Source organism: Streptomyces sp. NPDC088097, assembly GCF_044741845.1.
In the GTDB taxonomy this organism is placed as follows: Bacteria; Actinomycetota; Actinomycetes; order Streptomycetales; family Streptomycetaceae; genus Streptomyces.
In genome coordinates this window covers 1-57,671 of sequence record NZ_JBIUTJ010000008.1, presented here as the reverse complement: position 1 = coordinate 57,671, position 57,671 = coordinate 1, and the positions used below count along the sequence as shown (strand labels likewise).

At 71.9% G+C, this 57,671-nt stretch carries 26 protein-coding genes (1 of these 26 running past the window's edge); 19 read left to right on the top strand and 7 right to left on the bottom strand.

Annotated elements, in window-relative coordinates:
- From ACIOD1_RS22795 to ACIOD1_RS22770, 6 genes are all read left to right on the top strand, one after another.
- Window positions 1-6,065: the 3' portion of an amino acid adenylation domain-containing protein gene (locus tag ACIOD1_RS22795; protein ID WP_401904255.1), read on the top strand. 1,699 nt of this gene lie to the left of the window's left edge; the window shows 6,065 of its 7,764 coding nt (coding positions 1,700-7,764); the start codon falls outside the window, past its left edge; it ends in the stop codon at window positions 6,063-6,065.
- A 14-nt stretch (window positions 6,066-6,079) separates the two neighbouring features.
- Window positions 6,080-13,858, top strand: a complete 7,779-nt coding sequence (locus ACIOD1_RS22790) for an amino acid adenylation domain-containing protein (protein WP_401904254.1) — start codon at window positions 6,080-6,082, stop codon at window positions 13,856-13,858.
- Window positions 13,855-17,742 carry an amino acid adenylation domain-containing protein gene (locus ACIOD1_RS22785; protein ID WP_401904251.1) on the top strand — a complete coding sequence of 1,296 codons (3,888 nt, stop codon included), beginning with the start codon at window positions 13,855-13,857 and terminating at the stop codon, window positions 17,740-17,742. The genes ACIOD1_RS22790 and ACIOD1_RS22785 overlap by 4 nt, the downstream gene beginning before the upstream one ends.
- 108 nt (window positions 17,743-17,850) lie before the next feature.
- Complete coding sequence (locus ACIOD1_RS22780; protein WP_365629053.1) at window positions 17,851-18,597, top strand: alpha/beta fold hydrolase; 747 nt, start codon at window positions 17,851-17,853, stop codon at window positions 18,595-18,597.
- A 36-nt stretch (window positions 18,598-18,633) separates the two neighbouring features.
- On the top strand, window positions 18,634-19,587 hold the full coding sequence (locus tag ACIOD1_RS22775; RefSeq protein ID WP_365629050.1) for an ATP-binding cassette domain-containing protein: 954 nt from the start codon (window positions 18,634-18,636) through the stop codon (window positions 19,585-19,587).
- Window positions 19,584-20,345 carry an ABC transporter permease gene (locus tag ACIOD1_RS22770; RefSeq protein WP_365629047.1) on the top strand — a complete coding sequence of 254 codons (762 nt, stop codon included), beginning with the start codon at window positions 19,584-19,586 and terminating at the stop codon, window positions 20,343-20,345. Before ACIOD1_RS22775 ends, ACIOD1_RS22770 begins: the two co-directional genes overlap by 4 nt.
- 179 nt (window positions 20,346-20,524) lie before the next feature.
- Here the strand turns inward: ACIOD1_RS22770 and ACIOD1_RS22765 are convergent, their stop codons facing one another.
- Window positions 20,525-22,042, bottom strand: a complete 1,518-nt coding sequence (locus ACIOD1_RS22765; RefSeq protein WP_365629044.1) for an FAD-dependent monooxygenase — start codon at window positions 22,040-22,042, stop codon at window positions 20,525-20,527.
- A gap of 403 nt (window positions 22,043-22,445) precedes the next feature.
- Here ACIOD1_RS22765 and ACIOD1_RS22760 point away from each other — a divergent pair, with 403 nt between their 5' ends.
- From ACIOD1_RS22760 to ACIOD1_RS22710, 11 genes are all read left to right on the top strand, one after another.
- A complete protein-coding gene (locus ACIOD1_RS22760) occupies window positions 22,446-22,685 on the top strand; it encodes a phosphopantetheine-binding protein (protein WP_365629041.1) in 240 nt (79 codons plus the stop codon).
- Window positions 22,682-23,932, top strand: a complete 1,251-nt coding sequence (locus tag ACIOD1_RS22755; RefSeq protein WP_401904247.1) for a cytochrome P450 — start codon at window positions 22,682-22,684, stop codon at window positions 23,930-23,932. The genes ACIOD1_RS22760 and ACIOD1_RS22755 overlap by 4 nt, the downstream gene beginning before the upstream one ends.
- Entirely contained in the window at window positions 23,929-24,666 is a 738-nt protein-coding gene (locus tag ACIOD1_RS22750; RefSeq protein WP_365629035.1) for an alpha/beta fold hydrolase, read from the top strand. The genes ACIOD1_RS22755 and ACIOD1_RS22750 overlap by 4 nt, the downstream gene beginning before the upstream one ends.
- Window positions 24,667-24,718: 52 nt before the next feature.
- Window positions 24,719-27,823, top strand: a complete 3,105-nt coding sequence (locus tag ACIOD1_RS22745) for a type I polyketide synthase (RefSeq protein ID WP_401904243.1) — start codon at window positions 24,719-24,721, stop codon at window positions 27,821-27,823.
- Window positions 27,814-33,492 carry an SDR family NAD(P)-dependent oxidoreductase gene (locus ACIOD1_RS22740; protein WP_401904433.1) on the top strand — a complete coding sequence of 1,893 codons (5,679 nt, stop codon included), beginning with the start codon at window positions 27,814-27,816 and terminating at the stop codon, window positions 33,490-33,492. The genes ACIOD1_RS22745 and ACIOD1_RS22740 overlap by 10 nt, the downstream gene beginning before the upstream one ends.
- 96 nt (window positions 33,493-33,588) lie before the next feature.
- The gene (locus ACIOD1_RS22735) at window positions 33,589-40,077 is read left to right on the top strand and encodes a type I polyketide synthase (RefSeq protein ID WP_401904431.1); all 6,489 of its coding nucleotides are present in this window, start codon (window positions 33,589-33,591) and stop codon (window positions 40,075-40,077) included.
- A 5-nt stretch (window positions 40,078-40,082) separates the two neighbouring features.
- On the top strand, window positions 40,083-43,199 hold the full coding sequence (locus ACIOD1_RS22730; RefSeq protein WP_365629023.1) for an acyltransferase domain-containing protein: 3,117 nt from the start codon (window positions 40,083-40,085) through the stop codon (window positions 43,197-43,199).
- Window positions 43,200-43,395: 196 nt separating this feature from the next.
- A complete protein-coding gene (locus ACIOD1_RS22725) occupies window positions 43,396-46,608 on the top strand; it encodes an amino acid adenylation domain-containing protein (RefSeq protein WP_401904428.1) in 3,213 nt (1,070 codons plus the stop codon).
- Window positions 46,609-46,732: 124 nt separating this feature from the next.
- Window positions 46,733-48,091: a crotonyl-CoA carboxylase/reductase gene (gene ccrA / locus ACIOD1_RS22720; RefSeq protein ID WP_365629020.1), complete on the top strand. Its 1,359-nt coding sequence runs from the start codon at window positions 46,733-46,735 to the stop codon at window positions 48,089-48,091.
- A 1-nt stretch (window position 48,092) separates the two neighbouring features.
- Window positions 48,093-49,082 (top strand): ketoacyl-ACP synthase III, encoded by a 990-nt coding sequence (locus ACIOD1_RS22715; protein WP_365629017.1) that lies wholly within the window; start codon window positions 48,093-48,095, stop codon window positions 49,080-49,082.
- Window positions 49,079-49,963, top strand: coding sequence for a 3-hydroxybutyryl-CoA dehydrogenase (locus ACIOD1_RS22710; RefSeq protein WP_401904239.1), 885 nt, complete (start codon window positions 49,079-49,081; stop codon window positions 49,961-49,963). The genes ACIOD1_RS22715 and ACIOD1_RS22710 overlap by 4 nt, the downstream gene beginning before the upstream one ends.
- A gap of 72 nt (window positions 49,964-50,035) precedes the next feature.
- Here the strand turns inward: ACIOD1_RS22710 and ACIOD1_RS22705 are convergent, their stop codons facing one another.
- From ACIOD1_RS22705 to ACIOD1_RS22695, 3 genes are read right to left on the bottom strand one after another with little or no spacing between them, the layout of a single operon-like run.
- Window positions 50,036-50,812 carry a MerR family transcriptional regulator gene (locus tag ACIOD1_RS22705; protein ID WP_401904237.1) on the bottom strand — a complete coding sequence of 259 codons (777 nt, stop codon included), beginning with the start codon at window positions 50,810-50,812 and terminating at the stop codon, window positions 50,036-50,038.
- Between the two features lie 4 nt (window positions 50,813-50,816).
- On the bottom strand, window positions 50,817-51,617 hold the full coding sequence (locus tag ACIOD1_RS22700; RefSeq protein ID WP_401904234.1) for an alpha/beta fold hydrolase: 801 nt from the start codon (window positions 51,615-51,617) through the stop codon (window positions 50,817-50,819).
- 59 nt (window positions 51,618-51,676) lie between these two features.
- Complete coding sequence (locus tag ACIOD1_RS22695; protein WP_401904232.1) at window positions 51,677-52,381, bottom strand: thioesterase II family protein; 705 nt, start codon at window positions 52,379-52,381, stop codon at window positions 51,677-51,679.
- Window positions 52,382-52,790: 409 nt separating this feature from the next.
- Here ACIOD1_RS22695 and ACIOD1_RS22690 point away from each other — a divergent pair, with 409 nt between their 5' ends.
- Window positions 52,791-53,459, top strand: a complete 669-nt coding sequence (locus ACIOD1_RS22690) for a DUF4097 family beta strand repeat-containing protein (RefSeq protein WP_365629002.1) — start codon at window positions 52,791-52,793, stop codon at window positions 53,457-53,459.
- Window positions 53,460-53,537: 78 nt separating this feature from the next.
- Here the strand turns inward: ACIOD1_RS22690 and ACIOD1_RS22685 are convergent, their stop codons facing one another.
- A complete protein-coding gene (locus tag ACIOD1_RS22685; RefSeq protein WP_365628999.1) occupies window positions 53,538-54,275 on the bottom strand; it encodes a helix-turn-helix domain-containing protein in 738 nt (245 codons plus the stop codon).
- A 241-nt stretch (window positions 54,276-54,516) separates the two neighbouring features.
- On the opposite strand from ACIOD1_RS22685, the gene ACIOD1_RS22680 reads away from it, so the two are divergent.
- Entirely contained in the window at window positions 54,517-55,182 is a 666-nt protein-coding gene (locus ACIOD1_RS22680; RefSeq protein ID WP_401904229.1) for a DUF4097 family beta strand repeat-containing protein, read from the top strand.
- A gap of 308 nt (window positions 55,183-55,490) precedes the next feature.
- Here ACIOD1_RS22680 and ACIOD1_RS22675 read toward each other — a convergent pair whose 3' ends face one another.
- Together ACIOD1_RS22675 and ACIOD1_RS22670 are read right to left on the bottom strand one after the other, a co-directional pair.
- Entirely contained in the window at window positions 55,491-56,075 is a 585-nt protein-coding gene (locus ACIOD1_RS22675; protein ID WP_401904226.1) for a hypothetical protein, read from the bottom strand.
- 291 nt (window positions 56,076-56,366) lie between these two features.
- Complete coding sequence (locus ACIOD1_RS22670; protein WP_401904225.1) at window positions 56,367-56,924, bottom strand: PH domain-containing protein; 558 nt, start codon at window positions 56,922-56,924, stop codon at window positions 56,367-56,369.
- Window positions 56,925-57,671 lie beyond the last annotated feature (747 nt).

The following is a 57,671-nucleotide window of genomic DNA, read 5'->3' as shown; positions in this document are numbered from 1 at the left end:
CGGCGCGGGAGCTGCCGGGCAACGACATGGAGAGCGTCAACCTCGACCTCCGCTCCGAGTGGCCCCCGGCCGAGGGCGCGCCCGACAACGCGGGTCGCGTCTCGCCGCTGAGCCCGGACAACCTGGCGTACGTGATCTACACCTCCGGCTCCACGGGCAAGCCGAAGGGCGCGGCGATCACCCACCGGGGCGTCGTCAACGGCGTCCGGGAACTGGTGCGCGTCCTCGACGTGCCGTCCGGCTGGAAGATGCTGGCCGGCACCTCCGTGAACTTCGACGTCTCGGTCTTCGAGCTGCTGACCGCCCTGACCACCGGCGGCACGGCCGAGGTCGTGGCGAACGCGCTGGTGCTTGCCGAGCGCGACACCTGGGACGGCCAGGTCATCAGCGGCGTTCCCTCGGTGCTCGGCGAACTCGTCGGACACCTGGAGAAGACGACCGATGTGCGCACGGTCGTGTTCGCGGGCGACGTGCTCCCGGCCCGACTGGTCCGCCAGGTCCGCGAGGCCCTGCCGAACGCGCGGATCGTGAACTCCTACGGCCAGAGCGAGAGCTTCTACGCCACCACCTACTCCCTCCCCGCGTCCGAGGAGTGGCCGGACGGCGACGTCGCGCCCATCGGCACCCCGCTGGGCAACATGCGCGCCTACGTGCTGGGCCCGGGCCTCGCCCCGGTGCCGCAGGGCGTCATCGGCGAGCTGTACGTGGTCGGGACCTGCCTCGGACGCGGCTATCTCGACCGCCCCGGCCTGACGGCCGAGCGCTACGTGGCCAACCCGTTCGGCCCCGCCGGCGAGCGGATGTACCGCACGGGTGACCTCGCCCGCTGGAACGCGCAGGGCCGGCTGGAGTGCGTCGGCCGCGGCGACGGCCAGGTGAAGGTGCGCGGCTTCCGCATCGAGACCTCCGAGGTCGAGGCGGCGCTCACCGCGCACCCCGGCATCAGCGAGGCCGTGGTGATCAGCCGCGAGGTGCCCTCGGGCGGCAAGCGGCTCGTCGCCTACGTGGTGCACACCGGCGAAGGAGCCGTCGGCGACGACGGCGCCGGCGGCATCGGCGACGTGGACGTGCAGTCCGGCGCCTCGTCCGCCGAGCTGCGCAGGTTCGTCGCGGCGCGGCTGCCCGACTACATGGTGCCCTCGGCCTTCGTGGCCCTCGGCGGCCTGCCGCTCGGCCCGACCGGCAAGCTCGACCGCTCGGCGCTGCCCGAGCCGGAGTTCCTGGGCGAGGCCTACCGGGAGCCGCGCACCGAGGCCGAGAAGATCATCACCGCGGCGTACGCGGACGTGCTCGGCGTGGACCGGGTCGGCGTCGACGACGACTTCTTCGCCGTGGGCGGCGACAGCCTGCGCTCGATCCAGGTCGTGGCGCGGACCCGGGCCCGGGGCCTGAACCTCACCACGCGCGAGATCTTCGAGTGCCGCACGGCGGCCCGGCTGGCCGAGGTGGCCGCCGACCGACGCGACGAGGTCCCCGCGCTCGCGGAGCTCGAAGGCGGCGGCGTCGGCCCGATGGCGCTGCAGCCGGTGGCGCAGCACGTGTTCGAGAACGGCGGCGGGACGAACCGCTTCGCCATGTCGATGGTGCTGGAACTGCCCGCGGACATCGACGAGAGCGGCCTGGCCGCGACGTTGGACGCGGTGCTCGACCGCCACGACCTGCTGCGCGTCCGGCTGGAGCGCGGCGACGAACTCTCCCTCGTCGTGCGTCCGCGGGGCGCCGTACGGGCGGCGGACCTGATCCACCGCGTCTCCTGCGACGGCCGCTGGGACGAGCCGGCCACGCTGGAGGCGGCCAAGGCGGAGCTGGAGGCCTCGGCCGGGCGGCTCGACCCGGAGGCCGGGACCGTGGCGGACTTCGTGTGGTTCGCACCGGACTCGGGAGCGGGCCGGCTGCTCGTGGTCCTGCACCACCTGGTGGTGGACGGCGTCTCCTGGCGCATCCTCATGTCGGACTTCGCCGAGGCCTGGCAGCAGGTCCGCGCCGGCCGCACCCCCGAACTGCCCGAGGTCGGCACCTCCGCCCGCCGCTGGGCGGCGGCGCTGGAGTCCGAGGCCTTCTCCCCGGAGCGGGAGGACGAGCTGGACTACTGGCGCGACGTGCTCGAATCGACCAACCTCCCGCTCGGCGAGCGCGCGTTCGATCCGACCGTGGACGTGATGTCCACCCTCGACACCGTGCGCGTGCAGCTGCCCGTCGAGGTCACCGAGGCCGTGCTGACCAGGCTTCCCGCCGCGTTCAAGGGCACCGGAACCGACGTTCTGCTCGCCGCGCTCGCCCTGGCGGTGAACCGCTGGCGCGGCGCGGACCGTTCGATCCTGGTCCGCCTGGAGGGCCACGGCCGTGAAGAGGACGTCGTCCCCGGCGCCGACCTCTCCCGGACCGTCGGATGGTTCACCAGCATGTACCCCGCCCGGGTCGACGTGCGGGGCGTGGACCTGGCCGACGTGCTCGCCGGCGGCGGCGCCGCCGCGAAGGCGGTCAAGCTGGTCAAGGAGCAGCTGCGCGGGGTCCCGGACAAGGGCCTCGGGTACGGCCTCCTGCGCTGGCTGAACCCGGAGACCGCGCCGCAGCTGGAGGAGTACGCGGCGCCCCAGATCGGCTTCAACTACCTCGGCCGGATCTCCGCCACCGACGTGCCCGAGCACCTGCGCGCCGAGGGATGGGTGCCGGCGGACTGGTCCTCCGAGCTGATCCCGATGCCCGACCCGGACCTGCCCGCGCTGTCCGCGCTGGAGGTCAACTCGGTCGTCACGGACACCCCCGACGGCACCCGACTGCAGGCCGCCTTCATGTTCCCCACCGGCGTGCTGTCCCGCGAGCGGACCACCGAACTGGCCGAGCTGTGGGTCGAGGTGCTGCACGGCATGGCCGCGCACGCCGCCCGCCCGGAGATCGGCGGGCTCACCCCCTCCGACGCCCCGCTGGTCTCGGTCGGGCAGGACGAGATCGACGACTGGGAGGAGCGCTACGGCCGGCTGGTCCAGGTGTGGCCGCAGGCCCCGGGCCAGTCCGGCATCCAGTTCCAGGCCGCGTTCGCCGACGGCGCCTTCGACGTCTACCACATGCAGTTCCTGATGCACCTGACCGGGCACGTGGACCCGGCGCGCATGCGGGCGGCCGGGCAGGCGCTCCTGGAGCGCTACCCGAACCTGCGCTCGGCGTTCGTCGCCGGAGCCAACGGCGACCCGGTCCAGCTCGTGGCCCAGGACGTCGCCGTCCCCTGGCGGCACATCGACCTGACCGGCCTCGACGCGGCCGAGCAGGACGCGGCGGTCGACCGGGCCCTCGCCGACGACCGGGCGGACCAGCTCGACCCCACCCGCCCGCCGCTGTTCCGCCTGGCCCTGCTCACCTGCGGGCCGCGGAAGGCGAAGCTCATCATCACGGCGCACCACACCCTCTTCGACGGCTGGTCCTCGCCGCTCGTGATCAAGGACCTGATCCGGCTCTACGCCGCGACCGAGGAGCTCGCTCCGGTCCGCGGCTACGGCGACTACCTGGCCTGGCTGTCCAAGCAGGACCGGGACGCGTCGGCCGCGCGCTGGAAGGACGAGCTCGACGGGTTCGAGCAGCCGACCCTCCTGGCCGCGGACCTTCCCGAGAAGGGGGAGGCGTCCCGCCTCGGGCGCGTCGAGGTCCCGCTGTCCATCGACAAGGGCCGCGAACTCGCCCGGCGCGCCGCGGAACTCGGCGTCACGCTGAACACCCTCCTCCAGGGCGCGTGGGCGGTCGTCCTCGCGAAGCTGACCGGGCAGCAGGACGTGGTGTTCGGCGCGGCCGTCAACGGCCGTCCGGCGGACCTGGTCGGTTCCGACGAAATGGTCGGCCTGTTCATCAACACCCTGCCGACCAGGGTGCGGACCGCACCGGGCCAGACGGTGGGCGAGGTCATCACCGACCTCCAGGACCGGCAGATCTCCCTGCTCGACCACCACTACTACGGCCTGGCCGACATCCAGCGCGGTGTCGGACTGCCCTCCCTCTTCGACACGATCGTCGTGTTCGAGAACTACCCGATCGACCGCGAGGGCATGGTCGAGGCCAATGACTCGGCCGGTGTCACGATCGACGCCATCCGGCCGTTCGCGGGCTCGCACTACCCGCTCACCCTCAACTCCGCCGACCCCTACCTGCGCCTCTCCCTCGACTACCAGACCAACCTCTACGACCACGGCGCGGCCGAGGAGATCGCCGCCCGGCTCGTCCGCGTGCTGGAGCAGGTGCTGGAGGACCCCCAGACGCCCGTCGGCGCCCTGGACGTGCTCTCCGAGCAGGAGCGGGACCGGCTGGTCAGGGGCATCAACGACACGGCGCACCCGGTGCCGGCCGACACCCTGCCGGGCGCGTTCGAGGCCCAGGTGGAGCGCACCCCCGACGCGGTGGCGCTGATCGGCGAGCAGGAGACCCTGACCTACGCCGAGTTCAACCGGCGTGCCAACCGCCTGGCGCACTGGCTGGTCGAGCAGGGCGCCGGCCCCGAGCGGCTGGTCGCCGTACGGATCCCGCGCTCCGTCGACCTGATGGTGGCGATCTACGCGGTGGTGAAGGCCGGCGCGGCCTACCTGCCCGTGGACACCGAGCTGCCCGAGGACCGCGTACGGCGCGTACTGGACGCCGCGAACCCGCTGCTGCTGCTCGACGCGAACCTCCCGGACGTCTCCGGCTACCCGCAGACCAACCCCGAGCGCGAACTGTCCCCGGACAACGCCGCGTACGTCATCTACACCTCCGGCTCCACCGGCCGCCCCAAGGGCGTACAGGTGGCGCACCGCTCGATCCTCAATCGGCTCGCATGGGGCCTGGCGCACTTCGAGGTCGGCGTCGAGGACCGGGTGCTGCTGAGCACCACCGCCAGCTTCGACGTTTCGGTGCCGGAGCTGTTCGCACCGCTCCAGGTCGGCGCCGCGGTCGTCATCGCGCGTCCCGACGGACGTCGTGACCCGGCCTACCTCGCCGACCTGATCCGGCGCGAACGCGTGACCGGCGCGGACTTCGTGCCCTCCCTGCTGGAGGCGTTCGTCAACGAGCCCTCGGCCAAGGAGTGCCACAGCCTGCGCTGGATCGAGGTCGCCGGCGAGGCGTTCCCGCCCGCCCTGGCCAACCGCGTCGTCGAGGTGCTGCCCGGCTGCGGTGTCCACAACCTCTACGGGCCCACCGAGGCCTCCGTCGAGGTCACCGCGTACCGGCACGTGCCGGGCGCGGACCGGGTGCCGATCGGCGCACCGGTCTGGAACACCCAGGTGTACGTACTGGACGACGCCCTGCGCCCCGTCGCACCGGGGGTCCCCGGAGAGCTCTACCTGGCCGGCACCGGGCTCGCCCGGGGCTACCTGGGACAGACCGACCTGACCGCGAACCGGTTCGTCGCCTGCCCCTTCGGAGAGCCGGGGTCCCGGATGTACCGCACCGGCGACGTCGTGCGGTGGAACGGCGACGACCAGGTCGAATACATCGGCCGCTCCGACTTCCAGGTCAAGCTCCGCGGGTTCCGCATCGAGCTCGGCGAGATCGAGCAGGCGCTCGCCGCGCACCCCGACGTCGACGGTGCGGTGGCCCTGGTGCGGGAGGACCGCCCCGGTGACCAGCGCCTCGTCGCGTACGTGGTGACCGGCAAGGCGGACCCGGCCAGGCTCGACCTCACCGCCGTGACGGACCTGGCCCGCGAGAACCTGCCGGAGTACATGGTCCCCTCGGCCGTCGTGCCGCTCGCGGCCTTCCCGACCACCCCGAGCGGGAAGCTCGACCGCAAGGCGCTCCCCGCACCGGACCACACGGAAGCCGCCGCGACCGGACGGGGGCCGCGCAACCACAACGAGGAAGTCCTCTGCCGGCTGTTCTCCGAGCTGCTGGGGCTGGAGGAGGTCGGCATCGACGCCGACTTCTTCGACCACGGCGGGCACTCGCTGCTCGCCACCCGGCTGACCGGCCGCATCCGTAACGAACTCAAGGTCGACGTGAAGGTCACCACCGTGTTCCGCAGTCCGACCGTCGCCCAGCTGGCGGCCCGGCTGGAGAAGTCGGGCACGTCCAACCGCCCCCAGCTGCGCCCGATGAACGTGTAGGTAGGAGTACCTCGATGATCCCGTTGTCCTTCGCACAACGCCGGCTGTGGTTCCTCCATCGTCTGGAAGGCCCGTCCGCGACCTACAACATCCCGTTCGTGCTCCGCCTGGACGGCCCGCTGGACACGGCGGCCCTGTCCGCGGCGGTGACGGACGTCGTCACCCGGCACGAGAGCCTGCGCACCCTGGTCGTCGAGAACGAGGACGGCACGCCCGAGCAGCGCATCGTGCCCGCTCAGGAGGCGGTCCTCCAGTTCCGGGTGGTCGACGTGGCCGCGGACGCGGTGACGGCCGCGAGCCACGAGGCCGCGTGCGAAGGCTTCGACCTGGACACGGAACTCCCGCTGCGCACCACCGTGCTGCGGGTCTCCCCGCAGGAGCACGTGCTGGTGTTCGTCATCCACCACATCGCCGCGGACGGGGCGTCGATGGCGCCCTTCATGCGGGACCTGCTGTCGGCCTACTCGGCCCGCCGGCAGGGGAGCGCGCCGCACTGGACTCCGCTCCCCATCCAGTACAAGGACTACACGCTGTGGCAGCGCGAGGTCCTCGGAGACGAGGAGGACCCGGAGAGCGTCGCGGCGGCGCAGCTGGACTACTGGCGCGCGGAACTGGCCGGGGTCCCGCAGCCGGTCCAGCTTCCGCTGGACCGACCGCGGCCGACGGCGGCCGCCCACCAGGGCGGTCACGTCGACTTCGAGCTGGACGCCGAGCTGCTCGCCGGCGTCGGCAGGCTCGCCGGGGCGCACGGCGCCACGGCGCCGATGGTCGCCCAGTCCGTGCTCGCCGTGCTCCTGCACCACCTCGGCGCCGGCAACGACCTCACGATCGGCAGCCCGATCGAGGGCCGCGCCGACGAGCAGCTCGACGACCTGATCGGATTCTTCGCCAACACCTGGGTGCTGCGCGTCGACCTGTCGCGCAACCCCTCCTTCGAGGACCTGCTGGACCAGGTGCGCGACCGGGCCCTCGCCGCGTACGACAACCAGGACGTTCCGTTCGAGCGCCTGGTGGAGCTGCTGAGCCCGGACCGCACCACCGCGTACCAGCCGCTGTTCCAGGTGATGCTGGCCTGGCAGTTCGAGTGGGGCCGGATCGAGACCCCGGGTCTGCGGATCACCCCCGTCCCGGCGGGTACCGGCACCGCCAAGTTCGAACTGTTCTTCAACATCGTCCCGGCCCCCTCCGGCGGTGCGTACGGGCGGCTGGAGTACGCGACCGAACTGTTCGACCACGCCACGGCCGAGGGCCTCGTCGACCGCTACGTGCGCGCGCTGCGCCAGGTGGTCGCCGACCCCGCGACGCGGCTCGGCGGGGTGGACGTCCTCACCGAGGGCGAACGCGACCGACTGGCCAAGCTGAACGAGACCACGGTCCCGCTGCGGCCGGTGACCGTACCGGAACTGGTCGCCGCCCAGGCGGCGCGCACACCCGGCGCCACGGCCGTGGTGTCCGGGGCGACCGAGCTGTCGTACCGGGAACTGGACGCCCGCGCCAACCGACTGGCGGCGATCCTCCAGGACCACGGCGTCGGGCCGGACGTCCTGGTCGCCGTCGCACTGCCGCGCTCCGCGGACCTGGTCGTCGCACTGCTGGCCGTGCTCAAGGCCGGCGGCGCCTACCTCCCGATCGACCCGAACTACCCGGCCGCCCGAGTGGACCTCCTGCTCGGCACGGCCGCCCCCGCCCTGGTCCTGGCCGGTCGCGAGACGGCGGCGACGGTGGCCGGCAGCCGGGCGCCGGTGCTCCACCTCGACGAGCTGGGCCTCGACGACCCGGGCCTCGAAGGCCCCGCCGTGGACGCCCCGGAACTCCGCATCGGACCGGACAACCTGGCCTACGTGATGTTCACCTCGGGCTCGACCGGCATCCCCAAGGGCGTCGCCGTCACCCACGGCGGCGTGGTCAACGGCGTGCGGGACCTGCGCCGAACCGTGGGGGTCGAGGCGGGATCCCGGATGCTCGCCGCGACCTCGGTGAACTTCGACGTCTCCGTGTTCGAGATCTTCACCGCGCTGACCAGCGGGGCGAGCGTCGAGATCGTCCGAGACGTACTCGAACTCGCCGAACGCGGCAGTTGGTCGGGCACCACCGTCAGCGCCGTGCCCGCGGTGTTCTCCGCGCTGCTCGACCAGATGGGCACCGGCGCCGCCGACGGCCTCGACCTCGACGTGGAAACCGTCGTCTTCGCCGGTGAGGCGCTCTCGGCCGACCTGGTCCACAAGGTCCGCCGCGCCCTGCCCGACGTCCGCGTCGTCAACGCCTACGGACAGACCGAGAGCTTCTACGCCGCCACGTACACCGTGCCGCCGGACTCGACCGAAACCAGCGCGGTGCCGGTCGGACAGCCGCTGGCCAACATGCGCGCCCACATCCTGGGGCCGGAGCTGGCCCCCGTCCCGCCGGGCGTGATCGGCGAACTGTACGTCGGCGGGCTGGTCGCCCGCGGCTACCACCAGAACGCCCCCGCCACGGCCGAGCGGTTCGTCGCCTCCCCCTTCGGACCCGCCGGCGAGCGCATGTACCGCACCGGTGACCTGGCCCAGTGGGACGAGGACGGCCGGCTGAAGTACGCGGGCCGCGCCGACGACCAGGTCAAGGTGAACGGCATCCGCGTCGAGCCGACCGAGATCGAGACGGCCCTCCTCGCGCACCCCGCCATCGGCCGGGCCGTGGTCACGGTGTGCGAGGACCCCGCCGGCAAGACCCGACTCGTCGGCTACGTGGCGCCGGTGACCGCCGACGGCGCTGCCGGGCCGGACACCGGCTTCTCGGTGGCCGACCTGCGGCGATTCGTGGCCAAGCGGCTGCCGGACTACATGGTGCCCGCCCTGCTCGTGGTGCTGGACCGACTGCCGCTGTCCGCCAACGGCAAGCTGGACCGCTCCGCGCTGCCCGCGCCGGAGTTCCCCACCACCGCCTACCGGGCGCCGCGCGGCGAGGCCGAGCGGATCCTGGCCGAGGTGTACGCGGACGTGCTCGACGCCCAGCAGGTCGGCATCGACGACGACTTCTTCACCAGCGGCGGCGACAGCATCCGTTCCATCCAGGTCGTCGCGCGCGCCAAGACGCGCGGCGTGGTGGTCAGCACGCGGGAGATCTTCGAGAACCGCACCGTCGCGCGGCTCGCGGAGCTGGTCGACGGACGCGAGGAAGAGGAACTCGTGAGCCTGGCCGAGCTGCCGGGCGGCGGCGTGGGCTGGTCCCCGCTGCCGCCGACGGCGGCGCACGTCCTCGCCCTGGGCGGTGGCATCGGCCGGTTCTGCATGTCCGCGCTGCTGACCCTGCCCGAGGACATCGACCGCACCGGACTGGTCGCGACCCTGCAGGCCGTGCTGGACCGCCACGACGTGCTGCGCTCCCGGCTCGACCGGGCGGAGCCGGGCCTGACCATGCGGCCCGTCGGCAGCGTGGACGCCGGCGCCCTCGTACGGGAAGTCCGCTACGCCGGCGCCGACGTGAAGGCCGAGCTGGACGCGGCCGCGGACCGGCTGGACCCGGACGCGGGCGTCATGGCGCAGTTCGTGTGGTTCACCTCCGAGACGGAGGCCGACCGGCTGCTGATCGTGCTGAACCACCTCGTCGTCGACGGGGTGTCGTGGCGGATCCTGGTGCCGGACCTGGTGTCCGCGTGGCAGCGGTTCCGCGAGGGCCGCACCTCGCCGCAGAGCCCGGTGGGCACCTCGCTGCGCCGGTGGACCCACGCCCTGGCGGACGAGGCGGCCACCCCGGAGCGGGTGGCGGAACTCGCCGTCTGGCAGGAGACGCTGCGCGCGCCCGAGCCCGTCCTGGGCGCACGGGAGCTGGACCCCGCGCGCGACGTCACCGCCACGGTCGACACCGTGCGCATCCAGGTGCCGGTCGACGTCACGGGCGCCCTGCTGAACACGCTGCCCGCGGTGTTCCGCGGCGGTGTCGACGACGGACTGCTGGCCGGCCTGGCGCTGGCGCTCGCGCGGTGGCGGCGGACCCGCGGCGAATCCGGGGCCTCGACGCTCGTGCGCCTGGAAGGACACGGCCGCGAGGACCACCTGGTCCCCGGCGCCGACCTGTCCGGCACCATCGGCTGGTTCACCGCCATGTACCCGGTGAAGCTGGACTTGGCGGACATCGACGTGGCGGACGCGTTCGCCGGCGGCCCCGCCGCGGGACGCGCCGTCAAGGCCGTCAAGGAGCAGCTGCGGGCCGTCCCGGACAACGGCATGGGCTACGGCCTGCTGCGCCGGCTCAACCCGGAGACCGCCACCGCGCTCGCCGGACGGCGGGAACCGCAGATCGGGTTCAACTACCTGGGCCGGGCCTCCGGCGCGGACATCCCCGAGGAGCTGCGCGGCCTGGGCTGGACCCCGGACACCACGCACCGGGACCTGATCGCCGCGCCCGACGCGGACATGCCGGCCCTGTCGGCGCTGGAGATCAACGCGGTGGCCACCACCGGCCGCGGCGGCGACGAACTGACCGCCTACTTCGGCTTCCCGACCGGGGTGCTCACCCGCGAGGAGGTGACCGAGCTGGCCGGTCTGTGGGTCGAGGCGCTGACGGCCCTGGCCCGGCACGCCACGACTCCCGACGCCGGCGGCCTCACCCCGAGCGACGCGCCCCTGGTCGAGGTCGGCCAGGCGGAGATCGACACCTGGGAGGGCCGCTTCGGCAGGCTGGCCCAGGTGTGGCCGACGACGCCGGTGCAGTCCGGGATGTTGTTCCACACGATGCTCGCGGACTCCGCCTTCGACGCCTACCACATGCAACTGGTGTTCCACCTGTCCGGCGAGGTCGATCCGCAGCGGATGCGGCAGGCCGCGCAGGCCCTGCTGAGGCGTCACCCCAGCCTCCGCGCCGCGTTCGTCGACCGGGCGGACGGCGAGGTCGTGCAGGTGATCCCGGAGACGGTGTCCCTGCCCTGGCAGTACCTCGAACTGACCGCCGCCGACGAGGCGGAGCGGACCGCGACGTTCGAGGAGTTCCTCGTCCGGGACCGGGCCGCCCACTTCGACGTGGACACCCCGCCGCTGATCCGGCTGGCCCTGGCCGTCCTCGAACCCGGCCGCGCCGAGCTGGTGATGACCGCCCACCACGTGCTGATCGACGGCTGGTCCATGCCCCTGCTGATGCGGGACCTGCTGCTGCTCTACGCCTCCGGCGGAGACCCGGCCGGTCTGCCCGTGACCCGCGACTTCGGCGACTTCCTGTCCTGGCGCTCCCGCCAGGACGAGGCGGAGTCCGCACGCGTGTGGGCCGCCGAGCTGGAGGGGGTGCGGGAGCCGACCCTGATCGCTCCCGGCACCGAGGACGCGGCCAAGGAAGGCGTCGACCAGGTCGAGATCACGCTCCCGATCGACGAGGCGCGCGCCCTCACCCGGCGCGCCTCCGAGTGGGGCGTCACCATCAACACCCTGGTCCAGGGTGCCTGGGCGCTGCTGCTCGGCGGCCTCACCGGCCGCCAGGACGTGATCTTCGGCGCCACCGTCTCCGGGCGCCCGCCCGAGGTGACCGACGTCGACTCGATGGTCGGCATGTTCATCAACACCCTCCCCGTACGCGTCGACCACCGACCCGGCGACACCGTCGCCGAGGTCCTGACCCGGCTCCAGGGCCGGCAGGCCGCCCTCCTGGACCACCACTACTACGGGCTCACGGAGATCCAGCAGTCCGTCGGCCTGCCGACCCTCTTCGACACGCTCGTCGTCTTCGAGTCGTACCCGGTCGACCGGGAGGGCCTCAGCGACGCCTCCGACGCCGCGGACGGCATCACCTTCACCGGCCTGCGGGCGTCCACCGCCACCAACTACGCGCTGACCCTGATGGCGGCGGTCGACCCGCACCTCCAGCTGATCCTCCAGTACACCCAGGGCGTCTTCGGCCGGGCCGCGGTGGAGGTGTTCGCGGCCCGCCTCGTGCGGATCCTGCGGCAGCTGGCCCTCACCCCCGAGATGAAGGCCGCGGAGGTCGACATCCTGGAACCGGCCGAACGCGACCGACTGCTCGTCGAGTTCAACGACACGGCCGTCCCCACCCCGGACGTCACCGTCAACGGGCTCGTCGAGGCACAGGCTGCGCGGACCCCGGACGCGGTCGCCGTGGAGGCCGGGGGCGCGTCCCTCACCTACCGCGAGCTGAACGCCCGGGCCGACCGCCTGGCGCGCGAACTGGCCGGACACGGGGTGGGCCCGGAATCGGTCGTCGCGGTCTCGCTGCCGCGCACGCCCGCCCTCGTGGTCGCCCTGCTCGCGGTCCTGAAGGCGGGCGGTGCCTACCTTCCGGTCGACCCCAAGTACCCCAGCCAACGCCTCGCGGCCATCCTCGACGAGGCACGCCCGCGCCTGGTCCTGACGGACTCCGCGACGGTCGGGGCGCTGCCGGCGCACGAGGCCCCGGACCTCCTCCTCGACGCCCTCGACCTGTCGGAGGCCGCGACCGCGCTCGACGTGCCCGTGCACGCCGACCGGTTGGCCTACGTGATGTACACCTCCGGGTCCACGGGCAAGCCCAAGGGCGTCGCCATCACCCACGCGAACGTGGTCAACGGCGTGCTGCGGCTCGCCGCCGAGGTGGGCATGGAGCAGGGCAAGCGGCTCCTGGCCGGCACCTCCGTCAACTTCGACGTCTCGGTGTTCGAGATCTTCACGACGCTCACCGCCGGCGGCATCGTCGAAGTGGTCCGGGACGTCCTGGTCCTGGGCGAGCGGCAGGGCTGGAGCGGCAGCGTCATCTCCACCGTGCCGTCCGCCTTCGCCGAACTCGTCGACGAGATCTCGGGCCGCACCACCGTGGAGACGGTCGTCTTCGCCGGCGAGGCCCTGCCCGCGTCGCTCGTCGACAAGACGCGGGCCGCCTTCCCGGGCGTACGGATCGTCAACGCCTACGGGCAGAGCGAGTCGTTCTACGCCTCCACCCACACCGTCGGCGACGGCCCACAGGACCGGGCCGGCAGCGCGCCCGTCGGCACCCCGCTCGGAAACATGCGGGCCTACGTCCTGGGCCCCGGCCTCACCCCCGTGCCCCCGGGCGCGGTCGGCGAACTGTACGTCGGCGGCAACGTGGGCCGCGGCTACCACGGCCGCCCCGAGCTGACCGCCGAGCGCTTCGTCGCCGACCCGTTCGGCCCGTCCGGCGCGCGCATGTACCGCACCGGGGACCTCGCCCGCTGGAGCGAGGAGGGCCGGCTGGAGTACGTCGGCCGCGCCGACGCACAGGTCAAGGTGCGCGGCTTCCGTGTCGAGCCCGGCGAGGTCGAGGCCGCGATCACCGCGCACACCGGGATCGCGCAGGCCGTCGTCATCGCCCGCGACGGGCGCGGCGGCGGCACGAGCAAGCAGCTGGTCGCGTACGTGGTGCTCGCCGTCCCCGGCGACGACGCGACGACCAAGGAGCTGAACGGCTTCGTCTCGCAGCGGTTGCCGGACTTCATGGTGCCGTCCGCCTTCGTGGTCCTCGACCGACTGCCGCTCACCCCGAACGGCAAGCTCGACCGGGCCGAACTGCCCGAACCGGAGTTCACCGGCGCCGCGTACCGGGCGCCGCGCACCACCCGCGAGGAGACCCTGGCCACGCTGTTCGCCGAGGTGCTCGGCCTGGACCGCGTCGGCATCGACGACGGCTTCTTCGAGCTCGGCGGGCACTCCCTCCTCGCGACCCGCCTGATCAGCCGCGCCCGCGCCGAGATGGGGATCGAGCTACCCATCCGCAAGATCTTCGACCTGCCGACGGTGGCCCAGCTCGCCGGCTGGTCGGAGGAATCGGCCGCGCCCCGTCGCCCCAGCCTGCGCCAGATGTTCGAAGGAGTGAAGAAATGATCCCGCTGTCATTCGCCCAACGCCGTATGTGGCTCCTGCACCAACTGGAGGGCGGGGCCGCGACCTACAACATCTCGGCGGCCTTCCGGCTGACCGGAGCCCTGGACCAGGACGCGCTCGCCGCGGCGGTCCGCGACGTGGTCGACCGGCACGAGATCCTGCGCACCACGTACGCGACGGACGACAGCGGTGAGCCCCACTCGCGGATCCTCACGGTGGAGCAGGCCGCGCCGCGGCTGCGGCTGGCCGACGTGGCGCCCGAGGACACGGCCCGCGCCATCGCCGAGGCCGTCTCGCACGGCTTCGACCTTGAGAACGAGCTGCCCCTGCGGGCGCACCTGCTGCGCTGCTCCCCCGAGGAGCACGTGCTGGTCATGGTCGTCCACCACATCGCCTCGGACGGCAGCTCGGCCGCGCCGATGATGCGGGACCTGGTCACGTCCTACACCGCCCACCTGGACGGGCAGGCGCCCCGGTGGGAGCCGCTGCCCGTGCAGTACCACCAGTACGCGCAGTGGCAGCGCGAGGTGCTCGGCGAGGTGACCGACCCGGAGAGCCTCGCCGCCCAGCAGGTCGAGTACTGGCGCAAGCAGCTCGACGGCGTGCCCCAGCCGCTGAGCCTGCCCACGGACCGCCCGCGACCCGCCGCGGGGAACTCGCACGGCGAGACGATCGGCCTCTCCGTGAACGCGGAGGTGGCGGCCGGACTGCAGAAGCTGGCCGACGAGCGCGGCGCGTCCATGTCGATGGTCCTGCAGGCCGCGCTGGCGGTCCTGCTGCGCAAGCTCGGCGGCGGGGACGACCTGACGATCGGCTCCCCGATCGCCGGCCGGACCGACGAGGCGCTGGCCGACCTGATCGGGTTCTTCGTCAACACCCAGGTGCTGCGGGCCGACCTCTCGGGCAACCCGACCTTCACCGAGCTGCTCGCCCAGGTGCGGGAGAAGGCGCTGACGGCCTACGAGTACCAGGACGTGCCCTTCGACCTGCTGGTCGAGGCCATCAACCCCGAGCGCTCCGCCTCCTACCAGCCGCTGTTCCAGGTGATGTTCGCCTGGCAGAGCTACCAGAAGCCCGACTTCGGCATGCCCGGACTCGACATGAGGTTCGAGCAGGCCATCCCGTCGACCTCCATGGTCGACCTGTTCTTCAGCCTGACCGTGGACGAGTCGGGCGCGCTGCACGGCGACCTCCAGTACGCGACCCAGCTCTTCGACCGCGACTCGGCCGAGGCGATCGCCGAACGGCTCGCCCGCGTGCTGGAGCAGCTCGCAGCCGACCCGACCGTCCGCATCGGCGACGTCGACGCGCTCGGCGAGGCCGAGCGGGACCGTCTGCTGACCGAGGTGAACCACGCCGGCGGCGAGATCCCCGACGCCACCCTGGTCGAACTGTTCGAGCGCCAGGCGGCGCGGCACGCGGAGGCCGTCGCGGTCACCTACGAGGGCGCCTCGCTCACCTACGGGGAGGTCAACGCCCGGGCCAACCGGCTCGCGCGGCACCTCGTCGCCCAGGGCGTCGGCCCCGAGTCCCTGGTCGGCGTCTGTCTGGAACGCTCGGCCGAACTGGTCGTCGCGCTGCTCGCCGTGCTCAAGGCCGGCGGCGCCTACCTGCCGATCGACCCCGACTCCCCGGCCGACCGCATCGCCTACATGGTCCAGGACGCCCACCCGGTCCTGCTGGTCACCACCAGCTCGAACGCCGCCGCGCGGGAACTGGCCCAGGACCTCCCGCTGGTCCACCTCGACCGTGCCGGGGACCTCGCCGACGTGGCGGACACCGACCTCACCGACGCCGAGCGCCGCACGGCCCTGAACCCCGCGCACCCGGCGTACGTGATCTACACCTCCGGTTCGACCGGCCGCCCCAAGGGCGTGCTGATCCCGCACTCCAACGTGGTCGGGCTCTTCACCGCCACCGAGGACTTCGCCTTCGGCGCGGACGACGTGTGGACCCTCTTCCACTCCTACGCCTTCGACTTCTCGGTGTGGGAGCTGTGGGGGCCGCTGCTCCACGGCGGCCGCCTGGTCGTGGTCCCGTACGACGTCTCCCGCTCCCCGTCCGAGTTCCTCCAGCTCCTGGCCCGCGAGCGGGTCACCGTCCTCAACCAGACGCCCTCGGCCTTCTACCAGCTCGTCCAGGCCGACGCCGACGCCCCCGGCCAGGAACTGGCCCTGCGGTACGTGGTGTTCGGCGGCGAGGCCCTCGACCTGAACCGCCTCGCGGACTGGTACGCGCGCCACGCCTCCGACGCGCCGGTGCTGGTGAACATGTACGGCATCACCGAGACCACCGTGCACGTCACCCGCATCGACCTGGACGAGCACTCCGCCGGCCGCTTCCGGGCCAGCGTGATCGGCCCGGCCGTCCCGGGCCTGCGGGCGTACGTCCTGGACTCCAACTTGATGCCGACGCCCACCGGCGTGACCGGCGAGCTGTACGTGGCGGGCTACGGCCTGGCCCGCGGCTACCACGGCCGGCCCGACCTGACCGCGGGACGCTTCGTCGCCTGCCCCTTCGGCGCGCCGGGCGAGAGGATGTACCGCAGCGGCGACCTGGTCCGCTGGGCCAAGAACGGCCAGCTGGAGTACGTGGGTCGCGCCGACTCCCAGGTGAAGATCCGCGGCTTCCGGATCGAGCTGGGCGAGATCGAGCAGTCGCTCACCGGCCACCCCGACGTGGCGCAGGCCGTCGTCCTGGTGCGCGAGAACCAGGCGGACGACAAGCGCATCGTGGCCTACGTGGTGCCCGAGGCGGACACCACGCCCAGCGCCGCCGAGCTGTCCGAGTACCTGCGCGGGCGCCTCCCGGAGTACATGGTGCCCTCGGCGGTGCTCCTGCTGTCGGACATCCCGCTGACCTCGAACGGCAAGCTCGACAAGCGGGCACTGCCCTCGGAGGACACGACCACCGTCGTCAGCCGGGAGCCGCGCAACGCCTACGAGGAGGGTCTGTGCGCCCTCTACGCCGAGCTGCTTCGCCTGGACAAGGTCGGTGTCGACGACGGGTTCTTCGCGCTCGGCGGCCACTCCCTCCTGGCCACCCGGCTCAGCGTCCGCATCCGCAAAGAGTTCGACATCGACATCCCCATCAGGACGATCATCAAGTACCCCACGGTCGCCGAACTGGCCGCGCTGATGCTCGCGGGCGGTGTACCCGACGACGAGGCCGACACGTTCGCGGTCGTACTGCCGCTGAACAGCGACCCCGGCACGGGCAAGGAGCCGGTCTGGTTCTTCCACGGCGGCGGCGGCCTGGGCTGGGCGTACTACAGCTTCGCCGTGCACCTCCAGGACCGACCGGCCTACGCCCTGCAGTCCCGCGGCTCCGACGGCGTGGACACCCTGGCGGGCTCCGTACAGGAGATGGTCGACGACTACGTCGCCCAGATGCTGAAGATCCAGCCGGAGGGTCCCTTCCACCTCATCGGCTGGTCCTACGGCGGCACCATCGTGCACGCCGTCGCGGACGCGCTCGACCGGCTCGGCCACGCGATCTCCTTCGTGGCCATCCTGGACGCGCAGCCCGGCGGGCACGGCTTCACCGAGGTGCACGCCGGCAAGGACTCGTCCGACTACCGCTCGGAGCTGGAGGAGGACTTCGGCCGGTACATCCGCATGGGCAACCGACAGGGCTTCCTGGACACCATGTCGAACGTCATCGCCAACAACACCGCCCGCATGATGGATTACCGTTCGCCGGCCTACCGCGGCGACGTCCTGTACTTCCACGCGGCGCTGGAGGACAAGTCCTACGCGCACGTGTGGCGGCCGTACGTCCTCGGCTCCATGGAGGTGCACGAGGTGCGGGCCACGCACCACGAGATGCACATGCCCGCGCCCGTGGCCGAATTCTTCGAGGTCGTCGGCTCCAGGCTGGCGTAGCGCGACCGGGCAGCGATGTCCCGGAACCTTCGGGCAGCGATGTCCCGGAACCTTTTCAACAAACGATCCAATGGATGATTGGGGTTGGTCGGGGTGTCAGAGCCCGGCGTGTCCGCGGAAAACGGGGACCAGATCACGCTGCTGTGCGTGCCGTTCGCGGGAGCTGGTCCGTCCTTCTTCCACCCGTGGCGGGACCTGTCCGCCGGCCGGTGGCGGGTGACCTCGGTCGAGCTCCCCGGCCGGGAGCGGAAGATCATGGAAGAGCCGTACCGGAACGTCACCGAGGCGGCCGAGGGCTCGATCGACGACATCGTCGCCGACCTCGGCGAAGGGGCGCGGGTCGTCCTGTTCGGACACAGCCTGGGCGCGGTGCTCGCCTACGAGCTGGTCCACCTGCTCACCGCGCGCGGCATCCGCGTCGAGCGTCTGATCGTCAGCGGTTCGCCGGGTCCCTGGACCCAGCGCGAGCGGCGGGCGACGGGGCTCCAGGACGACGAGTTCCTCGCCCGCGTCGAGGAGTTCGCCGGCTTCCGGCACGAGGCGCTCGACCACCCCGAGATGCGTGAACTGATCCTCCCCGTGCTGCAGGCCGACTGCGAGATGCACGAGAACTACGTCCCGAGCACCGACGAACCCGTCTCGGTGCCGATCCACTCGCTGCGCGGCGACTCCGACGGCCTGGTCACCGCCGAGGAGGCCAACCAGTGGCGCGCGGCGACCACGGCCGGATTCGGCTATGCGGAGTTCGCGGGCGACCACATGTACCTCGTCGACAGCGGCCGGGAGGTCCTCGACGTGATCGAAGCGGAGTCCGCCGCCCCCGCCGCGAGGACCGCGGTCGCGTCAGGGGTGTGACAGGTCGATGACAGGGCCGGAGAGGAAAGTGGAGGCATGAGAAGTTCAGCGATTGCAGTTTCAGGGCTGCGCAAGTCATATGGCGACAAGGTCGTGCTCGACGGCATCGACTTCGACGTCGCCGCGGGATCGGTCTTCTCCCTGCTCGGCCCGAACGGGGCCGGCAAGACGACGACGGTCAACATCCTCACGACCCTGATGAAGGCCGACGCCGGCACGGTGCGGGTCGCCGGACACGACGTCGCCACCGCGACGAAGCAGGCGCGCGGAGCCATCGGCGTGACCGGTCAGTTCGCCGCGGTGGACGACCTGCTGTCGGGGCGCGAGAACCTGCAGCTGATGGCCGACCTGAAGCGCGTGCGCAACGGCGACCAGTTGGTCGCGCGGCTGCTGGAGCGTTTCGACCTGGTGGACTCGGCGGACAAGCTGTCGGCGACCTACTCCGGCGGCATGCGCCGCAAGCTGGACCTGGCGATGACGCTGGTCGGAGACCCGGAGATCATCTTCCTGGACGAGCCGACGACGGGTCTCGACCCGCGCAGCCGGCGCACCCTGTGGGGCATCGTCCGCGAGCTGGTGGCCGAGGGCACGACCATCTTCCTCACAACCCAGTACCTGGAGGAGGCCGACCAGCTGGCCGACCAGATCGCGGTGCTCAACCAGGGCCGCCTGGCCGCCCAGGGCACCCCCGAGGAGCTCAAGCGCCAGATCCCCGGCACCCACGTCCAGTTCCGCTTCGCCGACCTCTACGAGCTCGACGCCGCGGCGCGGGTCCTGACCGAATCCGCGCGGGACGAGGAGGAGCTGACCCTGCGGGTGCCGAGCGACGGCGAGACCCGGTCGCTGCGGGCCCTGCTCGACCGGCTCGACGCGCACTCGATCGACGCCCAGGAGTTCTCGGTCAACCGACCGGACCTCGACGACGTCTTCCTCGCCCTGACCGACAACACGGGCACCGAGAACAAGAGCAAGGAGGCGATCGCACAGTGAGCGCTGTCTCGACGCCGTTGGCCGACGCGGGCATCATGCTGCGCCGCAACATCAAGCACAACGTGCGCAACCCCGTCACCATGTTCAACGCGGTCCTGGTCCCCATCGTGATCATGCTCATGTTCGTCAAGGTGTTCGGCGGCGCGTTCAGCGTCGGCGCCGACTACATCGACTACGTGACGCCGGGCCTGCTCGTGATGGCCATCAGCTACGGGCTGTCGGCCACCGCCACGGCCGTGAACTCCGACATGACCAAGGGCGTCATCAACCGCTTCAAGGTCATGGACGTCTCCCGCGGCGCCATGCTCACCGGACACGTCGTCATCACCACGGTGCGCGCCCTGGCGGGCTCCGCGGCCATCGTCGCCGTGGCCTTCGCGATGGGCTTCTCCCCGCAGGCGAGCGCCCTCGACTGGCTCGGCGTCGTCGGTGTCATCGTGCTGCTCAGCGTCGCGACCGGCTGGCTCACCGTCGCCATGGGGCTCGCCGCCAAGACCGCGGAGTCGGCCGGCATGGGCGCCGTGCCGCTCATCATGCTGCCGTTCCTGAGCACCGCGTTCGTCCCCGCCGAATCGATGGGCGCCGGCGTCCGGCAGTTCGCGGAGTACCAGCCCTTCACCCCGATCATCGAGACGCTGCGCGGGCTGCTCGCGGGCACCCCGTCGAGCGGCGACGCGCTCGCGGCCGCCGCCTGGTGCGTCGGCATCGGCGTGGTCGGGTACGTGTGGGCGGTCTCCACGTTCAAGAAGCGGGCGTGACCCCCACCCACTCGGATCAGCTGTTCGTCGTCTCCACGGAGCCGCCCCGGTGAACCCCCTTCACCGAGGCGGCTCCGTGCTGTCCGTCCCGACCGACCGCGACCCCCACCCCGCACGACAACGGCGGCCGTCAAGACCTCGACCAGGTCTCGACGGCCGCCGTCACGCGGGCCGGTGCCTCACCCCTGGCGGGCCGGACCGAACCAGGTGTCGAGGGCGGTGCGGAGCGCGGCGGTGTCGGGCGCGCCGTCCTCCTCGTCGGCCGCCCAGGCGACGTGGCCGTCGGGGCGGATGAGGAGCGCGGCGGGCGCAGGCACCTCCCCGAGGGCCGGCACGGGCCAGAGGTCGTCCTCGCTGCGCGCCTCGACGAAGTCGACGCGGTCGGCCCAGCCCGCGGCGACCGCCGCCAGCCCCTCGGCGCCGCTCAGGTCGAGCAGGACCGGGCGGCCGGCGTGCAGCAGCTCGTAGACGCACGTGGCGCCGTCGGACGTCTTGAGGTCGGCGTCGGGGACCCGCAGACCCGCGAGCCGGTGGTCACCGTCCATCGGGTACCTGATGTCCAGGGCGTTCAGCAGGTGGCGCAGATAGGTGTTGACGTCGTCGAACACCATGAGCGAACTGAAGACGTCGCGTAGCGCGTCCGTCTGGATGCCCGGCCGCGCCAGGGCCGCCTGCGCCCGGGTGTTGTGCAGCACGCGCTCCCCGACGGGATGGCGCTCGGCGTGGTAGGTGTCCAGCAGGCTCTCCGGCGCCCGGCCGCGCACCACCGAGGCCAGCTTCCAGCCCAGGTTGACCGCGTCCTGCACGCCCATGTTCAGGCCCTGCCCGCCGGCCGGGAAGTGGATGTGCGCCGCGTCGCCCGCGAGCAGCACCCGGCCCTGGCGGTACCGGGCGGCCTGCCGCGCGGCGTCGTTGAAGCGGGAGATCCACCGCGGGCTGTTCATGCCGTAGTCCGTGCCCGCCAGCCGCACCAGCGCCTCGCGGAGCTGCTCGAACGTCGTGGGTTCGTCGCGGTCCACCAGGTCGTACTCGGAGGTGATCACCCGGTACCAGCCCGGTTCGAAGGCGACCGCCGAGAAGTCACCGCCCGCGCTGCGCCGCACCCATATGTAGTCCTCGGTCAGGTCGGGGAGTTCGACGTCGCCGATCAGCGAGGTCATCGTCGCCGCGGTGCCGGGGAAGTCGATGCCGGCCAGCTTGCGCACCGCGCTGCGCCCGCCGTCGCAGCCCACGAGGTAGCGGGCGCGCAGGGACGCGGGGCCGGCCTGCGCCGTGGCCAGCTCGACCGTGACGCCTTCGTCGTCCTGGCGCACTCCGACCACCTCGGACGCCCTGAGCACCCGCACGCCGAGTTCGTCGGCGCGCTCCTCCAACAGCTGCTCGATGGTGGACTGAAGGATCATGAGCGGGTACGGGTGCCTCGACTCCGACTCGTCGAAGTCTAGGAAGAGAGCGGAGAAGTGACCCACCGGCTGCAGTTCTCCGGCGTCCAGGAAGCGGTCCACGATGCCGCGCTGGTCGAGCACCTCCAGGGTGCGGGAGTGGATCCCGCCGGCCCGCGACTCGCCCGTCCGCTCGGGGAGCCGCTCGACGACCACCACGTCGACGCCCGCCAGCCGCAGCTCGCAGGCGAGCATCAGACCTGTCGGCCCGGCGCCCGCGATCACCACGTCCGCATCGATGTCGCTGTGTCCCACGTCGTTCCCCCTCATTCCACTGCGCCTCTAACGTCGTTGAATCACCTTCACGTTCACTGAACGTGAATCGGGCGGTCAATGAACGCCGGTTCCGAAACGGTGCGGCACGCCGGCGAACTTGCCCTGTCCCGCCGGCGGGACGGTCCGGCCGAGGCGTACGTCCACCGGGTCGTCGGCGCACTCTCAACCCCACCGCCCGGTGGGCACCGGGCACCACCGGCACGCTGTGATCGGGCGCGGATCCACGCGACACTCGGTCCGGCCGTTCAAGGAACGTGTCTCGCCGGCGGGACACGGATCAGCAGAAGGCCCCAGTGGCCGTAATGGCGGTGACGGCCCGGAGACAGGGCCGCAAACGACGCGAGCGGGCACTCCCGGTCGGTGGAGAAAGGGAATTCGGGAAATGGAAACGGTGTCGCTTGCGCAGGAAGTCGCCGATATGTGGGGGGAATTCCTCGGCAACGGCAAGGTCGGGGTGGATGACGACTTCTTCGAACTCGGCGGGAATTCGCTGACCGGAATCAAGATCATCGACCAGGTGTCGCAGGACTACGGCGTCCAGCTGTCCGTCCGCGCCTTCTACCTGGCGCAGACCCCGGCCCGCGTCGCCGAGCTGATCGAGCAGGGGAGGGCGGCGGCGTGAGGCTGACGCCCGGCCCCGCGCGCGACATCGACCTCGGCGCCGTCGACCTGTTCGACCTCGACCTCTACTCCTCGGGCGACCCGCACCCCATCTGGGACGTCATGCGGGCGAAGGCGCCCCTGCACCACCAGGTCCTGCCGGACGGCCGTGAATTCTGGTCGGTGACCCGTTACGAGGACGTCCACCGCGTGCTCGCCGACCACCGTGAGTTCACCTCGGAACGCGGTACGGTCCCCACCCACCTCGGGACGGACGACGTCGCGGCCGGCGTGCTGATGACCTCCACCGACCCGCCGCGGCACACCGAGGTCCGCCGGCCGCTCGGCGCCAAGCTCACGGCGCGGGCGGTGAGGTCCTGGGAGGACAGCATCCGCGCGACGATCGTGCGCTTCCTCCAGCCGGCGCTCGACGGCGAGGTCTTCGACCTGGCCGAGAAGGCGCTGCTGCTCCCGGCGATGGTCACCGGCCCGCTCCTGGGCATCCCGGAGAAGGACTGGGCGGAACTCGTCCAGCTGACCGCGATGGTGACGGCCCCCTCGGACCCGCACTTCCGGCTGGGCAGCGAGGCCGCGACCCTGGCCATCTCCCACCACGAGCTGGTCACCTACGTCAAGGAATGGGTCAAGACCAGGCGGGCGACCGGCGAAGAGGGCGAGAGCCTGCTCCACCACCTCATGAGCGTCCGTCCGGGCGGCGAGCCGCTCAGCGACGAGGAGATCGCCCTCGACGGCTACAGCATCCTGCTGGGCGCCAACGTGACGACCCCACACACCGTGTCGGGCACCGTCGAGGCCCTCATCGAGCGGCCCGAGCAGTTCGAGAAGGCCGCGGCCGACCTGTCGCTGGTGCCGAACCTGGTCGAGGAAGGGCTGCGCTGGACCTCGGCCGCCTGCAACTTCATGCGGTACGCGGTGGACGACGTCGAGATCGGCGGGGGCACCATCCCGGCCGGCGGCGCGGTCGTCGCGTGGATCGGCTCGGCCAACCGGGACGAATCCCTCTTCCCCGACCCCCACACCTTCGACATCACACGGGCCAACGCCAAGCGCCAGGCCGCCTTCGGGTTCGGGACGCACTTCTGCATCGGGGCGCCGCTGGCCCGCATGACGCTGCGCGTCTTCTTCGAGGAACTGCTCCAGCGCTTCGAGTCGATCGAGTTCGCCGGTGAACCGCAGCACCTGCGGTCGTACTTCATCGCCGGGATGACCCACCTCCCCGTCCTCGGCAAGAAACGACACACGCCATGACAACCGGCTCCACCACCGTCGCCTCGCCGTGGTTCGTCCGGCCGCGATCCGCCGACCACGCCGCCCGCCTCTTCTGCTTCTCCTTCTCCGGGTCCGGGGCCTCGGCCTTCAGCGCCTGGCCGGAGGCGATCGACGACGTCGAGGTCTGCCCGGTGCAGTTCCCCGGCCGCGAGAACCGGCTGGGCCACCCCCACTACGGCACCTACGAGAAGCTGGCCGACGCCTTGGTCGAACCGCTGGAGCCCGAGCTGGACCGGCCGTACGCGTTCTTCGCGCACTGTGCGGGTGCGATGCCCGCGTACGAGACCGTCCTGCGGCTCGCCGCACTCGGCCTGCCCGGCCCGGACCGCCTCTTCGTGTCGGGCCAGCCGGCCCCCCACGACGCCTCGCGCGACCGGATGCTCACCCTGACCGAGCCCGAGCTGCGCGCCGAGCTGGAGTCGTTCGTGCGGGGCCGCGGCATCGAGCCGCGCCCGGACATGATCGACATGGGCATGTTCGTGCTGCTCCGCGACCACGCCGCCGCGGGCGCCTACCGCCGCTCGGAGCCGGTCAAGGTGGACTGCCCCATCGTCGTCCTGCACTGGCGGGACGACCCCGACGTGACCCTCGAAGAGCTCGAAGGATGGCGCCGGTACTCGGATGAGGTCGAGATCCGTGTGGTCGACGGCGGCCACTACGACTTCATGGACGCGCCCGACGACCTGCTGAAGCTGCTGGCCTCCTGGCGATGAGAGCAGCGCCGCCCCCAAGAGCCGTATGCCGTGGAACCCGGAAGGAATTCGTATGAGTGGCGCAGCCGCCGACATCGCCGTCATCGGGATGTCGTGCCGTTTTCCCGGTGTGGACAACGTGCGCGATTTCTGGCGCTTGCTGGTCGACGGGGAGTCGACCGTCGGGGTGTTCCCCGAGCACCGGGCGGCCGGATCGACCTACACGTCCCACCCGGACGCGGACACCCTGAACTCGGGTTCGTTCCTCGACTCCATCGACGGGTTCGACGCGGAGTTCTTCGGCACGGGCCCGGCGGAGACCGCCGCCATGGACCCCGTGCAGCGGCTCGGGCTGGAGCTGGCCTGGGAGGCCGTCGAGGACGCCCGGATCCCCGCGGGCGCGCTCGCCGGCCGCGAGGTCGACGTCGTCGTCGGCACCGCGCCCTCCGGGTACGACCTGCTGCGCAAGCTGTCCGGCAGCGACCGGGACGACCACTACGCCGCGCTCGGATCGAGCGGCGCGCTCATCGCGAACCGCATCTCCAGCCTCTTCGACGCACGCGGCATGAGCTTCTGCGCGGACTCGGGCCAGTCCTCCTCGCTCGTGTCGCTGGCGCTGACCTGCGACCGGATCCGCAGCGGCGCCGTCGACATGGCGATCGCGGGCGGCGTGCACCTGATCGTCGACCCGGAGTCGGGGCTGGGCCTCGCCAACCTCGGCGCCCTCTCGCCCGACGGCCGCTGCTTCACCTTCGACGAGCGGGCCGGCGGTTTCGCCCGCGGCGAGGGCGGCGCGTTCGTCGTGCTCAAGCGGCTCGACCTCGCCGTCGCCGACGGCGACCACGTCTACGCCGTGGTGCGCGGCTGGGGCGTCGGCAGCGGCGGCGCCTCCTCCCGCATGCCGGATCCCAGCCCCACCGGGCAGGCGGCGGCCGTCCGCGCCGCCCTCGCGAGCGCGGACGTCCCCTTCGACAGCGTCGACTACGTCGAGGCCCACGGCACCGGCACCCGCATGGGCGACCCGGCCGAGATCGCCGGGCTGCGCGAGGTGATCCGGGAGACCGGCCGCGAGCGCCCCCTGACGATCGGCTCGGCGAAGACGAACGTCGGACACCTGGAGCCGGCCGCCGGCATGGTCGGCTTCGTGAAGGCGGCGCTCTGCCTGGACCGCGGCCGGCTGGTCCCGAGCCTGAACTACCGCTCGCCCAACCCCAACATTCCCGACTTCCAGGCGGACTTCGAAGTCCTGCGCACCGCCCGGCCCTGGCCGGACGAGCCCGGTCGGCCGCGACGCGCGGGCGTGTCCGCCTTCGGCATGGGCGGCACCAACGCCCACGTGATCCTCGAACAGGCCCCCGAACGACAGGCGGAACCCCGTTCCGCCGAAGGCGACGCGGGCCGCGCCGACGCCCCCGGCGTCGTGCCGTGGGTGCTCTCGGCGCGCTCCGAGCCGGCCCTACGGGAGCAGGCGGCCCGGCTGCGGGAGCTCGTGGCCGCGGACGCCTCGCTCTCGCCGGCCGATGTCGGCCACTCGCTGGTGTCGGCCCGGTCCCTGTTCGACCACCGGGCCGTGGTCCTGGGCGCCGACCGTGAGGAGGCGCTGGCCGCCCTCGACCTGATCGCCGCCGGCGGCGACTCGGCGCGGGCGGTGCGCGGCGTCGCCGCCCCGACCGGCCCCGTCGTCTTCGTGTTCCCCGGCCAGGGCTCGCAGTGGCTGGGCATGGGCAAGCGGCTGTACGCGGAGTCGGAGGCGTTCGCGCGGTCGATCGACGCGTGCGAGCGGGCCCTCGCGCCGTACGTGGACTGGTCGCTGGTGGACGTGCTGACCGGCGCGGAGTCGGCCCCGTCGATGGAGCGGGTGGACGTGGTCCAGCCGGCGCTGTTCGCGATGATGGTGTCGCTCGCGCAGGTGTGGCGCTCCCTGGGCGTGGTCCCCGACGCCGTCGTCGGCCACTCGCAGGGCGAGCTCGCCGCGGCCTGCGTGTCGGGCGCGCTGTCGCTCGACGACGCGGCGCGGATCAGCGCCCTGCGCAGCCGGGCACTGATCGACCTGTCCGGCCTGAACGGCGGGATGAGCGCGGTGGCCGCGCCCAACGCATGGGTCGAGGACAGGCTGGAGCGGTGGTCCGGACGGATCGCCGTGGCCGCCGTCAACGGACCCGCGTCCGTGGTGATCGCCGGGGACGGCGAGGCACTGGACGCGTTCGCCGCGATGGCGGACGGCGAGGGCGTCCGGGTACGGCGGATCAAGGTGGACTACGCCTCGCACTCCCACCACGTCGAACGCATCCGTGAGCGTCTCCTCGCGGACACCGCGGGCATCTCGCCGAGGGAAACGCCGGTGAGGTTCCACTCCACGGTCACCGGCGGACTGCTCGACACCCGCGTCCTCGACGGGGCGTACTGGTACGACAACCTGCGCTCGATGGTGCGGTTCGGCGAGGTCGTCGAAGGCCTGATGCGGGACCACGGCGGCGTGTTCGTCGAAGTCAGCCCGCACCCCGTGCTCCAGGTGGCGATGGAGGAGGCCGCCGACGCGCTGCCCGTCCCGCCGTTGCTGGCGAGCACCCTGAACAAGCGCGACGGGAGCGCCGGCAAGGTCCTCCAATCGCTGGCCGGGCTGCACGTGGGCGGTGTGCCGGTCGACTGGACGGCGGCGTTCGCCGCGGCCGGACCGCGCCGGATCGACCTGCCGACGTACCCGTTCCAGCGGCAGCGGTACTGGCTGACCGCTCCCGAGGGCGCCGGCGGCTCGAACGGCCCGGCCGCGCGGGAGGGCGGACCGGAGGCGAGCACCCGGGCCGCGCACCTGGGCTCGGAATCGGCCGTCCTCGCACTCGTGTGCGTCGAGACGGCAGCGCTGCTGAGCGTGCGGGAATCGGGCCTGACGAGCGCCGATCTGGCCGTCAGGTCGGCCGAGACCTTCAAGGTCCTGGGCTTCGACTCGTCGATGGCCGTGGGCCTGCGCAACCGGCTCGCCGCGGCGGCCGGCGTACGGCTCCCGGCCACGGCCGCCTTCACCTACCCCACTCCGCAGGGGCTCGCCCGCCACATCTTCTCCCTCCTGGAGCCGAAGGCGCCGGATGCGCCGAAGGCCCCGGAAGCCGTGGAGGAAGCGGTCACGGAGAGTGGCAGTGATGACGATCTGTACGCGTTGATCGACCGCGGATACATGTAGCAACACCGCAACACCGTTCTTCTAAGCAACTGTTGGGGGAGGCCCTGGTGGAGGATGTCGACAAGCTCCGGTCCTACTTGCGACGCGCCGTTGGCGACGCGCAGGACCTGCGCGATCGGGTGCGCGAGCTGGAGGAAGCCGCTCGCGAGCCCATCGCGGTCGTGGGTGTGGGGTGTCGCTTCCCGGGTGGGGTGACGTCCCCCGAAGGACTGTGGGGAGTGGTGTCCGAGGGAGTGGACGCGATGAGCGACTTCCCGGACGACCGCGGATGGGACCTGGAGGCGCTCTACGACCCGGACCCCGAGGCACAGGGCAAGACGTACACGCGCACCGGCGGCTTCCTGCGCGACCTCCCGGACTTCGACGCGCCGTTCTTCGGCATCAGCCCGCGCGAGGCGCTGTCGATGGATCCCCAGCAGCGGGTGATGCTGGAGACGTCGTGGGAAGCGCTGGAACGGGCGGGCATCGACCCGGCCGCCCTGCGCGGTTCGCAGACCGGCGTGTTCACCGGGATCTACGGCGTCGACTACGGCCCCAGGATGGGCGGCGGCGCCGCCGGCGAGGTGGAGGGCTTCTCCCTCACGGGCACGCACACCAGCGTGGCCTCGGGCCGGGTGGCCTACACGCTGGGCCTCGACGGCCCGGCGGTGTCGACCGACACCGCGTGCTCCTCGTCCCTCGTCGCCGTGCACCAGGCCGTGCGGTCCCTGCGGTCCGGTGAGTGCACGCTGGCGCTGGCCGGCGGGGTGTCGACGATGCCGACCCCCGGCATGTTCGTGGAACTGGCCCGCCAGCGCGGCCTGTCGGCCGACGGCCGGTGCAAGGCGTTCGCCGACGCGGCGGACGGCACCGGCTTCTCCGAGGGCGCGGGTGTCCTGGTCCTGGAGCGACTCTCCGACGCACGCCGCAACGGCCGCCGGATCTGGGCCGTGATCCGCGGCTCGGCGATGAACCAGGACGGCGCCTCCAACGGCCTGACCGCGCCGAACCCCCTGGCGCAACAGCGGGTCATCCGTGCCGCCCTGGCCGACGCCGGGCTGGGCACGGGCGACGTGGACGTGGTGGAGGCGCACGGCACCGGCACGATGCTGGGCGACCCCATGGAGGCCGAGGCCCTGCTGGCCACCTACGGTCAGGACCGTGACCCGGCCGACCCGCTGTGGCTGGGCTCGCTGAAGTCGAACATCGGTCACACCCAGGCCGCCGCGGGCGCCGGCGGCATCATCAAGATGATCATGGCGATGCGGCACGGCGTGCTGCCCAAGACGCTGCACGTGGACCGCCCGTCCACGCACGTCGACTGGTCGGTCGGCGGGGTCGAACTGCTCACCGAGGCCCGCGAATGGGCCGAGGCGCAGGGCCGGCCCCGGCGCGCGGGCATCTCGTCCTTCGGCATCAGCGGCACCAACGCGCACCTGATCCTCGAACAGGTACCCGAGACCGTCGAGGCGGCATCCGAGCCCGCGCGGGCCCCGGCCCCCGTGGAGCCCGCCGGCGGCCAGGTGTCCGACGCCGCCGCCGGGGCGGTGCCGTGGGTGCTGTCGGCGCGCTCGGCGGAAGCCCTGCGGGAGCAGGCGCTGCGGCTGCGCGACACCGTGGCCGCGGACCCGGCGCTGCCGCTCGCGGACATCGGTCACGCGCTGGTGACGACGCGCTCGCTGTTCGAGCACCGCCGCGTGGTGATCGGCGCCGACCGCGACGCGCTCCTCGCCGCCCTGACCGCCGTCGCCACGGGCGACGAGAGCGCCGCCGACGTGGTCTCCGGCGCCGCCAAGCCGGTGGGCAGGACGGTGTTCGTGTTCCCGGGCCAGGGTGCCCAGTGGATCGAGATGGGCCGGGAACTGTGGGAGTCCTCCCCGGTCTTCGCCGACCGGCTGCGGGCGTGCGAGAAGGCCCTGGAGCCGTGGGTGTCGTGGTCGCTGCTCGACACCGTCCGCGGAGGGCCGCGGGCGGGCGACCTGGAGCACGTCGAGGTCGTCCAGCCGGTGCTCTTCGCGGTGATGGTGTCCCTGGCGGAGGTGTGGCGTTCGCTGGGGGTGACCCCCGACGCGGTCATCGGCCACTCCCAGGGTGAGATCGCCGCCGCCTGCGTCGCCGGAGCCGTGACCCTGGAGGACGCGGCCAAGATCGTGGCCGTACGGTCCCGGCTGCTGGCCGAGGCCGCCGGACAGGGCACCATGGCCGCGATCCTGCTGCCCCGGCACAAGGTGGAGGAACTGCTCGCCCCCTGGGCCGGCCGGGTCGGCATCGCCGCGGTCAACGGACCGAACTCGACGACGGTCTCCGGAGAGATCGCGGTGGTCGAGGCCCTGGTCGAGGCCTGCGAAGCCGAGGGCGCCCGCGCCCGACGCGTCAAGGTGAGCATCCCCGCGCACTCGCCGCTGATGGAGCGGTTCGAGGGCCGGCTCACGGCCCAACTCGGCCGGATCACCCCCGCGCCGACGCCGGTGGAGATCTACTCGACGGTGACCGGCGGCCTCATCGACGCCGAGCGACTGGACACCGCCTACTGGTACCGCAACCTGCGCGAGCCCGTCCAGTTCGAAGCGGCCATGAGGAGCCTGATCGCGCACGAGCCCCACGGCGTGGTCGTCGAGGTCAGCCCGCACCCGCTGCTCACGATGAACGTCCAGGAACTGTTCGACGACACCCCCGGCGCCACCGGGTTCGCGGTCGGTTCGCTGCGCCGCGGCGAGGGCGGGTTCGCCCGCCTGTACCGGTCGGTGGCCGAGGCCTTCGTGGCCGGCGCCTCCGTGTCCTGGGAGAAGGCGTTCCCCGGCTCGGACGGTCGGCGGGTCGAGCTGCCCACGTACGCCTTCCAGCGTCAGCGCTACTGGCTGAACACGCCCAACGAAACCACCACCCACAGCACCTCCGACCACCCGCTGCTCGACGCCGTGATCGATCTGCCCGACGACGGCGAGCACGCCGGAGTCGTGGGCGGCGGCCGCCTCTCGCTGGAGCGCCACCCGTGGCTCGCCGAGCACGTCGTCCACGGCGCCGTCCTGGTGCCGGCCACCGTGCTGGCGGAGCTGGCGGTGTGGGCGGCGGACAAGGTCGGCTGCGACATCGTCCACGAACTCCACCTGGAAACGCCGCTGGTGCTGTCCCGGACCGCCGATCGCGAGATCCGCGTGGTCGTCGACGGCAAGCGTGCCGTCAGCGTGCACTCGCGCGGCGAGGGCGAACCGGAGTGGACGCGCAACGCCGTCGGCGTCGTCGGGTCCGACACCGGACGGACCGGTGCGGACGAAAGCCTCACCGCGTGGCCTCCCGCGGGCGCGGTCGCCGTGCCCTTCGAGGAGGAGTACGCCAGGCTGTCGGCCCTCGGCTTCGGCTACGGGCCCCTGTTCCGCGGCCTGGAGAAGGTGTGGCGCCACGACGACACCCTCTTCGCGGAGGTGGCACTGCCCGCGCTCGACGGCGCGGACCGGAGCCGGTACCGGATCCACCCGGCCCTGCTCCAGGCCGCACTGCTCCCGATCGGCCTGGGCCGCATCGTGGACGACTCCCGGCCCGAGGGTTGGCTGCCGTACCGCTCCACGGGCATCCGGGTGGGCTCCACCCGGCCGACCGCGCTGCGCGTGCGCCTGCGTCCGGCGGGGGAGAACGCGCTGAGCGTGACCCTCGCGGACCAGAACGGCGCACCGGTCGGCGGCCTCGAATCGCTGACCCTGCGGCCCGTGGACGTCGGGCAGCTGACCGAGCTGAGCTTCGACCACCAGGACTCGCTGTTCCAGGTGGACTGGGTCCCCCTCCCGGTCCCGCCCGGCGCGGCCGTCGGCCCGTACGCGGTGCTGGGAGCACTCGACGCGCACACCGCGTCCCCGGTACCGGACGACGCGGTCTTCACCGACCTCGACGCACTCGCCGCCTCCGGCGGGGAGGTGCCCCCGGTCGTCATCGCCCGCATCGAGCGGACGACGGGCGGGGCCGCCGGCGACACCCCCGCCGCCGCCGAGCGCAACGTCCACCGTGTGTTGCGGTGGACGCAGGACTGGCTCTCCGACGACCGGTTCGCCACGTCACGCCTGGTCATCGTCACGCGGGACGCGTTCCACGACGAGCAGGTGTCCGACGTCGACCCCGCGGCCGCCGCGGTCTGGGGTTTCGTGCGCAGTGCGCAGACCGAGAACCCGGGCCGCTTCACGCTCGTGGACACCGACGGCCGGCCCGCATCGTGGGCCCGCGTCCCGGTGGCTGCCGCGACCGGGGAACTCCAGCTCAAGATCCGCTCCGGCGACGTGAGCGTTCCGCAGCTGGCCCGCACCCAGGGCGCGTCCGACGGCCGCGGATCCCTCGACGGGACGCCGGACGTGCCCGCCCTCGGCTCAGGGACCGTGCTGATCACGGGCGGGACCAGCGGCCTGGGCGCGATGCTGGCCCGCCACCTCGTGGAGCGGCACGGCGTGCGCCGGCTGCTGCTGACCAGCAGGCGGGGCCTGTCGGCCCCGGCGGCCGCCGCGCTGCGGGAGGAACTGACCGGGGCCGGAGCACAGGTCGAGGTCGTGGCCTGCGACGTCACCAGCCGTGACGCGGTGGCCCGGCTGATCGCCGGAGTGCCGGCCGACCACCCGCTGACGGCGGTGATCCACTGCGCGGGCGTGCTGGACGACGGCGTCGTCGAGGCCCTGACGGTGGACCGCGTGGACGCCGTCCTCGCGCCGAAGGTGCGTGGCGCCTGGTACCTCCACGAGCTGACCGCGCACCTGGACCTCTCCGCGTTCGTCCTGTTCTCCTCCGTCGCGAGCGTGCTCGGCACGGCGGGCCAGGCCAACTACGCGGCGGCCAACTCGTTCCTCAACGGACTGGCGCAGGCGCGCCGGGCCGCCGGACTGGCCGCCACCTCGCTGTGCTGGGGCTTCTGGGCCGAGCGCAGCGAGATGAGCGCCGGCATCGACGACGTGGACCTCGTACGCCTGCACCGCCAGGGCGTGCTGCCGATGTCCTCGCAGGAGGGCCTCGCGCTCTTCGACGCGGCGACCTCCATCGACGAGCCGGTGCTGGTGCCCACCCGACTGAACCTCTCGGCACTGGGCGCGCCCCACGCCGGCCGGATGGGTTCGCCGTTGCTGCGCACCCTGACCGGGACGTTCGGCGGACCCGGCGGCCCGGAGGGCCGGGAGTCCACGGACGTCGGCCTCGCGGCGCGCCTGAGGTCGCTGCCGGCGGCCGACGCGGAGACGCTGCTGCTCGATGCCGTCCGGGCGCAGACCGCGCTCGTCCTCGGCCACCCGGACACCGGGAAGATCGGTCCCGCGGCGACGTTCAAGAAGCTGGGGATCGACTCGCTCACGGCCCTGGAGCTGCGGAACAAGCTGTCGGCGGTGACCGGCCTGAAGCTGCCGGCCACGCTCGTGTTCGACCACCCGAACCCGACCGCCCTCGCGCAGTTCCTGAACGCGGGCATCCCCCGGGACGCGGACGCCGCCCCGCAGTCTCCGGTCGATCACCTGGCCAAGGAGATCGAAGGACTGGGCGCCCGGCTGGAGGACGCGTTCCTCGCGCTCGCGGACGCCGACCAGGCCACCATCTCCACTCTTCTCGGCGAACTGCAGGGCCGGGTCCGTTCGCTGGCGGGCGTCGGAGCACCGGTCGGCATCGCCGACCAGATCAGTTCGGCCTCGGTGGGAGACCTTCTCTCGCTGCTCGACAAGGAACTCGGCTAGGGGAAAGCGATGACCAAAGACAACAACGCCGATGTTCTTGATTACCTCAAGCGGACATCGATCGAGCTGCTGGAGACGCGCAAGCGTCTGAAGGAAGTGACGGACGCCGCCGCCGAGCCCATCGCGGTGGTGGGTGTCGCCTGCCGCTTCCCGGGTGGCGCGGCGACCCCCGAGGCACTGTGGGAGCTGGTGAACTCGGGCGCGGACGTCGTGTCCGGCTTCCCGGAGGACCGCCACTGGGACCTCCAGGGCCTGGCCGACCCGGACCCGGACCGGCCGGGCACCTGCTCCACGGCCTCGGGCGGCTTCCTGTACGACGCCGCCGACTTCGACGCCGAGTTCTTCGAGATCAACCCGCGCGAGGCGCTCGCCGCCGACCCCCAGCACCGGTTGCTCCTGGAGACCTCGTGGGAGTCCCTGGAACGCGCCGGGATCGACCCGCACACCCTGCGCGGCAGCAGCACCGGCGTCTTCGCCGGCCTCGCCTACTTCGGGTACGGCAACCACTTCCACACCCCCGAGGCCATCGCGGGCTACGGGCAGACCGGTTCCCTGCTGAGCGTGGCGTCCGGCCGCGTGTCGTACGCGCTGGGCCTGGAGGGCCCGGCGATCTCGACCGACACCGCGTGCTCCTCGTCCCTCGTGGCGGTGCACCAGGCGGCGCAGTCGCTGCGGCAGGGCGAATGCGGCCTCGCCCTCGCGGGCGGTGTCACCGTCATGGCCACGACGCAGGTCCTGCGCGAGATGTCACGGCTGCGCGGCCTGTCGGCCGACGGCCGGTGCAAGGCGTTCGCCGACGCGGCGGACGGCACCGGCTTCGCCGAGGGCGTCGGCATGCTGGTCCTGGAGCGGCTCTCCGACGCGCAGCGCAACGGGCGGCACATCTGGGGCGTCATCCGCGGCTCCGCGATCAACCAGGACGGCGCCTCCAACGGCCTGACCGCGCCGAGCGGTCCCGCGCAGCAGCGTGTGATCCGGGCGGCGCTGGCGAACGCCCGGGTGCAGGCGAGCGACGTGGACGTGGTGGAGGCGCACGGCACCGGCACGACGCTGGGCGACCCCATCGAGGCGCAGGCCCTGCTGGCCACCTACGGTCAGGACCGCGCCCCGGCCGACCCGCTGTGGCTGGGCTCGTTGAAGTCGAACATCGGTCACACCCAGGCCGCCGCGGGTGTCGGCGGCATCATCAAGATGATCATGGCGATGCGGCACGGCGTGCTGCCCAAGACGCTGCACGTGGACAGCCCGTCCACGCACGTCGACTGGTCGGCCGGCGCCGTGGAACTGCTCACCGAGGCCAGGGACTGGACCAACGCACCGGGGCGTCCGCGCCGGGCGGGCATCTCCAGCTTCGGGGCCAGCGGCACCAACGCGCACGTGATCCTCGAACAGGCCCCCGAGCAGGAGGCCGCCGAACCGGAGCCGACCCCGGACAGCGCCGATCACGCAACGGACGTCGCCGGCGGTGTCGTGCCGTGGGCCCTGTCCGCCCGCTCGGAGCAGGCACTGCGGGCGCAGGCGGACAAGCTGCGCGCGTTCGTCGCCGCCGACCCGCACGCGGACGTCACCGCCATCGGCGCCTCGCTGCTGTCGAGCCGCTCGCGCTTCGAGCACCACGCGGTCGTGCTGGGACGCGGCCGCGACGAGCTGCTGAGCGCGCTGACCTCGCTGGGCGAGGGCGCGGAATCCCCCGCGGTGGTGCGCGGCGTCCCCGCCGAGCCGGGCCGTTCCGTCTTCATGTTCCCCGGCCAGGGGGCGAAGTGGACCGGTGTGGCACGGGAGCTGTACGACGCCTTCCCCGTCTTCGCGCAGAGCCTCGACGAGATCTGCGAACGCTTCGACGCCCACCTCCCCTTCGCCCTCAAGCCCCTGCTCCTCGCCGACGAGCCCGAGGGACGCGAGCGCACGGACGTCATGCAGGCGGCGCTGTTCGCCCTCCAGGTCAGCCTGTACCGGCTCGTGGTGCGGTACTCCCCGCGACCGGACTTCCTGATCGGGCACTCCGTCGGCGAGATCGCGGCCGCCCACGTCTCCGGAGTCCTCGACCTGGACACCGCGACCCGGATCGTGGCCGCCCGCGGACGGGTCATGCAGACCGTCACCGAGGACGGCGCCATGCTGGCGGTCCGCGTCTCGGAGGCCGAGGCGAACGCCCTGCTCGGCCAGTACACCCGCGTCGGCGTCGCCGTCGTCAACGGCCCCGAATCGGTGGTCTTCTCCGGCCTGCGCGACGAGGTCCACGCACTGCGGGACCGACTCCTCGCCGACGGCAGGTCGGCGAAGCTGCTCCCCGTCGACCACGCGTTCCACTCCCCGCTCATGGATCCGATCCTGGACGCTTTCGCGGAATCGATTCAGCGGATCCCCGCGGGCGAACTGTCCATCCCGATCATCTCGACCAGGCTGGGCCGCGAGGCCACGCTCGCGGAACTGACGTCCGCCGGGCACTGGGTGAGCCACGTCCGCGAGCCCGTGCGCTTCCACGAAGCGGTGGAGCGCGCCCGCCACGCCGGCGCGAACGTCTTCCTCGAAGTCGGTCCGGGCGCGACGCTCACCGGCATCACCAAGGACGTCTTCGCCGGTGAGGGCATCAACGACGCCCTCGTACTGACGGTCTCGCGCCGGGACCGCGACGCGCCCCGTGCGCTGGCGGCCGCGCTCGCCGAACTGCACGTCCGGGGCCGGTCCGTGGACTGGAACGCCCTGTTCGGCACGCGCCGGCGGGTGGACCTCCCGACGTACGCGTTCCAGCGGCAGCACTACTGGCTGGACCTGCTCGCCGGGACGGCGTCGGCGGACGTGACCTCCGCCGGTCTGTCGGCCTCGGAGCACCCGCTGCTCGGCGCCGTCGTGGACCACCCCGGCACCGACGAGGTGGTCTTCACCGGCCTGTGGTCCCTGCGGACCCACGACTGGCTCGCCGACCACACCGTGTTCGACTCCGTCGTCGTCCCCGCCACGGCCTACATGGACCTCGCGCTGTGCGTGGGCGACCACGTCGGGTCCGCCGCGGTCGAGGAACTCTCCCTGGAAGTCCCACTGATCATCCCCGACGAGGGCGACGTACGGGTACGGGTCGTCGTCGGCGCGGCCGACGGGAGCGGGCGCCGCTCCCTGGACGTCTACTCGCGTCCCGCCGAGGACGGCGACACGCTCGGCGGCTGGACCCGTCACGCCATGGGCAACCTCGCCCCGGGCACCCCGCGGACGGCCGAATGGGCCGAGGACACGCGAGCGCTCGCCGTATGGCCCCCGGCCGGGGCCGAGCGGCTCGACTTCGACGGCATCTACGACTCCCTCGCGGACGGCGGCTTCGACTACGGACCCACGTTCCGCGGACTGCGGGAGGTGTGGCGCCGGGGCGAGGACCTCTTCGCCCTCGCCACCCTGCCGGAAGGCACCGAAGGCGGGTTCGCCCTCCACCCCGCGCTCATCGACACCGTGCTGCACGCGGTGGTCGTCGGCGGCGTCATCACCGTCACGGGCGAGCAGGGCTGGATGCCCTTCTCGTGGTCCGGCGTGGACCTCGCCGGGGAGTGCGGCCCGACCGTGAAGGTCCGGCTCACCCCGACCGGCGAGGGCGTCGTGTCCGTGGCCATCGCCGACGAGCAGGGCCGCAAGATCGCCCACGTCGACGCGCTGACGTTCCGGCCGGCCAACGCCGAGCAGGTGCGCTCGGCGCGCGGCGGCCAGGAGCAGTCGCTGTACGAACTGGACTGGCGACCGGCCCAGGAGAGCGCGTCGGCGTCCGTCCCCGGGCCGTGGAGCGTGCTCGGGACCGAGAACGGTCGCGCCGCCCGGCTCACCGGCGCGGCCGACGCGGGCGTCACGTTCCACCCGTCGGTGGACGACCTCCTCGCCGGCGAGGCGCCCCGGCACGTGCTCCTGTGCCCGGACGACCTCGTCACCGCCGGCTCCGACCCGCTCACCGCGGTCGCCGCCGTGGACAAGCACGTCCTGGCGACGGTCCAGCGGTTCCTCGCCGAGGAACGGCTCGCCGGATCCACCCTCGTGGTGCTCACGGGCCGGGCCCTCTCCACCGGCGCGGGCGACCGCGTCGAAAGCCTCCCCGGCGCCTCCGTGTGGGGCCTCGTCCGGTCCGCCCAGACCGAACACCCCGGCCGCTTCCGGCTCGTCGACATCGACGACGAGACCTCCTGGGCCCACCTCGCCGACGCACTCGCCCTCGACGAGGACCAGCTGGCGCTGCGCGCCGGCGCCCACCTCGTCCCCCGCCTGATCCGGGCCTCGCCCGCCGACCAGCGGATCGCGGCACCGCCGGCGGGCGCCCACCGTCTGGACATCCCGAACAAGGGCACCCTGGAGAACCTGACCTGGGTTGCGAGCCCCGAAGCCGAAGCGCCCCTGACCGACGGCCAGGTCCGCATCGCCGTCCAGGCCGCCGGCCTCAACTTCCGCGACGTCACCATCGCGCTGGGACTGATCGACCGTACGGCCATCGACGCCGGTCTCGGCAGCGAGGGCTCCGGCGTCGTGCTGGAGGTCGCGGACGACGTCCCCGGCCTCGCGCCCGGTGACCGGGTGACCGGCATCTTCTCCGGCGCCTTCGGTCGCGTGGCCGTGGCGGACCACCGCCTCCTGGCGGCCGTCCCCGACGGCTGGAGCCACGCCGAAGCGGCGTCCATGCCGAGCACCTTCCTCACCGCCTATTACGCGCTCTTCGAGGTGATGCGGCTCCGCGAGGGGCAGCGGATCCTCATCCACGCCGCGGCCGGCGGCGTCGGCATGGCCGCCGTCCAGCTGGCGCGGCACATCGGGGCCGAGGTCTACGCGACCGCGAGCCCGGCCAAGTGGGACACCCTGCGCGGCCTGGGACTGGACGACGCCCACCTGGCGTCGTCGCGTGACCTGGAGTTCGTGGAGAAGTTCCTCGACTCCACGGGCGGTCGCGGTGTCGACGTCGTCCTGAACTCCCTCGCGCACACCTTCGTCGACGCCTCGCTCAAGCTCCTCCCGCAGGGCGGAAACTTCATCGAGATGGGCAAGACGGACATCCGCGACCCCCGGCGGGTGGCGGCCGACCACCCCGGAGTCGCCTACGAGGCCTTCGACCTCTTCGCGGCGGGCCCGGACGCGATCCACGAGCTGTTCCGGTCCGTCATGGAGCTGTTCGCCGACGGACGGCTCCGACTGAGCCCGATCTCCGTCCGCGACATCCGCGACGCCCGCCGGACCTTCCGCGACATGAGCCAGGGCCGCCACGTCGGCAAGCTGGTCTTCGACGTCGGCGGCCGCCTCGGCGGCGGCACCGTCCTGGTCACCGGCGGCACCGGCGGCGTGGGCTCGCTCGTGGCGCGGCACCTCGTCGCCGAACACGGCGTGCGCAGCCTGATGCTGGCGAGCCGACGCGGCCTCGCGGCCGACGGGGTTCCCGAGCTGGTCGCGGACCTGGAGAGCGCGGGCGCCGCCGTCCGGGTCGTGGAATGCGACGTCGCGGACCGGGACGCCGTGGCGGACCTGCTCGCGGACATGCCACCCACGTATCCGCTGACGGCGATCGTGCACGCGGCGGGCGTGCTGGCGGACGGCACCGTCGAATCGCTGACCGAACAGAGCATCGACCGCGTCCTGCGGGCCAAGGTCGGCGGTGCGGTCAACCTGCACGAGCTGACCGAGGGGCACAACCTGTCGGCGTTCATCCAGTTCTCCGCGCTCGCCGGCACGCTCGGCACCGCGGGACAGGCGAACTACGCCGCGGCGAACGGCTTCCTCGACGGCCTGGCGGCGCAGCGCAAGGCATCCGGTCTCCCCGGCACCTCGCTGTGCTGGGGCTGGTGGGAGCAGAGCAGCGGCATGACCGGGGACCTGGACCAGGCCGACTTCTCCCGGCTCCGGCGGATGGGCATCGCCCCGATGCCGACGGCCGAGGCCCTGGCCCTGTTCGACGCGGCGTGCGCGTTCGACAAGCCCGTCCTCGTCCCGGCCCGGGTGGACGTCGCAGGGCTGCGCGACAAGAGCGCCGACGAGCTCCCGCCGCTCCTGCGCGGACTCGCCGACACCGGCCGTCCCCGCCGGGCCAAGACGGCCGCGGCCAAGGACGGCGGCTCCGCCGACCTCGCCGCCAGACTCGTCACCCTGCCCGCGGGAGAGGCCGAGGAGGTGGCCCTGGACTGGGTCCGCGACCAGGCCGCCATCGTGCTCGGACACCCGTCCGGCGCGGCCGTCGACGCCGACCAGGCGTTCACCCAGCTCGGATTCGACTCGCTGACCGCGGTCGAACTCTGCAACCGCCTGGCCTCCGCGACCGGACTGCGCCTGCCCTCCACCCTCGTCTTCAGCTACCCGACACCACGCGAACTGAGCCTGTACCTGCTCGGCCTGCTGCGCCCCGAGCCGGACGCGAGTGCGGACGAAGACACTCGGATCCGGGAAGCGCTGCGGAACGTCTCGATCGCGAGCCTGCGCAACGCGGGCCTCCTGGAACCGATTCTGGCGTGCGCCGACCAGGCCCGGCCGAACGGCGACGGGAACGGGGACGGGGCGGACGCGGAATCCGGTGTGGACGGACTGTCGGACATGGACCTGGACGCGCTGCTCGACCTGGCTTTGGATGAGAAGAGGTAAGTGACATGACCAACTCCGCGGATCAGACGGCGGAGGGCGCGGACCGGGTCCAGCGGGCCCTCCGCGCGCTGCTGGAGGAGCGCGACCGCCTTCGCCAGGAGAACGACGACCTGAAGGCCGGCCGTGGCGAGCCGATCGCCGTGGTGTCCATGGCGTGCCGCTACCCCGGAGGCGTGAACTCGCCCGAGGACCTGTGGGACATGGTCCGCGGCGGCCGGGACGTCGTGGGCGAGTTCCCGACGGACCGCGGGTGGCGGGACGTCTACGACCCCGACCCCGACACCGTCGGCAGCACGTACACGCGTCACGCCGGGTTCCTGAACGACGTCGCCGCCTTCGACGCGGACTTCTTCGGCATCAGCCCGCGCGAGGCACTGGCGACCGACCCCCAGCAGCGCCTGCTGTTGGAGACCTCGTGGGAGGTATTCGAGCGGGCCGGCATCGTCCCCGCCGACGTACGCGGCACCGAGGTCGGAGTCTTCGCCGGCATCAGCTCCACCGAGTACGGGTGGCGCTTCCTCGAGGCCGGCCAGAGCGAGCTGGAGGGCTACCTGCTGTACGGCAGCTCCCTGAGCGTGGCGTCCGGCCGGGTGTCGTACGAACTGGGCCTGACCGGGCCGTCGGTGTCCCTGGACACGGCGTGCTCGTCCTCGCTGGTCGCGCTGCACCAGGCCGTGCAGTCCCTGCGCGCGGGGGAGTGCTCGCTCGCGCTGGCCAGTGGGGCGCTGGTGCTGTCCACGCCCGCGGCCCTCGTGGAGTTCGCCCGCCAGGGCGCCCTGTCCGCCGACGGCCGGTGCAAGGCCTTCTCGGACGCGGCCGACGGAACCGGCTGGGCCGAGGGCGTGGGCGTGCTGCTCCTTGAGCGGCTGTCCGACGCCCGCCGCAACGGCCACCCGGTGCTCGCCGTCGTACGCGGTTCCGCGGTGAACCAGGACGGGGCCAGCAACGGGCTGACCGCTCCCAACGGCCGCGCCCAGGAGAAGGTGATCCTGCGGGCCCTGGCCAACGCCGGCGTCGCGGCCTCCGAGGTGGACCTGGTCGAAGCCCACGGCACCGGAACCAAGCTCGGCGACCCCATCGAGGCCGGCGCCCTGCTCGCGACCTACGGCAAGGACCGGGCCGAGGGCAGGCCGCTCTGGCTCGGTTCCCTCAAGTCGAACATGGGCCACGCCCAGGCCGCCGCCGGAGTCGGCGGGGTCATCAAGACCGTGATGGCCATGCGGCACAAGTACCTGCCGAAGACCCTGCACGTGGACGCGCCCTCGCGGCACGTGGACTGGTCCTCCGGCGGCGTCGAACTGCTGACGGAAGGCCGTGAGTGGACCCGCGAGGACGGTCCGCGACTGGCCGGCGTGTCCTCCTTCGGCGTCAGCGGCACCAACGCGCACGTCATCCTGGAAGAGGCTCCGCCGCAGGAACGGGCGGACGAGGACGGTCCGGACTCCGGCGTCGCCGGCGGCGTGGTGCCGTGGGTGCTGTCCGGCAAGAGCGCGGCCGCCGTGGAACGACAGGCGGCCAGGCTGCGCGAGTTCGTCGCCGCCGATCCGCGGGCGGACCTCGCCGCCGTCGGAGCCTCGCTGCTGTCGAGCCGGTCGAGCTTCCAGCACCGCGCCGTGGTCCTGGGACGCGGCCGGGACGAGCTGCTGGGCGCCCTGACGTCACTGAGCGCCGGAGCCGAGTCCCCCTCGGTGGTGCGCGGCACCGCGGGCCGCCCCGGACGCGCCGTCTTCGTGTTCCCCGGGCAGGGCTCGCAGTGGGTCGGCATGGGCCGCGAGCTGTACGACACCTTCCCGGTCTTCGCGCGCAGCCTCGACGCGTGCGGGGCCGCACTGTCCGAGTGGATCGACTGGTCGGTCCTCGACGTGGTGCGGGGCGCGGAGGGAGCGCCGTCCCTGGACCGGGTGGACGTCATCCAGCCGACGCTGTTCTCGGTGATGGTGTCCATGGCCGCCCTGTGGCGGTCCTGGGGAGTGGAACCGGCCGCGGTCGTGGGACACAGCCAGGGCGAGGTGGCCGCCGCCTACGTCAGCGGTGCGCTGTCGTTGCGCGACGCCGCCAAGACCGTGGCGCTCCGCGTCAAGGTCATGATGGACCTGGTCGGGCACGGCGCGATGGCCTCCGTGGCGGAGTCCGCCGACGTCGTGACCCGCGCGCTCGCCCCGTGGAGCGACCTGCTGACCGTCGGCGTGGTCAACGGACCTCGCTCGGTGGCGGTGTCCGGCGACCCGGCCGCACTCGAAGAATTCATCGAGAAGATGACGGCCGACGGCGTCCAGGTGCGAAGGCTCAAGGCCGCCTACGCCTCCCATTCCCACTACGTGACCCCGTACCGCGACCAGCTGCTCGACGCGCTGTCCGACCTGAGCCCGAAGACGTCGACGGTGCCCTTCTACTCGACCGTCCACGGCGAGGCCATCGACACCACACGGCTGGGCGCCGACTACTGGTACAGCAACCTGCGGGAGAAGGTCCTCTTCGAATCCTCGGTCCGGCGGTTGACCGCCGACGGATTCCGCGGGTTCATCGAGATGAGCCCGCACCCCCTCCTGACGGTCCCCTTGCAGGAGACGGTCGAGGACCTCGACGACGTCGTGGTCCTGTCCTCGACCCGCCGGGACCGGGACGAGGTGGAGACCCTGGTCGGCTCGCTGGCCCAACTCCACGCCCAGGGCGGGTCCGTGGACTGGGACGCCCTGATCGGGACGCGCGGGCGCGTGGAGCTGCCGACGTACGCGTTCCAGCGGCAGCGGTACTGGCTCAGCTCCTCGCACACGGCGGTGGCGGCGCAGGCGCCCTCTACGGAGCAGCCCGCGGCCGACGACCAGCTCGTGGCGCTGTCGGACAGGATCTCCTGCCTCGCCGGCGACGAGGCGAAGGAGCTCGTCCTCGACCACGTCCTCGAAAAGGTCGCCCTCGTCCTCGGGCACCCCTCCAGCGCGTCGGTCAATCCCGACCAGGAGTTCAAGGAAATCGGATTCGACTCACTGCTGTCGGTCGAACTGAGCAAGCGCCTCACCGCGTCGACCGGCCACAAAATGCGGCCGAACCTGGTGCTGAAGCACCCCTCGCCGCGGCAGATCGCCGGACACATCACGTCGTTGATGGTCAAGGTCGGCGTCTAGCGATTTCATCGCTCCACCGCATTTCGAGCGGTTCTCCGTTCGATGGAAAGTCCCGCCGGCGGGACAACGCAAGCTCGAAAGCCGCTTGTCCCGCCGCGGAACCATGTTCTCTTGACCTGCTTATTCACTTTCCGTGAAAGTGGGTGATCTGCGAATTCTCCGATTCTCGGACCTGTTTTCTTAGGGGTTGATCCGTGTGCGTTCGTTTGGTGCGTCGCCTGCGCATAAAGGGCTTTGGCTGGCGGAGGCTGTGTCTGACGACACGCTGAACCATGCGCTGACCATGTGGGATGTGGACGGTGCACTGGACGCGGCCGCCATGGAATCCGCGTTCCTTCACGTCCTGGGCGAAGCGGAGGTCCTGCGCGTCACCTTCGACGACGACGGCAGCGGCCTGCGGCAGATTCCCCGGGAACTCGGTGACTGGCGGCCGTTCTTCCTGGACTTCAGTGCCGAGTCCGACCCCGAGCAGGCGGCGCGCGACGCGCTGGCCGACATGCTCCGCAAGCCCTTCGACCTGAAGCGGGACCTGCTGTTCCGCATGGGTGTGGTCACGCTCTCGGCGGACCGCACCCTCGTGGTGATCACCTACCACCACCTCATCTCGGACGGGTTCGGCACGGGCGGCCTGCTCTCGCGGCGCTTCGCCGAGGCCTACACGGCGCTCGTGCGCGGCGAGGAGGTCCCGGAGCTGCCCCACCCGTGGGACATCGAGCCCGTCGCGGCCGAGCAGCAGGAGTACCTCGCCTCCCAGCAGTTCACCGACGACAAGGAGTTCTGGCGCGCGTACCTGACGGACGCGCCGGCGCCCGCGCAGGTTCCCCGCGTTGCCCTCTCCGAAGCGCGACAGACCGCGCTGTCCGAGCCCATGAACAACGCCGACCGCTGGGGCGAGCTGACCGAACCCATCGGCATGGTCAGCCGCACACTGACCGTCGGGCGCGCCGAGGCGGACGCCTGGACCGAGACGGCCAAGTCCCTGGGCGTCTGGATGTCCCAGCTGCTGTCCGCCGCCGCCGCCGTGTACTTCCGGCACCGCTGCGAGCGCCCCGAGTTCCTCATCTCGCTGGCCGTGGGCAACCGGATCGGCGTCGCGAGCCGCACGCCCGGCCTCGCGGTGAACGTGGCGCCGGTGCGGGTGAAGGTCCCGCTCACGGCGACCTTCGCCGAGATCGCCGACGCCATGGTCGACGAGACGTACGACCTCTTCGACCACACCGCCTGCCACTACTCCGACATCCAGCGCGCGAGCGGCACCGTCCTGAGCCGGCGGGCCAGCTTCGGCGCCGTCATGAACGTCGTCGACTTCGTGGAGCAGCTCCGGTTCGGCGACAGCGCGGCGCGCTACCTCGGCGGCACCACCGGCGCCTTCGAGGAACTGGCGATCGGCGTCTACAACGACGGCACCCCCGACAGCGACCTGTTCATCCGGCTCGACGCCCCCGCGGGCCTCTACACCCGCGCCGAACTGCGCTTCATCGGCGAAGAGCTGATCGCCCACATCCGAGCCCTGGTGGCCGACAGCGACAAGCCGATCGGCGCGCTCGACGTGCTGGGCGGCGCCGAGCGCGACCGCGTGCTGAAGACGCCCGCCGCCGCGCCGTCGGCCGGAGCCACGGTCGCGGAGCTGTTCGCCCGCCGGGTGGAGCAGGCCCCCGACGCCGTCGCACTGGTGGCCGGCGACTCGACGCTCTCGTACCGGGAGCTCGACGAGCGCTCGGACCGCCTGGCCGAGGCGCTGCGACGGCGCGACGTCGGACCCGAGACGGTCGTGGCGGTGGCCCTGCCGCCCTCGGCGGACCTGGCCGTCGCCCTCCTGGGCGTGGTCAAGGCCGGCGGCGCGTACCTGCCCGTCGACCCGGCGGTCCCCGCGGAGCGCCTCAAGTCCGCCGTCGCCGACGCCTCGGCGCGCGCCCTGCTCACCGACGCGACGACCGCCGAAGCGCTCGCCCCCGCCCTCGGTGTCCCGGCCATCGTGTTCGACGACATCCGCTCGGAGAGCGCCGACGACGCCGCCACGCCGCGGACCCCGGTCCTCGCACACCCGGACGGCCTGCTGGCCGTGGCGTACGGCTCCGACGCGACCGGTGCGGCCACCCCGGTCGCCATCACGCACCGCAACATCGCCCGGATCGCCTCGGACCGACGGGGGCGGGCGGCCGGCGGCGCCACCGTCCTGTGGCACGCCCCGTACACCTCCGACGCACTCGCCCTCGAACTGTGGGTCCCGCTGCTGAACGGCGGCCGGGTGGTCGTGGCCCCCGCGGGCACCCCGGACATCGACTCGCTGACCGCGGTGCGCGCGGCGCACGACATCTCCGCCGTGTGGCTGCCCGCAGGCCTGTTCTCCACGATCGCGGCGCAGCGCCCCGCGAGCCTCGCCGGGCTGCGCGAGGTGTGGACCGGCGGCGACCGCGTACCGGCGGCAGCGCTGCGCCGCGTACGAGAGGCATGCCCCGAGCTGACCGTCGTCAACGGGTACGGCCCGGCGGAGACGACCGGCTTCGCCGCGTCCCAGGTCCTGGCCGCCGACACACCGGCGGACCACGTCGGCGCGCTCGGCCGCCCGTCGCCCGACACCGCCCTCTACGTACTCGGTCCGGGCCTCGCGCCCGTCCCCGCGGGCGTGACCGGCGAGCTGTACGTGGCCGGCCCCGGCGTGGCCCGCGGCCATGTCGGCCGGCCCGGACAGACCGCACAGCGCTTCGTACCCTGCCCCTTCGGCCCGGCCGGCGCACTCATGTACCGGACCGGAGACCGGGTGCGGTGGACTGCCGACGGCCGCCTCGAACACGTGGGCCGGGCCGGTGGCCAGAGCGACGTGCGCGGCGTCCGGATCGAACTCGCCGAGGCCGAGGAGGCGCTGGCCGAGTACGCCCCCGTGGCGCAGTGCGCCGTGGTCGTCAAGGAGGACGCCTCCGGGCAGCCCCGGCTGGTGGCCTACGTGGTCACGGCGGCCGGCAAGTCCGTCTCGTCCGAAGAACTGCGCCGCTTCGCCGCGGGACGGCTGCCGGAGTCCCTGGCGCCGTCGGTGTTCACCTCGCTCGACCGCCTCCCCGTGACGGTCGGCGGGAGGGTGGACCGGGCGTCGCTGCCGGAGCCCGAGTTCGACGACAAGAAGTACCGGGCGCCGCGCAACGACACCGAGAAGGTCCTGGCCGCCCTGTTCGCCGACGTGCTCGAACTGGACCGGGTGGGCATAGACGAGGACTTCTTCGACCTCGGCGGCAACTCGCTGCGCGCCATCAGGCTGGTCGGCCTGATCCGGGCGCAACTGAAGCAGGAGGTGTCGATCCGCAGGCTGTTCGCGGCCCGCACCATCATCGGCCTGTCGGACATGTGGAAGGACCTCGCCCGCTCCAGCAGGCCCGGCCTGAAGCGCAGGACCAGGGAAGGCGCCGTTCTCTGAGGCGCTGTCCGCCGTCCGACCGTGGAATTCGCCGGTCTCCTCCGGTAACCAGCGGTATTCGTTTGTGTCTCCATTGATCTGCCGTGCGCACGACCCGTGGCCACCGCAAAGAGGAAAGTGAATCATGGATTCTTTGACCGAAGCCCTGCTGGCCGGGGCCGGCCCCGATGAGATCGGGAGACACGAACTCCCGACCGAATACCTGGCCGCCCATCTCCTGGCCTCGGACATCGGAATGTTCGACGGCGTGGAGGACAAGGACGTCCGCAAGTCGCTGCACGTCGGACCCGTTCCGATGCCGGAGATCGCTCCGGACGAGGTCCTCGTCGCCGTCATGGCGAGTTCCATCAACTACAACACCGTGTGGTCGGCGACCTTCGAGCCCGTCCCCACCTTCGAGTTCCTCAAGCGCAACGCCCGCGAGGGCGGCTACGCCGCCCGGCACGACCTGCCCTACCAGGTGGTGGGATCGGACGCGTCCGGCGTCGTCGTACGCGTCGGGGCCGGGGTGCGGCACTGGAAGGTCGGCGACCACGTCGTCGCCAGCTGCGTCCAGGTCGACGAGCAGGAGCCGGCGACCCACGCCGACGCCATGCTCGGGACCGGCCAGCGGATCTGGGGCTACGAGACGAACTTCGGCGGCCTCGCCCACTACTCGGTCGTCCGCGCCAGCCAACTGCTGCCCAAGCCCCCCCACCTGACCTGGGAGGAGTCCGCGGGCGTCCTCCTCACCGCGGCGACCTCCTACCGGATGCTCGTCGGCGACAACGGCGCACGGATCAAGCAGGGCGACGTCGTGCTCATCTGGGGCGCCACGGGCGGACTGGGCGCCTTCGCCGTGCAGATGGTCAAGAACGCGGGCGGCATCGCCGTCGGCGTCGTCAGCTCCGAGCGCAAGGCCGAGGTGCTGCGCCGACTCGGATGCGACGTGGTGATCAACCGCAACGACATCGGCATGGGCGGGGACGACGCGCTCACCCCCGAGCGGACCATCGAACTGGGCAAGCGGCTCGGGCGGGAGATCCGTCGCCAGGTCGGCGAGGACCCGCACGTCGTGTTCGACTACGTCGGACGGGCGACGTTCGGGATCTCCGTCTTCGTCGTCCGCAAGGGCGGCGTCGTCGTCACCTGCGGATCGAGCACCGGCTACGACCACCACTTCGACAACCGCTACCTCTGGATGAACCTCAAGCGGATCATCGGCAGCCACGCCGCCAACCTCCACGAGCAGGCGGAGTGCAACCGGCTCTTCCGGCTCGGACACCTCTCCCCCATCCTCTCCGAGGTGTTCCCGTTGAAGGAGGTGGGCGAGGCCGCACGACTGGTCCAGACGAACCGGCACACCGGCAAGGTCGGCGTCCTGTGCCTCGCACCCGAGGAAGGCCTCGGCGTCACCGATCCCGTCCTGCGCGAGAAGATCGGCGCGGCCAGGATCAACCCCCTGCGCGGACTCGGCGCGCCCGCCCCCACCGAGGTGTCCTGACATGGGAATCGGCATACTCTCCACCGGCTCCTACCTGCCCAAGCACGAGGTGGGCAACGAAGAGGTCGCCGAACGCGTCGGCGTCACCGCCGAGTGGATCGAACGCAAGACACAGATCCGCTCGCGCCGCTACGCGGCCCCCCACGAGGCCACGTCCGACCTGGCCGTCAAGGCGGCCGAACGCGCCCTCGAACAGGCCCGGCTGACCGCCGAACAGCTCGACTACATCATCGTCTCCACCTCCACCGGAGACTTTCCGCAGCCGCCCACCTCCTACCTGGTGCAGCACGGACTGGGCGCCTACGGCGCCGCCTGCTTCGACGTCAACGTCGTGTGCAGCGGCTTCGTCTACGCCCTGGCGCTCGCCCACAGCCTGGTGACCGTGCGCCCCGACGCCCGCGTCCTGGTGATCGGCGCGGACGTGTACTCGCGGATCCTGGACTTCAACGACCACAGGACGGCGATCCTCTTCGCCGACGGCGCCGGAGCCGCGATCGTCGGAGCCGTCCCCGAGCCCTACGGGATCATCGCGAGCGACCTCGCCAGCCGCGGCGACGCACACCACCTGATCCGCGTCGAAGCCGGCGGCAGCCGTAACCCCGCGTCGGCGGAAACCGTCGCCGAGGGCGGCCACTACTTCAAGATGGACGGCCGCGGCGTACGGGACTTCGTCGCCGAGCACGTCCCGCCGGCGCTGCTCGCCCTGACGCACAGGGCCGGAGTCGACATCGGCGCCGTCGACCACTTCGTGCCGCACCAGGCCAACGGCGTGATGCTCGGCGACGTCGTCGAGCGCACGGGGCTCGGCGCCGCGCGCACCCACCGCACCCTCATCAAGTACGGCAACGTCGGCAGCGCCTCGGTACCCGTCGCACTCGACGAGGCCAACCGCACGGGCGCGCTGTCGCCGGGGGACCTGGTGCTGCTCGCCGGATTCGGCGGCGGCATGTCGATCGGAGCGTCACTTCTGACCTGGGGAGCCCAGACATGACCACGTCCACACAGACAGCCGTCACGAGCATCGACCGCGTGGGTGTCGTCGGCAGCGGCATCATGGGCACCGGCATCGCCGAGCTGTGCGCGAAGTCCGGGCTGAACGTCAAGGTCGCCGTGTTCTCCGAAACCTCGCTGGCCGCGGCCCCGCAGCGGCTGGCCGCCTCCCTCGACCGAGGCGTGGCCAGGGGCAAACTCACCCCCGAGGAGCGCGACGCCGCACTCGCCCGGGTGACTTTCACCCGCGACCTCGGCGACCTGGCGGACCGACAGCTGGTGGTCGAGGCCGTCAAGGAGGACGAGCAGCTCAAGCTGGAGGTGTTCGCCACCCTCGACAAGGTCGTCGAGGACCCGGACGCCATCCTCGCGAGCAACACCTCCTCGATCCCCATCGCACGGCTCGCCGCCGCGACCGGCCGCCCCGCCCAGGTGCTCGGCATCCACTTCTTCAACCCGGTACCGGCCCTGCCGCTCGTCGAGCTGGTCTCCTCGGTGCTCACCGACGAAGCCGTCGCCGAGCGGGCCCTGGTCTTCGTCCGCGACGTCCTCGGCAAGAAGCCCATCGCCGCCCCCGACCGGGCGGGCTTCCTCGTCAACGCCCTGCTCTTCCCCTACCTCCTCGCCGCGGTCCGGATGGTCGAGTCCGGCTTGGCCACCCCCGAGGTCATCGACCAGGGCATGGTCCAGGGCTGCTCCCACCCCATGGGCCCGCTGCGCCTCGCCGACCTGATCGGCCTGGACACCACCGTCTCCATCGCGCAGGCCATGTACGAGGAGTTCAAAGAGCCCCTCTACACGCCTCCGCCGCTGCTCCTGCGCATGGTCGAGGGCGGCCTGCTCGGCAAGAAGTCCGGCCGCGGCTTCTACACGTACGCCTGACACCCCCTCCGCGGCGGTGCGGAGCAGGTCCCGCCATCGCGGTCCGGGTGTCCGAGGCGCGCCGCGCGGCCGTCACTGGAGCGGGATGTCGACGCCGGCCGCGCGGAGGTTCGCCTCGAGCAGCTCGTTCAGCCGGGCAGCCGCCGGCGCCTGGTCCTCCCGGTGGTGGTTGATCAACCCGTAGCGGGCGGCGGCGTCCGGCCTGGCCTCGAACTCGGCCGGCATCGAAAGCAGTTCGGGATTGGCCAGCACCATGGAGCACAGCGCGGCCGCGAGGTCGTCGAGCCGCGGATCGTGCGGATCCCACGACTCGGCCTCCTGGCACCGCTTGACGAGCTCGACGTACTGCGGATCGCCGAGCTGGTGCTCCAACTGGTCCAGGAAGCTGTCGAAGACCTCCGGCACCAAGGCACGGGCCAGTATCAGGGCCTCCTGCTGGAGAGCCACGTAGTCGGCGCTGAAGCCGAGTTCGGCGAGCAGGTCCAGCACCGCGCAGGCACGCTCGGGCAGCAGGAGCCGATCGCCCGACGCCAGCCGGTGCAACACGGCGCGCCGCGCGATCAGCTCCTCGATCCGGTCGGTGAGCCGGCGCTCGACATCGTCGAGGGCCGAGGCGAACCGATCGGGATCGGCGTCGAGCAGATCACCGACCTCGGCCAGCGGCACACCTGCGCCGGCGAGGGTGCGCACCTGCACCAACCGCAGGATCTCGGACGATCCGTACCGGCGGTATCCGGAGCCGTCACGCTCCGGCTCGCCGACCAGACCGAGCCGGTGGTAGTGGCGCACGGTCTTCACCGTGACACCGGCGAACGTGGCCGCCTGACCGATCGTGAGCCCGTACATCATCTGCTCAGCGGACTCCCTGATCGTGGGCGGCCGCCGCCTCGCGCACGGCCGCGGCGACGGCCCGGAAGTCCTTGCGCAGGATGTGGGAGTGGTTGCTCGCGACCTTCGCGCTCACCCTGACGTTCGGGTTGCTCGCGAGCACCGGGTCGAGCGAGGCGCGCATCACCTCCATCTCCTCTTGGCCCCCGCCGAGACTCGCGCCCGTGGCGAGGACGTACCGCAGCGGGTAGGACACGCGGTTGAGGACCGGTTCGATGGCGGCGTTGATCTCGTTGGCCTCGATGTTGACGTCGGCGTGCTGGTCGGCGGTCATCCGCGCGGCCATGCCCAGCGGGCGCGCCAGCGGCAGCAGCACCCGCATCCGCCGGAACAGGCGCCGGATCCGCTCACGCCCCTCCTCGCCCGTCAGACCGTACGGAATGGCGCCGTCCACGCACACCACCCCCTGGACCCGATCCGGGTTCCGGTCCGCCCAGTGCGCCGCGATCGCCGCGCCGTAGGACCAGCCGACGAGCAACGGCCGCTCCACCCCGGTCGCCTGCAATACGGCGTCCACATCGCGTAAGCACCCCTCGAACGAATAGTCGGCCGACCGCTTCGATCGCCCGCGGGCCCGTTCGTCGTAGGTGATGTGCCGCCAGTCGTCGCCGAGGTCCGCGATCACGGGGCGCCAGGGACGGGTGTCCGCGTAGGCGCCGTTCAGGTAGACGACGGCACGGCCGGGGCCACGCGTATCGCTGACGGCCAGGGCGGTGTCGTCGACGGGGACCATGCGCTTCGGGGTCGAGCCGGTGGAGGTGGTCATGCGATCAGCCTCCACCCTGACCTTGGGTCAAGGTCAACCCGAGGGCGTGCCCGGGACGCTCAGGAGGCGACGCTCCCGGCGAGCAGGCCCTCGGTGACGGCCGCGGCGACCTCACCGACCTGGTCGAAGAGGTAGAAGTGGCCACCGGGGAAGACCTTCAGGTCGAATGCACCGCTCGTGTGCTCCCGCCACGTACCGGCCTCCGGGACCGTCACCATCGGGTCGTTGTCCCCGATCAGCGCCGTGACCGGGGTGGCGAGCGGCTCGCCCCCGCTCCAGCTGTACGTGCCCAGGGCCCGGTAGTCGGCCCGCAGCGCCGGAAGGACCATCTCCAGCACGTCGGGGTTGTCGAGCATGGACTGATCGGTGCCGCCCAGCCGGCGCACCTCGGCCAGCACCTGTGCGTCGTCGAAGTGGTGGTAGGGGGCGTGGGGATGGGCGGTCGGACCGCCCCGACCGGAGAGGAACAGCCGCTGCGGCCCGGGCAGCCCACGCTCGGCGAGCAGCCGGGCCGTCTCGTAGGCGACGAGCGAGCCCATGCTGTGGCCGAACAGGGCGTACGGCCGTCCGGAGTCCGCGGCGATCTCCCGGGCCAACTCCTCGGCCACCGCCTCGACGAGCAGCGGCAAGGAGGTGAACGACTCCTCGCGGTAGCGGTCCTGCCGCCCCGGGTACTGCACGGCCACCACGTCCAGGTCGGCGGGCAGCGTCCGCGCCAGGTGCGTGTACGCCGTCGCCGAGCCCCCGGCGTGGGGGAAGCACACGAGCCGCGGTCCGTTCCCCGCGGTCGTGGTGTATCGCCGGAACCACTTGCTGTTCACCTTCGGTGTGTCCCTTCGTCTGCGCCCCTGGCTCTGGACAGTCGATCGGCGTCCACTACAGCACTACTCGAGCCCTGGTCGAGGAACCCGCCCGGGCTCCACGCGAACGGGCATAGTCGAAACCCGTGGACGCGGCGACGACCACTGCAACACTTCGGATCATTGCAACGCGACTCATCTCGGTTCGTTGCATTAAGTCGGCTCCCGTTGCAACGATTCTCGTTCTGTGACCTGCTAGTTCATTATCAGAACACAACAAGTGCGTTGCCAGTTCTTCAAATGCAACGTAGCGTTTGCGTCATAAGAAACAGCGGGCCGACGGAGTGCACGCTGCGAGAAGAGGGAGAGCACCATGCAGAAGTTCGACACCCCCGCCGCCGTCTCCGCCGTCCTCGACATCCCGGCCGGACACGTCCACCTCATCGCCGCCGACCGGTCCGACACCACCGTCGAGGTCCTCCCCGCCGACGCCTCGAAGGGCCGCGACGTGAAGGCGGCCGAGCAGATCACGGTCGAGTACGCCGACGGCGTCCTGCGCGTCGGGTCCCCGGAGCCGACGAACAAGCTCATCGGCAACTCCGGCTCCGTCAAGGTGACGGTCCACCTGGCCGCGGGCTCCACCGTCGAGGCGAAGTTGGCCGCCGGCGACTTCCAGACGACCGGTCGCCTCGGCGACGTCACCGTCGAAAGCGCCCAGGGCTCCATCCGCCTCGACGAGACCGCCGGCGCCCGCCTCACCCTCCTCGCCGGCGACATCACGGTCGGCCGCCTCGGCGGCTCGGCCGAGATCAGCACCCAGAAGGGCGACATCAACATCGCCGAGGCCGTCCGCGGCACCGTCACCCTGAACACCGCGGCCGGCGACCTCTCGATCGGCGCCGCGGCCGGAGTCTCCGCCTCCCTGGACGCCGGCGCCACCGTGGGCCGGATCAACAACTCCCTGAAGAACACCGCGGGCACCGCCGAGCTGGCCATCCACGCGACCACGACCTACGGCGACATCACCGCCCGCAGCCTCTGAACTCCGCTTCCCCCCCGCGGCCCGGGCCAGGCCCACGACCACGTCGTGCCTGCCCCGGGCCGCACCCGTACGCCTGCCCTAGGCCTCGTCGTCCGCGCCGGTTGCCACGGGCTTGGTGTGCAGGATGTCCCGGGCCTGCTCCGCGGCGCGCGCGATGCTTTCGGAGACGAAGTCCAGGAAGCGGGCGATGTTCTCCAGCCGGGCGGCGGCCGGAGTCTGGGGGCCGAGGACGCCGACACCCTCCCGTGCGACCTCCACCAGTTGGGCGGTGGACCGCGCACTGGCCATCATCGACTGGTACCAGACGTCGTTGTCGACGGCATAACGGTCACGGCGACTCTCGTCCCGCTCCCGACGGACAAGGCCCTGGCCCTCCAGGAAGGTGATCGCCTTCGAGATGGACGCCGGGCTGACCTGGAGTCGCTGCACCAGCTCGGACGCGGTGAGGCTCCCCATGTCGGTCGTGATGAGGCAGGCCAAGACCCGGGCCATCATCTTCGGCATGCCCGACTGCATGAGGACGGTGGTCAACGTCTCCCCGTACTCGCGCACCGCCTCGGCATCACGCCCATCGGCCTGCACCGGCGCCTCCGCCCCCCGGGGCACGGCCTGCCTGCGCCGGTGGGCGCGCTGCTCGGTGGCGCGGTGAGCCATATCGGCGCGATAGCCGGTGGGCCCACCGTTGCGCATCACCTCCCGCGTGATCGTCGAGGTGGGACGGTCGAGCCGCCTGGCGATCTCCGCGTAGGCAAGGCCGTCGGCCAATCCCAGCGCGATCTGCTGGCGTTCCTGCTGGGTGAGCCTGCCTCCCGGCATCGTGGTCTCCTTCGTGTTCCGTGGTGCCCCCACTATAGCGTTCGCCTCCAATCTATTGCAACGTCAACGATCATCACATTGCATTAGACCCCAAATCATTGCAACGACTAACCCCATTCAACCTGCTGTAATCCAATCCACACGCAACGAACCTCTTGCCAAATCCAGAAACGCAACGTAGCTTTCTCGTATCGGAAACAGCGGGCCAACGGAGCGCACGCTGCGGAACAAGGAGAGCACCATGCAGAAGTTCAACACCCCCGCCGCCGTCTCCGCCGTCCTCGACATCCCGGCCGGACACGTCCGGCTCGTCGCCGCCGATCGCGCGGAGACGACGGTCGAGATCCTCCCCGCCGACGCCTCGAAGGGCCGCGACGTGAAGGCGGCCGAGCAGATCACGGTCGACTTCGTCGACGGCGTCCTGCGAGTCGGCACGGAGCCGACGCACAAGCTCCTCGGCAACTCGGGCTCCGTCAAGGTGACGGTCCACCTGGCCACCGGCTCCGCCGTCGAGGCGAAGCTGGGCGCAGGTGAGTTCCACACCACCGGTCGCCTCGGCGCGATCACCTTCGAGGGCGCCCAAGGCTCGATCCACCTCGACGAAACCGCGAGCGCCCGCCTCACCCTCCTCGCCGGCGACGTAACGCTCGGCCGCCTGAACGGCCCCGCCGAGATCACCACCCGGAAGGGCGACATCACCATCGCCGAAGCCGTCCGCGGCACCGTCACGCTGCGCACCGAAGCCGGCAACCTGACCATCACCACCGCCCCCGGAGTCTCCGCCTCCCTGGACGCCGGCGCCACGATCGGCCGGATCCACAACTCCCTGAAGAACCCCACGGGCACCGCCGACCTGTCCATCCACGCGACCACCTCCTACGGCGACATCACCGCCCGCAGCCTCTGACACGCCACCGCACGGGGCCCGCGCCAGAAAACGGTCCGGGCCGTGGATCGAGAACGCTCGGCTGAGGGGGTGGCAATGTGCCCGGGATCCTACACAGCTACACAGGCCATCCTCAGAGTGATGCAACCTGCCGGGATGTGGGATGAGCACATGCGAGCACCGTTCCCCCGGGCCGTGTACAGGTGCGAGACATGGTGCTGCTGGATGGAGGACGAAGAAGCCGTCAGGTATGCCAGGCACCTGCGTGACACGGCTGCCTTCGCAGCAGCAGCGCTGCACGCTGGAGGCCCCGCTCCTCCCGAGGGATTTTATCGCCTGGGCCTCTGGCGTCGTTTCGTGTATGCCTCGTGAACCCCGCCGGCCAGTCCCAGGAGCGCTGCGGTCCCGATCGTGATCTCGGCCGCGGTGCGTAGGCCCGAGCCGTGGACGTCTCCGGCGGCCCGTGGGGAGACTTTGCCCTGTGGGTCGTGCACAACGGTCAGGGACTGCCCCTCTTTCGGGAGTCGCGAGGGTATGTCCAGGTGATCTGGGCCGCCTGCGGGGCAGTCCAGGCGATGGTCGTAGGAGGTCCGGGACGTGGTGGTCCAGTGGCCGTCGGCGTCCAGGGAGGATTGGGTGTCGGTGTGTTCGGTGACCTGTAGTACGACGCAGTTGATCTCGACGCCCCGGTCTTCCAGCGCACTCTGTCCTGCGGATGCGAGTGCGAGGATGGCGCCGAGCCCGGCCGGGAGGGTGGACAGCGCGATAAGTGAGGCCCCGCGACGGGAGGCGAGGGCGGCGTGCCAGCCGAGGAGGACCAGGGGGAGGAGCAGGCCGCCGAGGAAGAATCCCCAGTTGCCCAGGGACTTGTTCGCGGACTCCCAGGCCACGCCGAACGCCAGGGCTGCGGTCACGGGTGGCGCGGCCAGGGCTACTGTGGTCCGCCAGATTCCGCGTCCCCATCCTCCATGCCGGCCCGCCATGCCGCCCCCCTGTGGCTCGTGCCTGTGTTCCAGGTAACCGCGACGACACGGGGTCCGTAAAGAGCGTGACCGACCCGACTCGGACCCCCCGGAGCGGGCTTGGCCCTGGAGGCGGAGCCGGAAGGCGCCCTGCCGAAGACAGGGCTGCCGAGCGCAGCGCTCGGGGGTCCCGCTCGGCAGCCGGTCAAGCGTGTCACTGGCGGTGGCGCCGTCCATCGGCCGTCAGAAGACGGTCGTACAGGTAATGATCACGGCAAGTATGGCGACCGTAGTCAGGGTGAGGGAGGTCCTGCCGGTGAGGGCCCGGTATCGCCTCGCGTACCGTGCCTCGTGGCGGGTTATGTCTGCTTCCACCTGCGGGTCTGCTATCCAGTCGGGTCTGCGGTGGTCCTGTAACAGCTGCCGCACGGCGGCCGTTTCCCGCGGGAGCTCCTCCGCTCCGAGTTGGGTGGCGTCCAGGTTCGGCAGGAGTATGCGTCGGCCGTCGGCTCGGTAGGCGTAGACGACCTCCGCGGGCATGGCGCGCTCTCCCACGCCGGGCATGGGTGGGTTGACGGTGCGGATGTCGTAGACATCGGTCCAGTCGAGGCGCCGGGTCCGCAGGCCCGCCCGGAGAGAGATGCCGTCGCTGTCGATGCGGGTGAAGGTGCGCGGCGCCGTGCAGAGGATGTAGGCGAAGGTGGCCGAGAGACGATGGTGACTGATGTCTGGAGCCAGAGGGGAAAGTCCTCCGTCCAGGTTTTCAGCAGGAAGACGGCCGACGGGATGCCCACTGCCCACAGGAAAGTGAACGCTTTATTCGTCCTGGTGCGGTAATGGAGCCGCAGTGGTACCTCGTGCACGTTCCCCCCTCGGTCGCAGGGACCGGTCCCGGACCCTGCCATGATCGCAACTCCCTCCGGGGGGAACCAAGGTCCCCAGGACTGACTGAAGGCCCGAAGTCACCACCTTGCTACTGCGCCCGCGGAGCGGGCCGGCTTGGAGGCGAAGCCGGAAAGCCCGGGTGGGAGAGCGAAGCGAAGCCCCCTAACGGGCCGAAGCCCCGCCCCCCGTGAAACGGGGTCATCTCCCGCGCGGAGCACGGGAGTCCGAAGCGCAGCGGAGGCCCCTTCACGCGCGGCCCGGCCCTCTCGCAAAAATTCCGTTGGCGCCGCGCGCGAGTGGATGGGAGGCTGCGCAGGCCCTCGGGTGCTGACAAGCTCGGGGCCTTACCGGTGGCCGTGTCCGCCTAGCTCGCCCTGTCGAGCGGGGCCTGCCTGATGGCGGGCGGCCACCGGCTTTCCCCTGTCAGGGGCCACTCACAGGGCGTGCACCTCTCTGCTGCCAGGGTGGTGGAGCGAAGCGGAGCCACCCCAACGGGCCGAAGGCCCGGACCCCGTGAAACGGGGTCAGCTCCGGGGGAGCGAAGCGGACCCGGAGCAGTCCGAAGCGAAGCGAAGGACTCCGACCCGAAGGGTCGGCCTTGTCCTGGAGCGCAGCGCAAGGACGCCCTGCCGACGGCAGGGCCGCCGAGCGCAGCGAGGCGGG

Coding starts and splice junctions, on each gene's coding strand:
- ACIOD1_RS22790 (WP_401904254.1), top strand. CDS start 6,080: ATGATCCCGTTGTCCTTCGCACAACGCCGGCTGTGGTTCCTCCATCGT.
- ACIOD1_RS22785 (WP_401904251.1), top strand. CDS start 13,855: ATGATCCCGCTGTCATTCGCCCAACGCCGTATGTGGCTCCTGCACCAA.
- ACIOD1_RS22775 (WP_365629050.1), top strand. CDS start 18,634: ATGAGAAGTTCAGCGATTGCAGTTTCAGGGCTGCGCAAGTCATATGGC.
- ACIOD1_RS22760 (WP_365629041.1), top strand. CDS start 22,446: ATGGAAACGGTGTCGCTTGCGCAGGAAGTCGCCGATATGTGGGGGGAA.
- ACIOD1_RS22750 (WP_365629035.1), top strand. CDS start 23,929: ATGACAACCGGCTCCACCACCGTCGCCTCGCCGTGGTTCGTCCGGCCG.
- ACIOD1_RS22745 (WP_401904243.1), top strand. CDS start 24,719: ATGAGTGGCGCAGCCGCCGACATCGCCGTCATCGGGATGTCGTGCCGT.
- ACIOD1_RS22730 (WP_365629023.1), top strand. CDS start 40,083: ATGACCAACTCCGCGGATCAGACGGCGGAGGGCGCGGACCGGGTCCAG.
- ccrA (WP_365629020.1), top strand. CDS start 46,733: ATGGATTCTTTGACCGAAGCCCTGCTGGCCGGGGCCGGCCCCGATGAG.
- ACIOD1_RS22715 (WP_365629017.1), top strand. CDS start 48,093: ATGGGAATCGGCATACTCTCCACCGGCTCCTACCTGCCCAAGCACGAG.
- ACIOD1_RS22710 (WP_401904239.1), top strand. CDS start 49,079: ATGACCACGTCCACACAGACAGCCGTCACGAGCATCGACCGCGTGGGT.
- ACIOD1_RS22705 (WP_401904237.1), bottom strand. CDS start 50,812: ATGATGTACGGGCTCACGATCGGTCAGGCGGCCACGTTCGCCGGTGTC.
- ACIOD1_RS22700 (WP_401904234.1), bottom strand. CDS start 51,617: ATGACCACCTCCACCGGCTCGACCCCGAAGCGCATGGTCCCCGTCGAC.
- ACIOD1_RS22690 (WP_365629002.1), top strand. CDS start 52,791: ATGCAGAAGTTCGACACCCCCGCCGCCGTCTCCGCCGTCCTCGACATC.
- ACIOD1_RS22685 (WP_365628999.1), bottom strand. CDS start 54,275: ATGCCGGGAGGCAGGCTCACCCAGCAGGAACGCCAGCAGATCGCGCTG.
- ACIOD1_RS22680 (WP_401904229.1), top strand. CDS start 54,517: ATGCAGAAGTTCAACACCCCCGCCGCCGTCTCCGCCGTCCTCGACATC.